Below are 57,671 nucleotides of genomic sequence, written 5' to 3' on the forward strand. Positions count from 1 at the left end.
AAAGCCAATAACAGGTTTAGAGACCAAAGCGGCTCCGGCAGGATTTCGATGACCAATTACCCAACAAAAGCCAAGTAGCCCATAGACCACGCCACTTAGTCCACCAAAATTAGCGTCAACGAATAGGAACTGCATAAAGTTACTGGTTAAGCCGGTTACAAAGTAGATGCAAACTAATGCCCAAAGCCCGAGTTTCTCTGAAATTTGTGCGCCAAGGTGTAACCACCAGCTTAAATTAAAAATCAAATGTATGGCGCTAAAATGTATGAGTGTAGGTGCTATCCAAGTCCAAGGTTTATCTAGGGAAAAACGTAGTGCAGAAAAGATGCCATTAGCGTCACCAAACAGCATGGCGACAAAAATAATAATACTGACACCAAAAACGCCCTGCAATAACCAGTTTAATCCCGCAAAGCGCCGCACCAAGTTTAAGTTTTGGCCTTGATAGCTAAATAACCCCTGTGTACTTCCTGTTTGCCAAGAAGCCGCTTGATATAAGTCGGCCTCAGGTTGCTCCAAAAACGTTTGCCAAAGACGCATAGCAAGCGCTTCATCACCACGCTCTAGCCAAACTTCAACTTGCTGCCCATCGTGACTTTGTAAAACACAATAAATCCCTTGCGTCTTAAAATAATCGACCGCACCTTGTGCTAGTCGAGCATTGTGATAATGGGCTATTAATTTCACTTTTCAATCTCGTTTGGCAACTCACTTGCCCACTGCGTAAAACCACCATCCATACTGTAAACATCTTCAAAGCCCTGCTCTACTAGATAGTTGGCCGCGCCTTGTGAAGAGATCCCGTGATAACACACAACCACGATTGGTTGGTCAAACTCTTTCTCCTGCATGAAATGCGCAAGATTAGCATTAGATAAATGTTCAGCGCCTGGAATATGCCCTTGTGCAAAAGTATTTTCATCGCGAATATCTGCTACAACAACATCATCATTGCCTAAAAGCGCTTGTGTGTCTGCTACTGAAATATGTTTAAAAGACATGTGCTACCCATTTAAAACTAAAAAATAAAAGACGGCTTAAGCCTTATCGACCTAGCCGTCTTTCTATTATAACTACTCATTCATGCACTAAGCAAAGTTGAGCATTAATCCCAATTCAGAATAACTTTACCTGATTGCCCTGAAATCATCGTATCAAAGCCAGTCTGGAAGTCATCAACATGGAACTGATGGGTAATGATTGGATCAAGGTTTAAGCCTGACTGGATCAAACTTGCCATTTTGTACCAAGTTTCAAACATTTCACGGCCGTAAATACCCTTGATCACTAAACCTTTGAAGATCACTTGGTTCCAATCCACCGCCATGTCAGAAGGAGGAATGCCCAACATTGCAATCTTACCACCATGGTTCATGCTGTTTAACATGCCTTTAAATGCAGAAGGAACACCTGACATTTCAAGTCCAACATCGAAGCCTTCTGTCATACCAAGATCTTTCATAACCGTTTCTAGGCTTTCACTGGCAACATTTACTGCTCGCGTAGCACCCATTTTAGTGGCAAGTTCAAGGCGATATTCATTTACGTCTGTGATCACCACATGACGCGCACCAACGTGTTTCGCCACTGCCGCAGCCATAATACCAATTGGGCCAGCACCAGTAATGAGGACATCTTCACCAACTAAGTCGAACGACAATGCGGTGTGCACTGCATTACCGAATGGGTCGAAGATAGAAGCTAGTTCGTCAGAAATGTTGTCAGGGATCTTAAACGCATTATAAGCAGGAATAACTAGGTATTCTGCAAATGAACCTTCGCGGTTAACGCCTACCCCAATGGTGTTACGACATAGGTGAACACGACCAGCACGACAATTACGACAATGACCACAGGTGATATGACCTTCACCAGATACTCGGTCGCCAATGCTAAAACCACGTACCTCTTGGCCCATATCGACCACTTCACCTACATATTCGTGCCCCACAACCATTGGAGTTGGGATCGTGTTTTGTGCCCACTCATCCCATTTGTAGATGTGTACGTCGGTACCACAAATTGCTGTTTTACGGATTTTGATCAATAGATCGTTGTGCCCTACTTCCGGTTTTGGCACATCCGCCATCCAAATTCCTTCTTCAGCTTTCAACTTGGATAATGCTTTCATAGTATTCGCTCGTTAGCTGCACCGGCTTAATGCCGGTGTCAAAATTAAATGACGCCTAGGTCTTTACCAATACGGGTAAAGGCTTCGATTGCTTTGTCTAGCTGCTCAGTCGTATGCGCAGCTGAAATTTGTGTTCTGATCCTAGCTTGACCTTTTGGCACAACAGGATAAGAGAAACCGATTACATAGATCCCTTCAGCTAGCAGTCTGTCAGCCATTTCTGAGGCCACTTTGGCATCGCCTAACATAACCGGAATAATCGCGTGATCTTTACCCGCACAAGTAAAGCCAACAGCTTCCATCTTAGTACGGAAGTAGGCTGCGTTATCCCATAGTTTAGCACGTAAGGCATCGCCTTCTTTCATCATGTCTAGTACTTTGATTGAAGCAGTAACAATTGACGGCGCTAGCGAGTTTGAGAATAAATAAGGACGTGAACGCTGACGTAACCACTCTACGATTTCTTTCTTACCAGAAGTATAACCGCCCGACGCACCGCCAAGTGCTTTACCAAGTGTTCCTGTAATGATATCCACTCGGTCTAATACACCACAGTATTCCGGTGTACCTCGGCCATTTTCACCAACAAAACCTACTGCGTGTGAATCATCAACCATCACTAATGCGTCGTACTTATCCGCTAAATCACAAACCGCTTTTAAGTTACAAATAACGCCATCCATTGAGAATACGCCATCGGTCGCGATAAGCTTGGTTTTCACACCAGCTTCATCAGCGGCTATTAACTGCTGCTCAAGATCAGCCATATCGTTGTTTGCGTAGCGGAAACGCTTAGCTTTACATAAACGCACACCATCAATGATAGAAGCGTGATTTAATGAGTCCGAGATAATTGCATCTTCAGGGCCTAAGATAGTTTCGAATAAACCAGCATTAGCATCAAAGCATGAAGAGTAAAGGATAGTATCTTCTGTTTCTAGAAATTCACTGATCTTTGCTTCAAGCGTTTTGTGAATATCTTGCGTACCACAGATAAAGCGCACCGACGCGACACCAAAACCATGGTCATCAAGGCCGCCTTGCGCCGCTTTAATTAGCTCTGGGTGATTCGCCAAACCTAGATAGTTGTTTGCACAGAAGTTAATTACACTTTCGCCAGTCGATACTGCAATTTCAGCTTGCTGCTGAGAAGTGATAATACGCTCTTTTTTATATAATCCTTCAGCTTTTACTTCTTCAATTTGTTGCTGAAGCTGGCTGTAGAAGGCCGATGCTCTCATCTGGGAGTCTCCATTTTTTGCACGGTGATAGTAAGCTACGCATCGCCATAGGCGGTTGCCATTCTCACTATCAGAAGTTAACGCTTGGGCTTATTCTATATTAATTAGCTCAAGTTAATTGGAACGTACCAATTCAATCATACCTGGTACATTAAAAGATATCTTTATTTTAAAAGGTTCACACAATAAATGCACGATTTGCGACAACTGGCAGCAAACTTTATTTTACTCAGACAAACATAGTGCGGCTGGTACCTCCGCCAACGACGCACATACTTTATCCGCGAGCTGTTGTTGCTCTTGACTAAAACTCTGCCCAGACTCAACTAAAATGGCTGTTTTTACGCCAGCAGCGCGGGCAGCCTTGATATCTGAGACTTTATCACCAATCATAATACTTTGCGCAGGATCCAAGTCATGCTCGGCTATCGCTTGCAGCAGCATCCCAGGTTCAGGCTTACGACAGTTACATTCTACTTTATATGGGTCTTGTGCCTTTTCAGGGTGGTGAGGACAAAAATAAACACCAGCGATGTCAACACCATGCGCCATAAACTGCGCGCACATCCACTCACTTAACGCGTGAAATTGTGCTTCATCATAGTAACCTCGGCCAATGCCCGACTGATTCGTCACGACCACAATTTTATAGCCGGCTTTGCTAAATGCTTGGCAGGCACTGAATACCCCGTCGATAAACTCAAAATCCGCGATTTGATGAACATAGGCGTGATCTTTATTAACAACGCCGTCTCTGTCTAAAAATACTGCCTTATGCATTGATCACAATCCCCTGCTCTTTTATTACCCGATCAAACATCGTAATTACTGCATCAACGGAAATTTGAGACATGAGTTCGCTACCCTTTACGCGTGTTCCCCAGGGTAATTGCTCTGCGGATTTGCCCTTTTGCGCAATGAGGTTTTGATGATAAACCTCAACTACATAGTCTTGATACAGGTATGGCCCTGTGCGAGTTGGGTTGGAGTGCGCATACAAACCAATCACCGGCGTTCCAACTGTCACAGCCATATGAGCAGGCCCGGTATCAGGTGCTAACACCAATTCGGCTTGCTCCAACACACAAAGTAGGGTTTTCAAGTCAGTTTTTCCCACTAAGTTTAATAACTCAGCTTGACTGTGTTTTTGAATTTCGGCTGCTAAGTTTTGCTCAAGCTCCGTTGGACCACCCGTTATCACCACCTGAAACCCCAATGCAGCAGCATGTTCTGCAACCCTAGCATAACGCTCAGGAAGCCAATTGCGCTCGGCTTTACTTGCCGCAGGCGATATCACAAAAACCTTGCTTTCAGGTAATAGCGATTTTGCCGCAGCTTGATGAGCTGCCGTCACTGGCATCTGCCATGTTGGCTCACCGCACTCAGCACCAATTGCACGGGCAAAGTTTTGGAAACCTTCGAGCACATGTGGCGACTTTTGAGGTGCGATCCGCTTATTAATAAACAAACTGTGTAACTCTTTTGAGCGCCCTTTATCAAAGCCTACTTTTTGCTTTGCAGGAATAACTCGCGCAACAAGGTTGGCTCTTAACGCAACCTGCATATGTAGTAATACGTCAAACTTTTGCCCTTTGAACTTTGCCTTTAACGCCTTGAGCGCGGCTTTACCCTGCTTTTTGTCAAATACGACGAGCTCAACACCGGGTAGGTCAGCCAACAACATGGCTTCCACTTTACCTATCACCCACGTTATTTTCGCTTGCGGATGTGCGCGTTGGATCGCCTGTACAGCACTCACTGCATGGCACACGTCGCCAATCGCAGAAAGTCGCAAAATACAAATAGAGGTCAAGGATTTGCTCAAAACAATAGTTCTCATGGAAAGTAACAAGCGCTTGATCTTAAATTAATCAAACAAGTTTGCAAGTTTCACTGAGGGTGAAAAATCGTTAGAATGTCACAATTGACTCTTAAGAATCCTATATTGTGCAAATCACCAAACAGCCGTATAGCTATTTACTAACGCCTTCAACCCTAGATTATGATGTTTCAGAAGAAATGTTTGACCCTGAATATTGGCAGAAAAATAATGCGATTGTCGGCTCGAAAGAAGGTCGAGCAACGGCGTGGTTCGTGCGATTTAACCAAAGCATCGCGGTACTTAAGCACTACTATCGTGGAGGCTTAATCGGCAAGCTGTTGAGTGATCAGTATATTTTCACCAAGCTAGAAAATACGCGCGTATATCAAGAGTTTGCTTTGCTAGAGCAACTACAACTACAAGGTTTACCAGTCCCAACACCACTTGGTGCAAGAATATCGCTTCATTTTGGTATTTATCGTGCAGATATTTTGACCGAAGCGGTGTCTGATGCCACCAGTGTTTGCGAAATTTTGCAAGCAAGAGCGCTTAGTACAAATGAACTGGAAAGTATCGGCCACACCATAGCTCAGTTTCATCAAGCCGGTGCCTATCATGATGACTTGAACATCAACAATATTTTGTTTGATGCCAACGGCAAAGTATTTCTAATTGATTTTGATAAGGGCAAAATCATGCAGCCAAACTCAAGTTGGCAGCACGCAAACATGGAGCGTTTGCAACGTTCATTTAAAAAAGAGGCCGGCAAATGGCCGACCTTTTATTTTGATGAAAATCAGTGGCAAGTATTAATGCAAGCCTATCGCAGCGCACGTTAACTTTTTTGTAGCTGTGCCTTTTTAATCACATTGGAAGTCGAGCACCCATCCAAAAACGCTAACACCTCGACTTTTCCACCTTGATTAAGCACATGCTCTGCACCTGCGATCTCTTCTACTTTATAGTCACCACCTTTGACCAAAATGTCAGGGCTGACCATTTCTATCAACTTAGCTGGTGTATCATTTTCTTCAACACTGCCAAACGGAATAACCCAATCCACAGAAGCGAGTGCAGATAACACCATCGCCCGCTCTTTTAGTGGATTGATTGGACGTTCAGGTCCTTTGAGACGCGAGATCGATTCATCATTATTTAATCCAACGACGAGTCTGTCGCCCATCGCTTTAGCTTGCGCTAAATAACGCACATGGCCTGCATGGAGAATATCAAAGCAGCCGTTGGTAAACACAATGGTTTCGCCGTTTTGCTTGGCAAAAGTAATGTGCTTAAGCACTTCTTCAAACGGCGTTTGGTAGTGCTCGCCCGTTTCTCTAAGATATTGACCCAGTTTGCGACTCAACTCTTCCGGTGACACCGTTGCAGCACCTAACTTACTCACGGCAATGCCTGCGGCAATATTTGCAACTTCAACTGCATCTTTGGCAGACATTCCCGCACCTAACATAGTCGTCAGTGTGGCGATCACGGTATCACCTGCTCCCGTAACATCACTTACTTCCTGTACTTGAGCTGGGAAATCAAACTTTTCAGCACTGGTTATTAAAGACATGCCTTGCTCGGAGCGCGTCAGCAACATAGCGCCGATCCCTGACGTTTTCAGCAGTTCACGCGCACTAGAGGTGAGTGCCTCTTCGCTACTTGTGTCTCCACCAGCGAGTTTAAATTCGTTTAAGTTAGGCGTAATAAAATCAGCACCTTGATAGAGGCTCAAGTCACTATTTTTAGGGTCAATTAGTACCGTTTTACCAGCGGCTTTTGCCACCGCAATCATTTCTGAAATGGCGCACAAAGCGCCTTTGTTGTAGTCGCTAAACAACACAAAGTCATACTTATCAACTTCTTGCTTTAGACGCTCAAGCAGTAGTTGACTGTGAGATAACTGAAAAGGCTCTTCTAAATCGAGTCGGACTACTTGCTGATGACGGCTGATCACACGCATTTTTGCGATAGTCGGCAACTCAACGACGTTAACTAAGCTAGATTCAATGTTTTCCTTGGTAAGGATAGCCTCAAGCGTTTTACCATTGTCATCTTCGCCGATAAGCCCAAGCAAACCCACTTTACCATCTAAGTGAGCGATGTTTTTGGCAACGTTCGCCGCACCACCAGCTTTGTCTTCCAACGCGCTGACTTTCACCACAGGTACTGGAGCCTCAGGAGAAATACGCCCGGTATCTCCATGCCAGTATCTATCCAACATCACATCGCCAACCACCAATACCTTGGCTTGATTTAGCTGTTGAAGTGCCGCTAACTTCATGCCTCTTGCTCCGCCGCAACAAGCATATCGACCGCTTCGCATAGCCAGTGACCAATAAACATATGCGCTTCTTGAATACGCGCTGTCTCGTCGTTTGCGATAATAATCGGTAATTTAGCAATGTCCTTCACTTTGCCACCAGTTCTACCAGTCAATGCCACGGTAAAGGCACCAATTTCATTTGCGGCTTGAAGTGCCAAATTGATATTAGGGCTCGTACCTGATGTGGTTAAACCAATCACCATATCTTCCGGTTTACAAAGCGCCTGAACCTGACGCTCAAATACGGAGTCAAAGTGATAGTCATTGCTGTGTGCGGTCAAAATTGAGGTGTCGGTAGTTAATGCAATCGAAGCCAAAGGACCACGCTCTAATTTGTAACGCACCACAAATTCTGCAGCGAGGTGCTGCGCATCTGCCGCGCTGCCACCATTACCAAACCAAATGACCTTACCACCAGCTGCTAACGTGCTTTGGCATGCTTCAAGTAGCTCAACACATTCTTGGTGATAGTTTGCCATTGTTTCAAAAACATCAACATGGCGCTGTAAGCTTGCGAAGTAGCTTTGTGCTACTTGTTCATTCAATGACATATTTGTTCCTAAACTATTCTATGCTTGTCCCGCGTGATACCTACCAGTATACATGGACTGATAACCAAGTGTAATTCTCACCGAAGACATCTTTACCCAAGGTTAATTTAGTTTCGACTTGCTTGCTATAGGCTTCACCAATATGTGCCAGCTCAAACTCGTAGCCACGCTCGTACTCTGCGCCAAGCTCTCCAAGTTCATTCAAATAATTACTCTCATTATCGATAACTGAAAGCTTAGCTCTCCATAATGAACGATAATCTGATTGGTAAGTACCTTCTAAAACGTGAATTTGCGTCGGTGCACCATCATCGAACTGGCGATGGTTTGCAGCAAAATGCCCAACGCCAAATCCGTCGATTGTATTGCCATAAGTATCGTAAATTTCGTTTACATACCATAAGCTTTCCATATCAGTAAACTCATAGCGTAATGAAGTCGTTGAAGTCAATTGAGGGAGAAAAACACCAACATTAACAACCGTATTACCGAACAAATAGTTTTTATGGTTATTGCTATCCTCACCACCGTATTCTAAATACCATTGTGCTTGAGTGCCGTAATTTGTGGTAAAGCTGGTCGTGATAGTTGCCCATTGATCGCCCAGTTCATCATCTTGAGTGAGATCACCTATCTTATTATCGTTTCCAACAGGGTCAAAATATGCCTTAATAAAGTCCTTAAAATCTACTTTCCTAGGTCCGCCTCCGAATTGCATGACTCTGTTTAGACCGATTTTCCATCCAGCTAATGGCTCTATACTAAAGTGACTACCCGCTATTTTAGGTGTTCCATCGTGAAGCGTGCCTTGAAAACGAATTCCGTCATGGACTTTCTCAAGTTCAGAATAAAACAGTTCAAAATCGAAGTTCCACCAATTTCTAATAGGCACAACTAAACCCAAAGAAGCTGATAATGAAGGTCTCGCGTTATTAGAATATACTTGAGCCGAATGCTTAAATGGTGAAAACCAATGTTCTTTATATCCTAAATTAAGCTGCAAGTTGCCGTAGGACATGCCATAAAAAGTATTGTATGGAACAAGTTTGTTTGCATCTACTCGATACTCAGCACCGATCTGTAAAATGCTTGATTCGCTTCCACGCCAAACACCACCGAGCCCCAATTCAGCATATTCACCACTGTAATTACCTCTGTCGTTGGCTATTTGCTTTTCTTCACCGCTATCAACACGAAGTGTTATTGATCTTTGCGTCAACGCATCGTCCTGCAGATAAGGTGCAATCCCCTGACTAATACTCTGCTGTAATGTGGCGTCAATATGCCTAAGTTTCATCAAATGCATCTTGATTTCACTGATACGGTAAGGCTTTGCCATAGGCGTACCAACGGTCAACGCAAACATTTTATCGATTTGATATTCCAACAGCGGATCTTGTCCAATGGGTAAATAAGCTGTGGGGCTCGCAAAAGCGAGATTCGAAGCCAATAAACTACAGCAAGCGAGTACTCGAGCTAAATTCATTTTGTTATTCCATTACTTTTTAATGCGCTAAATACTACCAAACCAAAAGCCCATAGGCATCTGTTGAACTGTGTAAAATTGTGTTGTTCATTCAATTTCGCCTTGGAACAAGGTAAAATACTGATTTTTGAGCTTAAGCGACTCCTATGGCGCGCCGACTATATTCCTTATTATTGCTAGTATTAGCACCTATTTTATTGAGTTATCTGTATTTTATTCGAGGTAGGAAAAATCCTGACTATCGAACTCATTTTACAGAGCGCCTCGGCTTTAACCTAAACAAGCTTCCACCACATGCTGTTGTGATCCATTGCGCCTCCGTAGGGGAAGTGCTTGCAGCCACACCTCTCATCAAATCAGTACTTAAAGAACAAGCTGCAACTCCAATCATTGTTACTTGTAACACCCCGACAGGTAGAGAAGAGATAACAAAAGCTTTTCACAGCAATGTCCAAGTACATGTCTGTTATTTACCTATCGATTTTGCTTTTGCGGTCAGAAAATTTTTCAATACCTTGAAGCCCAAGCTCCTTATTGTGATGGAAACTGAGCTGTGGCCTAATCTCTTTCATTATGCCAAGCAAAACCAATGTAAAACCTTGGTAGTCAATGCCAGACTCTCTGAAAAGTCATACCAAGGTTATAAAAAGCATGCTTGGTTAACCAAAGGCTTAATGAGCAACATAGATCTGCTTGCAGCCCATAATGAAGAAGACGGTGAGCGTTTCATCAAGCTCGGGCTTGTTCAATCTAAGCTTCACATTACCGGCTCAATCAAGTTTGATATTTCAGTCACTGAAGAAGAAATTGCAAAGGCAAGACAATTCCGAATAGGTTATCCCGAGCGGGTAATTTGGCTTGCAGGATCTACGCATCCTAAGGAGCATGAGCAAGTCATTGCCGCACATCAGCGAGTATTAAAGCAGGTAAGTAATGCGTTACTTATTATCGCGCCTCGCCATCCCGAACAGTTTCAAGCAGTTGCTGACTACCTCAATGAGCAAGAGATCGCTTTTACCAAAAAGAGTAGTAACAGCATAAACACAGAAGCCTCGGTCTTGTTAGCAGATACTTTAGGGGAATTAAAGTGGCTATTTGGCGGTGCCGATATCGCCTATATTGGTGGTAGCTTGATTGAACGCGGCGGTCATAATCCACTAGAAGCGGCAGCTCATGGTGTACCAATATTAACCGGTCCACATACCTATAATTTTGCGCATATATATCCTCAACTTATCGCGCAACAAGGTGCCATCGTAGTCGATGATGAGGACAAGCTTGCCGCTGAAATTATTACGCTATTTGAAGATAAATCGCTTCGAACGCAAATAGGTACTAACGCTCAATCGGTACTAGTTGAAAATACCGGAGCTATTGCTAAAACCATGAAACTAATCAATAAGAGCTTGGAATAATTCATGAATACAGTCATCTCTACAATGCAAAACTGGGTTAGCCAAGTCATTGTAAAATACAACTTTTGCCCGTTTGCTCGACAGGAAGTTGAAAGTAACAGCATTCATTATTTCGTGTCTCAAGCGATAAGCCACGACGATGCCGTGATGGATATGTTAGAGCAGTGCTCAGAGTTAAACCATGAGCCAGAGCGAGAAACAACGCTAGTTATATTTGATAAAGGTTTTAGCAATTTTGACGACTTTTTGGATCTCGTCGACCTAGCAAACGCTTTATTAGTAGCGCAAGGGTTTGAAGGCACTTATCAAATTGCCACTTTTCACCCAGATTATGTTTTCGCTGATAGTGATGAGCATGACGCAGCAAACTACACTAACCGCGCGCCCTACCCAACACTCCACTTGATCCGCGAAGAAAGTATGGCTCAAGCATTAGCAGAGTATGACGATCCCGAGCAGATCCCAGAAAATAATATTCGCCTCGCAAGGCGTAAAGGGGAAGCGTTTTGGCAGCATTTGCTTCAGCAATGCCACAAAGCTAAATGACCTAAGCTTCGGATAAATAGTCAAAAGGCTGGTTTAGCCAGCCTTTTCTTGTAAGATTTTTGAAGTATTACTTTTTCACCCAGCTGCCATTGACTTGAATATAATGGCCTGAATGCGTTTTGTTATACGCTTTTTTAGCAGCTAAAGCTTCCACTTGCTCAAGTGTAATACCGTTCTTTTTCGCTAATTGCTGGTATTTTTCTTTGCGCTTTTCATTCACTTCATCAACTAGCTGCTGTACACCTTGGCCATTTTTAACCACACCAAGATAGCCCGATGTAGTCTCACCAACTAAACCCTGTGATTTAGCATCGTCAATGGAAATTGCGAATGCGGCGAAGCTCATACTGAGCCCAATAATTAGGGTAGAGATTGCTTTTAGCTTCATAAATCCTCCTTAGAATAGCTCGCTGTCTTCGCTGAATAAATTGTCGAGTTCTTTATCCACTTTCACGCGGATCTCATGATCTACTTTTACATTTAAGTTGATCGTAATAGGCTCTTTGGTTTCTACTTGCACCTTATGAGTACAAGCGCTCAATACCAATAAAGCTGATATCACTAGCATCCATTTCATTCACTAACGCTCCTCTTTATTTAACGCATTTTCCACTTCGCGCGTAATCTCGTCGCTTAAGCGTAGGGCTCGTAATAAGGTAAACACATTTTCTGAGTGTGTATAGTTAAAGTTTACTGGTTGTTGTTGGAGTTTGTTAATTCCTGTAATTTTAACATCTAAGTCCAACCAGCCGTCTTCACTTAAATTTACGCCACTACTCAATTGCTCAATGGTCAACTCGTCAAGTACACCGATCACCGTTTGTAAGCTAGGTTGCTGCTCTTTTAGCGCATTAATTGATGCATTGTTTTCAACCTTTAATAGCCCTTCACCAACACTGTGTATTTTACCAGAGTCAATTCGCACACCCGATGAAGAGAGTTGCACTGGTAATGTCCCTGAGATTAGCCCTTTCAGCTCAACGCCCGCATCATGTCCAGAAGCGGCAATAAGCTCCAAACTCAGTTTATCTAGCGATACCTGAACGACCTGCGGCGTTGGGACCAAACTAACTTCATCAATCTCCACGTTACCGGCAAAAACCTGTGCGTTAATATCTTTCAATTTAGCCACGCCTGCTTCGCTGAGTAGTTGGCCTGTTATTGCTTGAACGATAACACCAGCTCTCAACTCTTCAACACTCAGTGTGGTTGGCTTGAGTTGAATATTAGCTGAACTTAATAGACCAAAGACATCAATCGTTGCATTTTGAATAAGCCGTTCATTAAATAACGCAGAGCCGTTTTGAACGCCCCCATCTAAGGTAAATATACGCGTGGATAAATCCCCTTCGACTACTGCAGAGAAGTTACCATTGCTAATTTTTAAGTTCGGTAAAAGCGCGTCAATATATGGCTGAAGTTGAGTGAGCTGCTGTGTGGGCACATGTAATTGTGCTGGATGTTTTAAGCTTGAATATTGATGCTCAAGCAACGCCTTTACACCATCAATATTAATCACATGTGACGCCATCAATCCGCGGCTTTGCTGCCCTTTGCTGTCAATGCTCACGTTTTTCAAACTGAAATCAGCTAAGTTAACTTCTGCTACCTTAGTATTGCCCGACAAGGTTGAAAAGATTTCTCCGGTCGCGACTGAGCCTTGCCAGTGCAGTGTCTGCGCAAACTCATTCAGTTTATAACTCTGCTGTTGTATCTGTGCACTGGTTAAGTTGAGATTGATATCAAAATCATGTGTAGGCTCAAGCAAAACTCGCCCGCTCAACGCACTCTGTTTTGCTGTTACATTCTCAACACTCAGGTTTTGCAGTTTTGAATCAAGCGTTATCGCAAAACTCATCCCTTCAGGTAAGACTCTGTGTAGTAGATGTCCACTTTTGAGCTTTGGCACATCTAGCTGTGCATGTAAATCAAGCGTCAGAGATGGATTATCAATCACCAAACCTGATGTCGATAACTGGGTTGAGAATATGCTCGGCTGAGCCTCAATTGTAATTAGCTCGGTTGGGTTACCCGATATTTTGAAGCGGCTATTGAGCTCGAGATTCTCAGCAATAACATCTTGTAGTGTAAGCTTTTGAAGGTCAGTTGTGATTTCCCCGCTCATATTAACAAAATTTGGTCGCGCACTCAGCGCCCCAGAGAGTGTATGCGCGCCCCACTTATCATCGAAAAATTCAAGGCGAATATCACCATTGACGAAAGGCTCAGTTAAGTCGACTGCCAGCTCGTTAACTTCAAGTTGTAACGGTTTATCTTTACCCGTCACTTCAAGTAAATCTGTCGCAATTGAATCCGCAGAAATAGTAATTTCTCTCGGTAAATGGACCTGCCAAGTGGTCGGTAACAGTTTACTATATTCAGAAGTAAGACAATCAAGCGCTGATTTCGCTGAAATCGGCTCGGCAAGTGCTACCTTCCCCTGCAGCGTTGCTAAATCATAGCGCCCGGACAAAGCGCCTATATACGCAACGGTACCTTTACATTCAGCCTGTTCAAGCGCCACTAAAGTTTCAAGTTCTAGCTCTGCGTCCATAGCCAGACCATCGAATTCAAGTTGGCTAGTTCCTGAAAGGGCTTGGATCTGAGGAGGTAATAAAGCGCTGAGGTACTCGCCACTAAGGTCAATATTTGCAGCAATACGCTCTGGCTGCAACGTAACTTCTGCATCGATGTCACCTGCTATTACAAATTGATTCAGCTCGGACTCCGAAATCGACACAACTAATGGCTTTGGTAATGGCTCGCCAGATACAGACAGCTTGGCAATATGCGTTTTGGGTCTGGTGATGTCGAGTGGCAATGCAAGGCGCTGTGGCTGAGTTGCATCTGACTTTTTGGGCGGAAGAAGTTGAATATCCGCTTTTTCAATATTGACTTGGCGCATGCTTAGTTGCGCATCATAAAGCTGGGCATTAAAGGCATTTGTCTGCACACATGCTTTTGTAATATGGATACGATTTAGGCCCGACAAACGCCAGTCAAGACAACTGACCTGAAGTTCATTAACTGGTATAAAATGTTTAATGGCCCAGAGCGACAAAGGAACTCTGGCAAGGTAAACACCCACGAAAACACTGAGTATCAACACTAAGCTCCAAAGCCATTTTTTCATTCGTATCCCTAAAATATGATTGGTATTTCCTTTTCAGTGTACCCGATAGATAATTATCGAGCCATGAATAAAAAAGGTCACCGAAGTGACCTTTTTCAAATGTATGTCGCGTTAGCCTACTCGCTTACGCGCATTGCGGAACATACGCATCCAAGGGCTATCTTCTTGCCACTCATCTGGGTGCCAAGAGTTTGCTACTGCTCTGAATACACGCTCAGGGTGCGGCATCATCACAGTTGCACGACCGTCTGTTGACGTCATGCCCGTAATACCAGCAGGAGAGCCATTCGGGTTAGCTGGATACTGAGTGGTTGGATCACCGTAGTTATCAACAAACTTCACAGCAACTGAACCTGAATTCAGTGCAGTTTGTACCGCCGCTTCGCTTGCAAACTCAGCGTGACCTTCACCATGTGATACCGCGATTGGCATACGAGAGCCAGCCATACCATCAAAGAAGATTGACGGGCTTTGCTGTACTTCAACTAAGCTGAAACGCGCTTCAAAACGCTCTGACTTGTTGGTGACAAAACGTGGCCAGTTTTCCGTACCTGGGATCAGCTCTTTTAATGTAGAAAGCATCTGACAACCATTACACACACCTAAGCTGAAAGTATCTTGGCGTTGGAAGAAGCCTTGGAATTGCTCACGTGCTGAGTCATGGAATAGGATTGATTTAGCCCAGCCTTCACCAGCACCTAAAACGTCACCGTATGAGAAGCCACCACATGCCACTAGGCCTTTGAATTGCTCTAGCGTTAAGCGACCTTCAAGGATATCGCTCATGTGTACGTCGATTGCCGCAAAACCAGCACGGTTAAATGCTGCCGCCATTTCGATATGTGAGTTAACGCCTTGCTCACGCAAGATGGCAACTTGAGGCTTCACCCCTTTTGCAATATAAGGCGCTGCGATATCTTCGTTTAGATCAAAGCTTAGTTTAACGTTAAGACCCGGATCTTTGTCATCGAACTTAGCGTCAAACTCTTGCTTCGCGCAATCTGGGTTATCACGTAGTGCTTGCATCTGGTAAGTTGTCTCAGCCCAAATAGTGCGAAGCTCAGTGCGAGTATTTTCAAGTACCGCCTGACCGCCACGAGTAAAGATAACCTTGTCTTCACCGTTTAGCGTACCGATGCGATGTGCAATATCAGCAATACCGTACTCAGCAAATATCGCTTCAACCGCAGCGATATCGTCATTGCGAACTTGTAATACTGCGCCAAGCTCTTCATTAAATAGCACTTCTAAGTCAGTACCTTGCAGCGCATCTAATTCAATGCTCACACCTGTGTGGCCTGCAAACGCCATTTCGGCGGCAGTGGTGAATAGACCACCGTCAGAGCGGTCGTGGTAAGCGATAAGCTTGCCAGACTCAACTAATGCTTGTACCGCATTGTAGAAGCCTTTTAACAGCTCAGGGCTGTCAACATCAGGTGTCTTGTCGCCAAGTTGCTTGTACACTTGCGCTAGGCTTGAGGCACCAAGACGGTTTTGACCAGCACCTAAGTCAAGTAGGAATAGGCTGGTTTCACCCTTATCAGTACGAAGCTCAGGCGTGACTGTTTTGCGAATATCCTCAACACGACCAAATGCAGTGATGATGAGTGATAATGGCGCAGTCACTGACTTTTCTTCGCCATTCTCATCCCACTGAGTCTTCATCGACATTGAATCTTTACCAACTGGGATTGTAAGGCCTAATGCAGGACATAATTCTTCACCAACCGCTTTAACCGCTTCGTAAAGACCCGCATCTTCGCCTGGGTGACCCGCAGCCGCCATCCAGTTTGCCGAAAGCTTAATGTTGTTTAGGCTACCGATATTAGCACCAGCGATATTGGTTAACGCTTCAGCTACCGCTAGACGAGCCGAGGCTCCATAGTTAAGTAGTGCCGCTGGCGTGCGCTCACCCATAGACATCGCTTCACCGTGGTAAGTATCGTAAGTTGCCGCTGTTACCGCGCAGTTAGCAACAGGTACCTGCCAAGGACCAACCATTTGGTCACGTGCAACCAAACCTGTTACGGTTCTGTCACCAATCGTGATAAGGAATGTTTTCTCAGCAATCGTTGGTAGGCGAAGTAAACGCTTAGCTGCATCTTCAAGCTCAATACCCGAAGTATCTAATGCTGTACCCACTACACGCTTTGACTCAACGTCACGATGCATTTTAGGTGGCTTGCCAAGTAATACGTCTAGTGGCAGGTCCACAGGATTATTATCAAAGTGGCTATCAGCTACTGTTAGGTGACGCTCTTCTGTCGCTTCACCAATTACCGCATATTGTGCGCGCTCACGCTTACAAATTGCTTCAAAGCGAGCAAAGTCTTCCGCGGCAACTGCCAGTACATAACGCTCTTGCGACTCGTTACACCAGATTTCGTGTGGTGCCATGCCAGGTTCATCGTTCGGGATGTTACGCAGCTGGAATTTACCACCACGGCCGCCGTCGTCGACAAGCTCAGGGAATGCATTTGATAAACCACCTGCGCCCACATCGTGAATAAACGCTATTGGGTTATCATCACCAAGCTGCCAACATTTGTCGATCACTTCCTGACAACGACGTTCCATCTCAGGGTTTTCACGCTGAACAGAAGCAAAGTCTAAATCTTCGTTTGATTGGCCAGATGCCATTGATGAAGCTGCACCGCCGCCAAGACCGATGTTCATTGCCGGACCACCAAGTGCGATTAGCTTAGCACCTACAGGGATTGAGCCTTTTTGCACATGATCTTCACGGATATTGCCTAAACCACCAGCGATCATGATTGGCTTGTGATAACCACGTACTTCAGCGCCATTGTGGCTTTCTACTTTTTCTTCGTAAGTACGGAAGTAACCCAATAGGTTTGGACGACCAAATTCGTTGTTAAATGCAGCGCCACCAAGTGGGCCATCAAGCATGATGTCTAAAGCATTAACAATGCGTCCTGGTTTACCAAAGTTAGTTTCCCAAGGTTGCTCAAAACCTGGAATACGAAGGTTAGAAACCGTGAAGCCAACTAAACCAGCTTTTGGCTTAGAACCACGACCAGTTGCACCTTCATCGCGGATCTCACCACCAGAACCTGTTGATGCACCAGAAAATGGGGCAATCGCCGTTGGGTGGTTGTGCGTTTCCACTTTCATCAGAATGTGGATATCTTCCTCGTGGTAAGCATATTCGCCGTCTGTATTTGGAAAGAAACGACCAGCTTTAGAGCCAACCATTACCGCAGCGTTATCTTTATACGCCGACAGCACGTTGTCGCTATTGGTTTCGTAGGTGTTTTTAATCATTTTAAACAGCGACTTAGGCTGCTCTACACCATCGATAGTCCAATCAGCGTTGAAAATTTTGTGACGACAGTGTTCAGAGTTTGCTTGAGCGAACATGAACAGCTCGATGTCATTAGGGTTACGGCCAAGCTTTTCAAAGCTTTCTACTAAGTAGTCAATTTCATCATCGGCAAGTGCAAAGCCTTGCTCAACATTCGCAACCGCGAGTGCTTCACGGCCGCCGCCAAGAATATCTACTGAAGACATTGGGCGAGGCGTTTCCGTGCGGAATAATTTAGCTGCATCATCAAGCTCTGCATGAACAGATTCGGTCATGCGGTCATGAAGTAACTGTGCAACTTCGTCGAACTGAGCTTGTGTTAGTTCACCCTCAACATAATAAGCAATACCACGCTCAACACGGTGTACTTGCGTAAGACCACAGTTGTTTGCAATATCTGTCGCTTTAGAAGCCCAAGGAGAGATAGTTCCGATCCTTGGTGTTACCAAGATCAGTTTGCCCTCAGGCTTATGCTCCGTAATAGTCGGTCCATACTTTAACAGGCTGTTTAGCTTAGTTAACTCAGCCTCTGAAAGCTCAGCCGTTAGATCAGCAAAATGCATGAACTCGGCATAAACATTGGTAACTGGTAATTGAGCTGCAGCGCAGGTTTTAAGGATCTTTTGGACTTTGAAATCTGAAAGTGCAGGTGCACCACGTAGGATTAACATAGGTATTTTCATCCGGGGTTAAGGATTGAACGATATCTTTGGGCGCTCATTATAGTGGAAATAGCGCGCGGAATTAACACTAATTTGTCAAAACTAGAAAATATCATGCAAATCTATCATTACCTTAAGTTAATTCGGCTTTTGCAATTATGATTTTGCTGCGGTAAGTTGGGATTTCGAGCGCAAAAGAGAACCTAGGTCATGTTTAAATACGTCTTTATGTGCTTTGTTGTCATCTGTTTAGTTGGGTGCGACAAAGCCCCTCTTAATCAGTTGCAACATGTAAAACAAAATAAGGTATTACGTGTTGGCACGCTCGCGGGTCCGGGAAACTACTACCAAGGCACCACTGGAGAACAAGGGTTCGAATATGAACTGGCGAGTGAATTTGCCAATGAGCTTGGTATTGAATTACACATCGTTCCTTACTTTAACTTAGATGAGTTATTTGCAAGGCTAGATGCTGGGGACTTAGATATCGTCGCCTCCGCGGTGAGCTTCCACCCATCAAGAACAGCGCAATATCGTTTTGGCCCAACGTATAGAATGATCAGTCAAAAGCTCGTGTACAAACAAGGGAGAGAGTGGCCAAGAAACTTTGATGATATTAAAGCGCCAATTACCGTACTTGCACACAGCAATCATGTTATCGCGCTTGAAGAGGCTAAAACAAGCCATCCTCATTTGAGTTGGGAGGTTGTCTCAGATAAAGGTGAGGAAGAACTGCTTCAGGCCATCATTGATGGAGAGATTGACTACACCATTACAGACTCACATTCACTGGCCCTATTTAGACGCTACCACCCGACCGTCAGTATTGCGTTTTCAGTTACAAAAGATGAACATGTGGCGTGGATGATGCGTAACGAAAAAGACGACTCGTTATATGCGTTGCTGCCTGCATTTTTCGCTCGAGTACAACAAAACAACTTTTTGGCCACGCTCGAAGAGAAGTATTTTGGTCATATCGAAGAGTTTAACTATGTAAACACCTTAGCCTTTGTCGAAGCCGTACATAGTACCTTACCAACCTATCTCAAGTGGTTTAAAAGTTATTCGAAACAGCACAATATCGATTGGCGTTTGCTGGCCGCAGTCAGCTATCAAGAATCGATGTGGGATCCCAGAGCTAAATCTCCAACTGGGGTTCGTGGCATTATGATGCTAACGCAACCCACAGCTAAAAAAGTTGGCGTGACAAACCGCCTCAATGCCCAACAAAATATTGAAGGTGGTGCCAAATATCTACGTATTTTATTTGACCGTATGCCTGAAGAAATACAGCAGCCCGATAGTACTTGGCTTGCCCTTGCTTCTTACAATGTAGGCTGGGGCCATGTACGAGATGCACGCAACATTACTGCGGATCAAGGTGGCGATCCGAATAACTGGGCAGATGTTAAAAAACGACTACCGCTACTTACTAAAAAGCGCTACTATCGAAATACAAGATATGGATATGCTCGTGGTGATGTTGCGGTAACGTATGTAGATAATATTCGCCGCTATTATGATGCACTTGTGTGGTTGGAAGACAACGGTGCACTCCTACCTGATAGCAGTAAAGCCTCTTCGCAAACGACTCCGGTTGATAATTCGGACAAAGCCAGTGAAGTCGAGAAGCAACAGTAATTTATATTTACTAAACTGGCTTGATAAATGCTTCAAAAGGTCATAAATCTGTCATAGGCATAGCGTATTTATACTAAATTAATATTTGGGGGCATTACCCCCACCTAATCTCTCACATTCGGAGGTTCTATGTTGAGAAGACGTCGGAATCATCAATTTAAACGTAACACCAAATACACGTCGCCAAATCGCCGTCGTGTAATGATGAAAAATGCACACCGTAAAATGCTCTTGCGCCATCGTATTTTTGCGCTAATTCAAATGGAAGAGCAAAGGGACGCAAAAACAGCCACAGCGGTAGTACAGCCTTAAGTACTACCGTTTTTCAACTTTTTTGCTGCTTTAATCTCTTGGCGTCTGCGCTTAAAAAATGCAGACAGCTTTTCGCCACATACTTCACCCAATACGCCCGATGTAACTTCTAGTTGGTGGTTCAGCTTTTCGTGCTGTAACAAGTTCATTATCGAACCAGCCGCACCCGTTTTTGCATCAGAGGCACCAAACACCACTCGGCTCAAGCGGCTATGAACCAGTAAACCGGCACACATAGGACATGGCTCAAGCGTCACATATAAAGTGCAATCAATCAGCCGATAATTTTCAACGACTTTGCCAGCTTCTCTAATAGCCATCATTTCAGCGTGAGCCGAAGGATCATGACAGGTAATTGAACGGTTCCAACCCGCAGCTATCATTTCACCATCTTTCACTACAACAGCACCGACTGGAATTTCGTTTTCGGCTTCAGCTTTGTCAGCAAATGCTAACGCCATTCTCATCCAATATTGATCATCTTTTACTTCTGACATGATAATTTTATTGTCGTCCTCACCTAAAATGGAGTATATCACCTCCAGCAGAGCTCTGGTTAAGCTGCTATTCTTAAATAATCATAGTCACCATTACAGCTGCTTTTATAAGCAAACTCAGGATGTTACCAACATCTTTTTAATATTTTGCGGACATTATTGATAATTTTCGCAATTTTGCCGTGGCTCACAGGGTTGGATTTACGCTATAATTCGCCGCTTTTTTTATTTCGTAAGCTCAAAAACACACGGGTAGAATATGAAATTTCCGGGACGCCGTAGGCATAAACACTATTTTCCGGTGGAAGATAAAGATCCGCTTATTAACCAGTTACACGCTGATGATCGGCTAAAAAGGAGCTATATCTGTGGTATAGATCAAATCGTCGTTGATATCGAAGCGAAAGTGGATCAAGCTTTTCTTGATGAATTCCACTTACAGCGTGGTATGTCACAAGTGATAGACAATGATGTCACCAACGCCCTTTATGATAGGCTAAAACGTGATGACATGATCGACTATGAATTTGCCGGCGGTACCATAGGTAACACCATGCACAACTATTCAGTGCTAGCAGATGACCGCTCAGTACTGCTTGGGGTGATGAGTGAAAACATAAAGATTGGCAGCTACGCCTACAAATTTTTATGTAACACCTCAAGCCGAGTTGATCTAGACTACTTGCAGCCAGTTGATGGTCCCATTGGTCGTTGTTTTACACTTATCGATGACAGTGGTGAGCGAACTTTTGCTATCAGCGCAGGATTAATGAATCACCTACGTCCTGAGTCTATTTGCCAAACGCTTATCGAAGAATCATCGGCGTTAGTGATCAGCGCTTATTTGATGCGCACGAGTGGCGACGAAACCATGACACAAGCAACGATGCAGGCGGTTGAGTATGCCAATAACGCTGGCATACCCGTAGTATTGACGCTTGGCACTAAGTTCTTAATTGAACAAGACCCCAAATGGTGGGCCGACTTCGTTGCTAAACATGTTGATATCCTTGCAATGAACGAAGAAGAAGGTGAGGCGATCACTGGCTTTAGCGATCCACTTCTCGCCGCAGACAAAGCACTAGACTGGGTTGATTTGGTCATTTGTACCGCTGGCCCTAAAGGGCTGTTTATGGCGGGTTATGTTGATGACAGCTGCAAGCGTGTGACTGAATACCCGTTGCTGCCTGGCGCTATTCCTGAATTTAATCGCTACGAATTCTCACGCGCAATGAAAAAAGCCCAGTGTGAACAGCCGATCAGAGCATACAGCCATACCGCTCCTTATATGGGTGGACCAGACATCATCAAGAACACAAATGGTGCCGGTGACTGTGCCCTTGCCGCTGTTCTGCATGATATTTGTGCTAATGAATACCATAAACTGAATGTACCAAACTCAGCAAAACATGAACAAAGTGCAATTACCTATTCATCTTTGGCACAGATAAGCAAATATGCAAATCGTGCAAGCTATGAGGTACTCGTTCAGCATTCACCAAGGCTATCTCGAGGCTTACCTGAGCGTGAAGACTCACTAGAGCAATCATACTGGGAACAATAACGGTTCTTAGCTTGTTTAGGATTGGTAAAAATAGCGACTACGGTCGCTATTTTTATATCATCTAGTGTGTATATAACTTGGCATCAAAAAATAGCAGTACCAAGTTCGTTGGATAGGTATTCTAATGCCGCGATCCCAGCCAAAGAGTTACCAACTTTATCAAGCCCAGGCGACCATACCGAAATTGTAAAACGATTCGGTACAATAGCGATTATTGCCCCCCCGACGCCAGACTTGCCAGGCATTCCTACTCGATAACCGAAGTCACCTGCTGCATCGTAAAGACCACTCGTAAACAACAGCGAGTTCATTTGTTTGGTTTGTTTTTTGGTTAGTATCCGCTGTTTTGATAAGTTGCAGTAACCCTGACTAGAGAGATAGGAAAATGACTTCGCCAACTCAGTGGTATTCATTTCTATTGCACAAAAATTGAAATATGACCACAACACATCCTCGACTTCATTATTAAAATTGCCAAATGACTTCATCAAATAAGCCATCGCTGCATTTCTATACCTGTGATCATACTCAGACTGCGCCACAACCTTATTAATACACAGCTTATCATTACCAGACATCGCTCTATAGCTTTCTAGCATCGTATGAATTGGAGCAGATAAACGAGAGTACAGCGCATCACAAGTTACAATGGCACCTGCATTTATAAAGGGATTTCTTGGAATGCCATTTTCGAACTCAAGCTGAGTTAAGGAATTAAAAGCAGTACCCGAAGGCTCTTTCCCTACCCGACTCCAAAGCTCGTCACCATAGCGCTGCAATGCTAGCGTCAATGTCATTACTTTAGATACTGATTGAATTGTAAATCTGGCTTCAGTATCTCCAGCACTAAATGTTTCGCCATCTACCGTGTGAAGTGAAACAGAAAATTGCTCTAACGGCTGCTCAGCTAAAGCGGGAATATAGTTAGCAACTTTGCCTTGGCGTAACAACGGTTGAACTCGCTGTGCAGCCTGCTCTAAAATTTCTTGGTAATTTGGCATATGCTCGTAATTAAGGCTAGCTAGGGTGATTGGAGAAGTGTATCAAAAAAGGCCCCGTAGGGCCTGATGTTTATCTGAAACTAAGGTTATTTCAGTTCCATTTCTTGAATAATCTCGTGCGCAATAGGTGGCGTTGTACTCACCGGCTTTTGATGTTTATTGGCTTTTAACTGACCTTTTCGGTGCTTCAAAGCTGCATCCAGCTTTTTAGACGCTTTAGCAATAGCAGGATACATCACTTCGTCTTCACCTTTTACTGATATTCGGCTACCTGCGTAGTTTGTACTTATCTCCGTGTAAAATTGTTTGTGTTCTTTGCTGACGATGATGTCTAGGGATAACAACGACGGAAAATGGTTAGCGATCTTGGCAAACTTTTCATGAACGTGGTTTTTAACAGCATCGGTTACATCTACGTGATGGCCAGATAAATTAATCTTCATATGCAATCCTTCTTTTGCGTTTACCCTTAACAATAGTATTGGCACGATTGCTCGATTTCTCAAGAGCCTTAGCAGAAATTTATTACAAAAATTGGAAGGAAGCTGATTCTAATCAAAAAATAGATTGGTAGAAAAATTACGCGCTAATTAGGATTGTTAGAAAACTCAGGCATAAAAAAAGCCCTAGAAAGGGCTCTTTTCATATTGCGTAAACTTTACAATTAAAGGCCTGCACGCTCTTTGATGACAGCAATCAATGCTGAACCACCGTGGTTTGACTCAGCCCACGCTAAATCTTTACCATCTTCTAACGCGCTTTTTGGAATACTTTTAATAATGTACTCGCCCGAATCGACAGCGTTGCTAGCAATTGCATGTCTAAGTAAGTTGTTACCGTTGCACTGGATTGCATCGTAAACATTACGCATTTTAAGGCGTGATGTTTTCAAAGCGTTACGAATGCGATTTTTATCGTCCGCTGCGATATATTCACATATAGAAAGCGCCAACTGATCGTTTGCACTTACTGGTTTGCTGAAAGAAAAAGCTGCAACAGCGATAGAAGCTGACAGTAGCACGGTAGTTAATTTCATTACACAGACCCTTTAATACTTTATTCGTAGCATATAACTGGCTATATTTTAGCAACCTAAACAATTGTTAGCAAGAAACTCATAGTTTTTTGTTCAGAGTTACGAATTTATAACTATGGTTATTTCTTTCATCAGGTTCGTTACACTCAGTTTCAAGCACTTCCCACTCAGCAACTTGCTCGTAGTCAGGAAATTGAGTATCCCCTTCAACTTCTAAATCGATGAAGGTCAAATAGAGCCGCTGAGCATAAGGCAGAAATATGTCATATATATGACCACCACCAATTATCATAATTTCCTCACAATCCCTAACAGCACTAAGTGCGGCTTCAGGTGAAGCGAGGACTTCAATACCTTCGTGAGTATAGTCAAGATTTCTGGATATCACTATGTTTCTACGACCAGGAAGAGGCCTACCAATAGACTCAAATGTCTTTCGGCCCATAATCACGGGTTTACCTAGCGTAACCTTTTTGAAATGTTGAAGATCTGCAGGCAAGTGCCACGGCATATCGTTATCTTTTCCGATAATACGGTTATTTGCCATCGCAGCTATCATTGAAATTACCACAACGCACCTTTATAGTATTTTAGTATTAGTTTATACACACAATTAGCATGCAAGATGTTTGATTAACCTGAACTCGGGATAAGAAGTAAGTTAATCCACTAAAATCACTAAGCTCAAAAGCGTAGTATCACTCTAGCCAGAAGTTATTTCTTAATACAAGGCAAATTTGTGCGTCAATAGCTGGTCTATTGCAAGCAAATTTAACACAGTAGTAAGAGATAACAGCTGCTAGAGAACAAGTTGTTATCCCGAGTTCAGGTTGATTAGTATATCATCTTCAACACAATTGCGGCGAGAATACTGAGTTGAAGTAATCTACCGCTTAAATAGGCATAAAAAAGGCCCATATATGGGCCTTTTAGAATAAATTCAATGTAACTTAACGCTCGTAAATAACTTCAACATCGTAGTCGTCGTCATCCCAATCATCCCAGTCATCATCGTCGCTCTTATCATTTTTAGTTGCATGTCTGTGATATGTGTCCCACTTAAATTCAACTTCTTCTTGCTGCTCTTCTTCGAATTTATCTTTTGGCATGCTTTCAAGAAGGTTCATGATATCAAAGCACAAAGGTTGCGTATTTAACTTGTTTGCAGCAGAGATCATATAAAAATTTTCTGCGTCTAGCTCTTCAGCAATACGGGCGCATACTTCTTCTCTTTCTTCTTCAAGTAATAAATCCACTTTATTTAGCACTAACCAGCGAGGCTTTTCCGCTAATTTAGGACTGTATTGGTGCAGTTCGTTAATAATAGCGAAGCCATTCTCGACAGGATCACTACCGTCAACCGGCATCACATCAATAATGTGTAATAACACCCGACAGCGCTCTAAGTGCTTTAAGAAACGAATGCCAAGACCTGCGCCGTCCGCAGCACCTTCAATTAGGCCTGGGATATCAGCAATTACAAATGACTTGCTCGCTTCAGGTCTCACAACACCTAAATTAGGTACTAGCGTGGTAAATGGATAGTCAGCGACTTTTGGCTTGGCTGCAGATACACTACGGATAAACGTAGATTTACCAGCATTTGGCAGACCTAACAAACCGACGTCTGCAAGCAGCATTAATTCTAAGCGAAGGTTACGAACTTCACCTTGAGTACCCAGCGTTTTCTGTCTTGGTGCGCGATTAGTACTTGACTTAAAACGCGTATTACCAAGACCATGATACCCACCTTTCGCTACAATCAGCTTTTGTCCATTTTTGGTCAAATCGCCTAAACACTCTTCAGTATCGACATCTGTAACTCTTGTACCAACTGGTACCTTAAGTACTAAGTCCTGACCTTTTTTACCAGTACAATTACGGCCTTGACCATTGGTACCACGCTCAGCCCTGTGAAAGCGTTCAAACTGATAGTCGATAAGCGTATTTAAATTTTCATCAGCCTGCAGGAATACACTACCGCCATCGCCACCATCACCACCGTCTGGGCCACCATCTGGCACAAACTTTTCGCGGCGGAATGAAACGACACCACTGCCCCCATCTCCGGCTTCCGCTCTAATCTCTACTTCATCGACAAACTTCATGGTTTAAACTCTTTAACTCTGTCTGAATTCACTACACCATTATAGCAGCAGCGACAAATCGCTCCTAATACCAATTGTATTAATACGCCTTGATATAGCTAATTTGGTAATTGATGTGCTGAAAACAAAAAACCCCGCCTAAGCGGGGTTTTTTAGTATTTAATACCGATTACTCAGCAACGATGCTAACGTATTTACGGTTTAAAGGACCTTTCTGCTCAAAAACAACTTTACCGTCTGCTTTTGCGAAGATTGTGTGGTCTTTACCGATACCTGCGTTAGAACCAGCGTGGAACTTAGTACCACGTTGACGAACGATGATGCTACCCGCTAGAACTGATTCGCCACCAAAACGTTTAACACCTAAGCGTTTACTTTCTGAATCGCGACCGTTACGAGTACTACCAGCTGCCTTCTTATGTGCCATCTTTCTGTACCTCTAAAAATTAAGCGCTAATGCCAGTGATTTTAACTTCAGTGAACCACTGACGGTGGCCCATCTGCTTACGAGAATGCTTACGACGTCTAAATTTAACAATCTTAATCTTCTCGCCACGACCGTGAGATACAACTTCAGCTGTAATTTTACCACCGTTAACAAACGGTGCACCGATCTCGATCTTTTCACCATCAGCAATTAGAAGTACTGAATCAAATTCAACTGCTGCACCAGTTTCAACGTTTAGCTTTTCTAAACGAATTGTTTGACCTTCAGTCACACGGTGCTGTTTACCACCACTTTGGAAAACCGCGTACATAATTAACTCCGTCTGTGCGCCCTCAAATCGACGCAACTTAATATTCTTCAATAGGGCGCGAAGTTTACGCTAATGCGTATCTTGGCGCAAGAGCAAATTTGAAGAAAGTGAATAAAATTTAGCTCGTATGAGGGCAATCAAATATTTTCCCCTATTCTAGTCAAAAAAATGTCAAAGCCAAGCTCTTTTTTCTCTCAATTCATCAGACAAAAGGCGAATCTATAGTTTACCTAATACAGTTCCAAATGAGATTTCACTGTACCTATTTCACCCATTACGCGACCATTAGAAGCACAAAAAGTAAGCATAAAAACGTTTTTTTATAAGCAACTACGACAATTTATCGAGTCGATGATTTTTTTGTAGTACAATCGCTGAGTTTATTCATTTTCGGTTAATAGATTGGCTCGGAGCGCAATGGATATAAAAACTATCCAAAATTTGGTTGAGCAAGATATGCTTGACGTCAACCAACTTATACATCAACAAATGCAATCTGATGTTGCACTTGTAAAACAGCTAGGTTTATACATTGTAAATAGCGGAGGAAAACGCATCCGCCCAATGTTAGCCCTTTTGGCTGCACGAGCATTAGGTTACGAAGGTGATAAACACATCACACTAGCGACAATTGTAGAGTTTATTCACACAGCAACCTTACTCCACGATGACGTGGTTGATGAGTCATTACTGCGCCGTGGAGAACCGACTGCAAATGCTGAATTTGGAAATGCCGCAAGCGTATTAGTCGGTGACTTTATCTACACTCGTTCGTTCCAGTTGATGGTTGGTCTTGGTAATATGGAAGTCATGCAGATCCTAGCGGATGCAACCAATATTATCGCTGAGGGCGAAGTGTTACAGCTAATGAACTGTAATGACCCAGATACAACTGAAAAGAGTTATATGCAGGTTATCTACAGCAAAACGGCAAAGCTATTTGAAGCTGCAACTTTACTACCCGCTGTAGTGTTAGAGCAATCAGACGAAATTAAAACTGCGCTTAAGCTTTACGGTATGCATTTAGGCACAGCCTTCCAGCTTGTAGACGATATTCTTGACTATAGTGCTAACGCAGAATTGCTGGGCAAGAATATTGGTGATGATCTCGCCGAGGGTAAACCTACGCTTCCACTTATTTATGCAATGCAACATGCAACTGCTCAGCAAACAGCTCAGATAAGAACAGCAATAGAAAGTGGTAATGGGCTTGATTATCTTGAAGATATTTTAGCAACACTAGCCGAGACCAAAGCACTTGACTTCACGATGGCTAAAGCCCAAGAAGAAGCCCAAAAAGCGATTGCACAATTGAGCATTTTACCTGACTCAGTGCACAAAGAAGCACTGATAGGACTTGCTAAACTTTCTGTGGATAGAGAGTATTAATCGTCCCCTAGCCAGTTTATGAGCTATAAAAAGGTCGCTGATGCGACCTTTATTTTTCTGGTGGCCTGTAGCCTTCAATTTCGACTTCTTTATCTTCAAACAAAAAGCCGACCATCTGCTCTTCAAGCATTTGCCTATGCTCAGGATCCATCATATTAAGATGCTTTTCGTTAATTAGCATGGTTTGCTTGTGTTGCCATTGCTGCCAAGCTTCTTTAGAGATGTTATTAAATATACGTTCACCAACTTCTCCTGGATACAGTTGAAAATCCAGTCCAGGCGCTTCCTTTTGTAACTTTTGACAAAATACCGTACGTGCCATGAGTATCTACCTCTTCAATTTTAATCGTGCACTCAATGAGAGTCAGCACCAGTGATAGCGTCAGTTTACCCTATTGCGGTTAATACTTTAACCAACTTTTTAGTCGGCGCAGCAAGCCCAACCTCTGGTGGATTATGAGTATCGAACCACAGCAATTGCTGATCATGCACACAATCTGGCATGCTTTTTACTTCTACAACCACGGGGGTAATAGTTAACTCAAAATGCGTAAAAATATGCACAAAGGGTTCAAGTGTATTTGTACATTCAAGTTTAAGTTCTTGCTGTTTAATAAACGCGTCTAACTCATCTTGCTCTGCAAACTCAAAAAAGCCGAATAACCCCCCCCATATTCCACTCGAAGGGCGCTTCTCCATCAGCACTTTACCATCACATTTAATTATTAAGTGGTGAGTACGCTTTTTTGGTTTCTCTTTTTTGGGTTTAGGGTTCGGAAACTCTTTAACCCGATTATTTTTGAACGCTGAACATTCCTCAACAAGTGGGCAAACATCACAGTTGGGCTTACTTCTGGTACATACGCCTGAACCTAAATCCATCATAGCCTGATTAAACGCTCTTACATCACCGCTTGGCGTGACAGCATCACTCAAAGACCATAACTGATTTTCGACCTTCTTTACTCCGTACCAGCCCTCAACCATATAAAACCTAGCCAGTACTCGCTTAACATTACCATCGAGTATTGGATGATGCTGACCAAGCGCAAGAGAGAGTATCGCACCTGCGGTAGAGCGACCAATGCCCGGTAAGTCCATCACCGCTTCTAATGTTTGTGGGAATTCACTCTTATAGCTATCTCTGATCACCTTTGCAGCTTTATGAAGATTTCTTGCTCTGGCGTAATAACCAAGCCCAGTCCAATGGTGTAACACTTCATCTTCCGGTGCATCGGCCAACGCAATTACCGTTGGGAAGCGCGCCATAAAGCGCTCAAAATAAGGAATAACTGTAGTGACTTGAGTCTGCTGTAACATCACCTCAGAAATCCATACTTTATACGGTGTTTTTCCGAGTTGCCACGGCAGTGTTTTTCTACCATGAAGGTGATACCAAGACACAACTTGCTCACCAAACCACTTAGCTTGTTGCTGGCTAACTTTCATAAACTTGACTAGTACTTGCTACAAAAGCCGCCAGTGTAATCACAATTGCTTTAATAGTCACCACGTAAAATTTCACTCTATACTTGTTTATTGCCAACTGAATGACGATAATGTGCGACCATTTTCACGAGCATAGAAATGACCATGAACGAATCAAGCAAAAGTGCGCTCGAACAGGCGCAGGAAGAAGGCAAGTACATCAGAAAAGTGCGTAGCTTTGTTAAGCGTGAAGGACGTCTTACAAAAGGCCAAGCAGCATCGCTAGAAAAATGCTGGCCAACAATGGGACTGGAACACCAACAAGGTTTGCTAGACTTTACTGAAGTTTTTGGTAACAGCAATGAAGTCGTTCTTGAGATTGGATTTGGTATGGGTAAATCTCTCGTTGAGATGGCAAAAAATAACCCACAACAAAACTTTATTGGCATAGAAGTACACCGTCCAGGTGTAGGTGCTTGTTTGATGGATGCAGATGAGCAAGGCATCACTAACTTACGTGTTTTTGAACATGATGCAGTTGAAATCTTAGCGGATTGTATCGCTGATGGCAGCCTTGCTAAATTACAGCTATTCTTCCCAGATCCATGGCATAAAAAGCGTCACCACAAACGCCGCATTGTACAACTTGAATTTGCTGAAAAAATACGCCAAAAGCTTAAAGTCGGTGGTGTGTTCCATATGGCAACTGACTGGGAAAACTATGCCGAACATATGCTTGAAGTGATGAGTGCAGCACCTGGTTATAAAAACCAGTCGCAAAGCAATGACTATGTTCCTCGCCCAGACTTTAGACCGCTTACTAAGTTTGAGCAACGAGGCCATCGTTTAGGACATGGCGTTTGGGACTTAATGTTCGAGCGTATTAGCTAAACAACCCCTCTTTATAATGGAGCGGCTCATCAGGCTGCTTCATTGCCCATCTATTTGAGTACATTCACTAGGAGCTAGCGTTGCAGTTTACCAACCCGAGTTTATTACTACTTCGTAATGAAGAAGAGCTTATTGCCAACAATATTCTGGTTATTAACCATCAGCGCGATGGCTTCCTACGTGAATTAAAAGCGCTCAATCCAAGTTCGGCAATTCATGCGTTTAGTTTCGATTTTGCAGACCACCTTCACGCCGATAAAATCGCCGATGTTAAGAGCTATGTAGATCATCAACTACCGCAATTGCAAGATATTGATTTAGTTATTTATTATTACCCTAAGTCAAAACCTGAAGCGCAAATGGTGTTTGACAATATTCGTCACTTGAGCACGGCTGAAACTAGGTTACTCGTTGTTGGTGAAAACAAAAGTGGGGTGAAAAGTGCAGAAAAGCAACTTAAAGAACACGCTGCACACTGTTATAAATTAGAAAGCGCAAAACACTGCATTTTGTATGAGTTTGATCAGCTTACTGCCAACCCAAGTTTTGACGTAAGCCATTATGTACAGACATTTTCAGTGCGTATCGCCAAGACCGAGTTTACTGCAGCAAGTTTGCCTGGTGTATTTAATCATGGGAAGCTCGATGCTGGTACTCAACTATTACTAGAAAATGTCACCCTTCCCTATAAAGGTAAAGTGTTAGATTTTGGCTGCGGTGCTGGGCTTATTGCCTGCTACGCCTTATTGAACAGCCCAACACTTAAATTCACCTGTTTAGATGTCAATGCGCTTGCGCTGTTTGCCACACAGCAGACTTTAGCTTTAAACAACCTCAGTGCAACTTTGTTGCTTAGTGATGGTTTAAGTGAATTGAATGGTAAATTTAACCTTATTTTAAGCAATCCACCATTTCATACAGGCCTTTCAACAGACTATGACATCGCTGAGCAATTTCTACATAACATTAAGCGTCATATGGATACCAAGTCTAATATTCAGTTAGTAGCAAATAGCTTCTTAAAATACCCACCTATTTTAGAAGCTCAGTTTGAACAGTTTGAAGTTGTCACTAAAAACACTAAATTCGCCATCTATAAAGCGCAGTAGTTTACTAACCTTAAGGTTTACTTGCTTATATCAAGTAAACCTTAACTCAAACCCACCTTTTATCTTTTCATTTTCAAAGATTTGCTCTACTTTATTATAATGAGTTATTGGATCTCAAAAGCTCTGTAGCCGCAGCTAAGGCTGATCATACAGCTGGAATAAGAATGAGTAAGCAATTAACCAAAACAAGCATAAGAAAAGTATTGATCAGCGCAGTGATGCTTGTAACCGCGCTGTGCCTCTCTTTATCCATATCTATTTCCACTTACCTTGATGTAAAAGAGCAAAAGCAACTGATCATCAACAAAATAGAGATGATAGCCGACATCGTTGCGTTCAATTCTCAGATCACTATTTTATTCGATGATCGAAAAACAGAAGATGCACGTCTAAAGTCTTTTCAACAAGTGGATATCATCAAAAACATCCATATCTATGCCATGGATGACGTAACCAACAGCCCTGTATTTTTTACCAGTTACAACGCCAGTCGAACACCACCAGTACCGCTAAAGGTTAATCAAATTGAAGAGTTAAAAACCCCCAAGGTCTCAGAAGACTACATTGAATTGATTAAACCTGTAATTTATGAGGGGAATATTGAAGGTTATGTTTATGTCCGCGGCGGTTTAGAAAGGCTCTCAAACTATATAAATAAAAAAATCTTGGTAGATATCGCGCTCACCTTATTCGTACTACTCCTCGTATTGCTAGTTTCAAAGGGGATCCAAAAGCGTATAGCGACGCCAATTGAAGGACTCTCAGCACTATTGCAGGACGTTTCAAAAAATCATAATTACAGTGCTAGAGCGCCAGGAAGCAATATTGCTGAACTAAACGTACTAGCAAATAACTTAAATATCATGTTAGCTCGCACCGAAAATCAACTTGAGCGTCACAAAGCGGATAAACAAGAAATAAAACAGCTCAACCAGAGCTTGGAAGAAAAAGTGAATCAACGCACAATTGCGCTGAGAGAGGCTAACCAAGAGCTACTGAACGCTTTAGAGCGTATGCATCAATACCAGAACCAAATCATCGAGAACGAGAAAATGGCTTCGCTGGGGCAAATGGTGGCAGGTGTTGCCCACGAGGTAAATACCCCTATCGGTTTGGGTATCACAGGCTCTACGTTGTTAAGAGACAAATTATCCGATATTCGCGAAGCATTTCAAACAAAGTCTCTGACCTCCAAGCAGTTAGAGCGCTTTGTTAACGATGGAATTGAAAATCTTGATCTCATCTACCGCAACCTGAACCGAGCGGCTGAGCTGGTTTCTAGCTTTAAGCGCCTTGCCGTAAGCCAGGATCTAGAAGTGAATTCACAAATAGATTTGTCAAACCTGCTTACTGAAGTCGTAGCATCTATGCGAGCTGAACTCTCCACAAAACAACCTGAAGTGACTATTGACTGTGACTCTGGACTTGCAATCGAAAGTAAAGCGGGACCATTACAACAAGTATTAGAGCAGCTTATATCCAATTCCTTACTCCATGGTTTTAAAGATCAACAAAACAATAGCATTGCAATTACTGTGAAACCATCGATGGGGCAACTTGCTATTGAGTATGCCGACAACGGAATGGGTGTACCCAAAGCAATTAAAAAGCGCATCTTCGATCCGTTTGTCACAACTCGTAGAGGTGAGGGTGGAAGCGGCCTAGGTATGCATTTGGTTTATAACTTGGTAACCCAAGCACTTGGAGGCTCGATCACTTTAGATGAAGAATTTAGCCAAGGTGCTAAATTTATTATAACTCTTCCTCTGTCGGGTAATCTAAAATGAGGTTGATTAATCTAGTTATTTTGCTTTTATTTGTCTCCTTAAATACAACTGCAAAATCACCAGATCAGGTTCGTTCTGCTTTTCTCTATCAGATGGCAAAATTCGTCGAGTTTCCCGACGAAAACACAAAAACCAGTATTCAATTTTGCTTCTACTCACTTGAATCAGGGCCAGCTGCTGAACTAAAAAGTGCAACAAAGCTAAATGTGCGAGGTAAACCCATTGAGCTCGTAGAAGCAAAAAAAACGTGGAGCTATAGGGAACTTTCCAGCGCTTGCGATATCACATACATTGATGAAACTAGCGAAAATGATATACTGTCCGCTTGGACCGATACAATAGAGTCAAACATGTTGACCGTGGGCGAAAGTATTGAGTTTTTAGAAAGAGGCGGGATTGCTTCTTTGGTCCAAGAAGGGAGCAAAATTCGACTGTATATAAATAAGCAAGCACTAGAAAAACAGTACTTCATCGTGCGCTCAAGGCTGCTTGCCGTATCCAAGTTTCATCCCAACTGATTTTACTTGTTAACAATTGGATAAGCTCCTATAATCGTAAATATTCGGATTTATTATATAAGTCCGGACACATTGTAAATTATATATTCCGAAAAGGTTAATTAATAATGCAAACGCCAGTCATTCTAATTGTAGAGGATGAAGACGTAACTCGACTGAACCTCGTTAGTTTATTTGAAGCGGAAGGTTACAAAGTAATCGAAGCCATTGATGGCGATGACATGCATGACAAGTTGACATCAAATGATGATGTAAACCTTGTAATCATGGATATCAACCTTCCTGGTAAAAATGGTTTAATTTTGGCGCGTGAATTACGCCAGAAGAAAAACATCGGCCTTATTTTCCTAACAGGTCGTGACAATGATGTTGACCGCATTCTTGGTCTTGAGATTGGTGCTGATGATTACATCACAAAACCATTTAACCCGCGTGAACTAACAATTCGTGCTCGCAACCTAATCTCTCGTACTGGCACGTCTGCAGAAGAGTCAACAATTGATAGCAACGGCGTTATTACTTTTAATGGTTGGGAGTTAGATGAAAACAGTCGCTGTTTAACATCTCCAACAGGTGACTCGAAGCGTCTACCAAAAGGTGAATATCGTGCACTTCGTCTAATGCTAGATTCGCCTGGCCGCATCTTTAGCCGTGAGCAGCTTATCAAGCACATGACTGGTCGTGAACTTCGTGCAAATGACCGTACTGTTGACGTTACTATCCGTCGTATTCGTAAGCATTTCGAAACTGATAACAATACGCCTGAATTAATTAGTACAATTCACGGTGAAGGTTACCGTTTCATTGGTAAACTCGACGCTCAATAATCGTTTTTACTAATCTTCAGCGAGTTTTGCAATTAATGGATGAAGGGCTTCTTGCCCTTCTTCTATTTTTGCCTCTAACTCAGAAACCCAATTCAATAGTGTCTCTTCCTCTTTGCCTTCTGATTCTAATTCCATTTTCTTCGCTTGTAATTGGGCAAGTTGCAGCCCTACCGAACCAGCAGCACCTTTAACTTTATGTGCAACCGCACCATATTCCTCGATATCATTTTGTGCAACAGCTTCTCTGAGCTCTTGACAGTACTTAGGACTGAGCTTAGTAAATAGGTCACAGCTTCTTTGGAATGCAGCAGCCCCCATAGACTCAACAAAGTCGCAAATGGTCTCTATATCTAAATCGGAGTATTCAGGTTGTGATAACGCTTCTCGAATATCGATACTTTGTTTGTTTTTCTGTGCCTCAATTCCAAATAACTCAGCGAGCATTTTGTCGAGCTTAGTAGTATTTATTGGTTTGGCCAAAGCTCCCTGGACATTAATCCCCTCAAGCTCTTGCTCGGCGCTTCTGACGTTTGCAGTTAAGGCAACAATTGGTAAGTGATCAAAGTGGCTGTCTTCTCTTATTTGGCGCGCGACAACATCACCATTGATATCTGGTAACTGCATATCCAAAAGAATGAGATCTAGGTCATCCTCAGTTTCAACAAACGAGAGAGCGTCCTCGCCAGTTTCAGCCCAAATAACTTCATGCCCTCGCTGTTCTAATAGATTTGTTGCAATTTCAGCGTTTAACGGCACATCCTCAACAAGTAAAATGTACAAGCTTCTGCCAGCGTAACTTTGTTCTTTCGGTGCATTACATAGCTGTAACGGGATCTCAACATCAAAACGACTCCCCTTACCTTCTTGGCTAGTAACCGCTATCGTTCCTTTCATAGCCTGAACTAGGGCTTTAGTAACCGCAAGGCCAATGCCCGAGCCAATCGCATTGCTGCCCGACGCATCAGGAGCCTTGTAATACATCTCAAAGATCCGCTCAAGCTGATCTTCGGATATTCCCATACCTGTATCTATAACGCTAATTGTCAGCCATGGTCCATCATCTCGATTCTCGCGGCGGCATTCCAGCGTCACATTCCCCTTGTGGGTAAACTTCACTGCATTATTAATTAGATTCCAGAGTACCTGACGTAGACGTGTCGGATCGAGTAACGCATAAACGTCTAAGATTCCAGAACGATTAATAGTAAATTCTAAGCCCTTCTGGTCGGCAATTAGACCTGCAAAGTTGACTACATCGTTTATAAAATCAGAGACATTGATACTGTCCGTTGCTATATCTAGCTGCTCCCTATCAATTTTATCTAAATCAATGATGTCGTTAAAAATATTGCCAAGCGTCTCCGCGCTTGAAAACACGGTATTACACCAGCTTTTTTGTTGCGCAGTCAGATCGGTGTCTAACATCATGCGCGTCAGACCAACAATACCATTGAGCGGAGTTCTTAATTCATGACTTAGCGTAGCAATAAACTTACCTTTATCCTTATACGCAGTTTCTAACGCCTGCTCGGCTTCTTTACGACTAGTAATATCACGGCCAAAGGCCAACAAGCCTATATATTCACCTTTATCATTGATAAATGGCAGCTTGCGCATTTCAAACCAACGAGGTTCGCCTTCAACAGGATACTCTACGTCAAGTGTTAATGGTTGCTGTGTTTCTGATACCTGGCTATCTGTTTCAAGTACTTTTGGAAGATATTGCTCTGAATATATTTGTTCGACTGATTTACCAATTAGTTCTTCACTGCTTTTGCCCATCACTAATTCGAACATCTTGTTACAGCCTGCGAATACACCGTTTTCATCGCGGTAATAGAACAGGTCAGGAGATGAATCAACAATGCTTCGCAGTAACATACCTTGCTGCGCAAGTTCTTGTTGGGTCTTTTTACGTTCTGCAATTTCTTTTCTTAATTCATCTATCGCGCGGTGTTTAGCATGCAGAGCAATTTTACGCTCGTCAATCTCACTATTTAAACGATTAATATTGTCCTTCAGCGTTTGGTTCAGCATCTTTTCTTGTTGTGTTGCCGACTCCAAATAGGCCTTGGATGAATGTACCTCCCGCATTGCCGCGACGGACATCATGATGAGAGCGGGCGCAATAACAGCGGTTAAGAAAAAGAGTGCTGATATATCGACAATTTCAACTACACCTAAAGCAACATAGTAAAACATGCAAGATAGAATAACAGCAACGAAGAGCGTAAAAGCATACGCGATGGCAAACGCCCGCTTGTTACCATATTTTTCTACCAAGTTTGATAAAATTCGAGCCCATGAGCCAAACGAATTTTCTGTCATATTATTACTTCACCATTGTTAAACACTTGTCAGGCAAGTTTATATTCTACCGCTTGAGCCTGACTGAATTGCTTTTCAAGCCCTCAAAGTAAATATTATACAAAAGCCCTAGTAATAAGCGAGTATAGAAATTGCAAGGTCAGATCATTCCGTCAATTTCATGCACACAAAGCAGAATGATAGATAACGGAAATGAGACTCTGTATCACTAAATGCACAAATCATCTAATTTAGTGCGGATAGATTTAAGCTCACCATCCCAACTTAATCTGATTTCGTGTAATATTCCCGTTTTTTAAGTCGTGAGAAAAGAGAGTGTCGATGCAAAATAACATGCCAGACATTGCGCACAGTGCGAGTGCGTTACAAACAGGAACTTTAGACTGGGTAGGCATGGGTAACATAGAGTTGCCTTTGGTATTGGAAAGCAAAGGCCTAAATCAAGTTACTGTTACAGCCAAAGCCGATGCATTTGTTAATTTGCAAAAAGAAGACGCAAAAGGTATTCACATGTCACGCCTCTTTCTTGCTCTTGACACGCTTTCTTGTGAGCAAGTACTTACACCAAAAACTCTAAAGCAGTTGTTAGATAACTTTTTAAGTACGCATAGCGACTTAAGTACAGGTGCAAAAGTAACCCTGCAGTTTGAATTGCCTATCAGACGCCCTTCGCTTTTAAGTAAAAAAATGGGATGGAAATCATACCCAATTACCCTTGATGCGACGTTGATAAATGGTATTTACAAGCTAGAAATGGCGCTTGACGTTGCTTACTCATCGACTTGCCCCTGTTCAGCAGCACTGTCTCGTCAACTAATCCAAAACGCTTTCCAACAAGCTTTTGATGGTAAACAATTAGATTTCCATAGTGTGCATAACTGGCTAGGTAGCACAGAAGGGATCGTTGCAACACCCCATTCTCAGCGCTCGATTGCAAATGTAAAAGTTAAGCTTACAGATAATAGTGCTGAGTTTGAAATTTTAGATCTGATCGAGTTGGTTGAAAACGAGTTGAAAACTCCCGTTCAAGCCGCCGTAAAACGAGAAGATGAGCAAGAGTTTGCGCGCCTAAATGGCCAAAACCTAATGTTTTGTGAAGATGCAGCTAGGAAGTTAAAAGCATTGCTAAACCAGCAAACTTATTTAGATTTCTATGTGAAGATAAACCATTACGAATCTCTTCATGCTCATGACGCAGTAGCCTATGCTGTGAAAGGGGTTGAAGACGGCTACAGCGTTTAATTATACCAATAGTATTAATTAAAAGAGCTATTTTTAACGGCGCTAATATGGCATCTCACCCTTCAAATTGGCTGGAGAATAATGCAATTGGTATTAGGTCCGCTCCGTTGATGACTATTATTAATCAGAGCTAAATAGCTCTGATTAGTCTCCACCCATAAACAATCCTGTCAGTACAGTATTACTTTTAGTAGTCTATTCAACGGTGAGCACTGTTTAATTTTCGAATAAACTGCTCAACAAGCACCTCTTGATTTTCTAAAGCCTGTTCTGTGCTTCTCATCGTTTCATGCGTTTTACGCGCACTTTCCATAGACTCATCCGCAAGACCTGAAATTGTCACAGCATTAGCATTTAGCTCATTAGAAACACTCGACATTTCTTCTGTCGATGTCGCAATTTGATAGTTCAACCCCGATATTTCATTTACTATCGTGTTGATCGTTTCCAGGCTCACTTTGGTGCCTTCAGCCTTTACTACACATTCCGAAGAGCGCTCTACCCCACTTTGAATGGCAGTAACTGCTCGTTCTGCTCGTTGCCTCAGATCGGCAATAATACCATTAATCTCGGCTGTCGAATCTTGTGTCCTTTGCGCAAGCGCTCTCACCTCATCAGCAACAACCGCAAATCCTCTACCTTGTTCACCTGCACGAGCGGCCTCTATAGCGGCATTTAAAGCGAGTAAATTAGTTTGCTCGGAGATCCCACGGATCACGTCAACAACCCCTTCGATGTTAACTGTTTGCGCATTAAGATCTTCTATATCTTTTTGCGTGCGAGATAATTCTTCCGATAAGGCATAATTATTTTCCATATTGTCATCAACGGCTTTGTTGCCTTTCACAACGGACTCAAGCGCCGCTTCGGATTGCTGCGCTGCATTGTTAGTATTAGAGGCGATTTCACCAATCGACACCGACATCTGATTAATAGCTGTTGCTAAGGAGCCGGTTTGCGCTTGCTGTCGATTTAAAATATCAGAACTCGTTTTGCATTCTTGCATCGTTTTGGTTGCGTACTCTGAAACGGTGGCGCTAGCATCTTTAACACGCCCAAGCACAGCCCGAAGCTCGGATTCTCTAGCAAGTAAGGCAAGCTCTATAGAAGCGACATCATTAACCTTATTAAGATACACTTTTTGCATCAGAGGGTTATCGTATACTTTTTTTGCCTTTTCGCTGAGCGACCGCACTGGAGCAAGGCGAGAATAAGTAATAAATAAAATAGCAAGAGTAAGCAGAGTTTCAGCGAGGTAATTCCAAGGTGATGATAAAGTTGAGATCAACATGGTTAGGGCATAGAAAACAATGATTATTGCCATCATTTGAGCCGACAAAGACCAAGAGGCACGAGTAAATTTACTTGGTGACACACCGTTATTTAAATCAGTGTAGATTTCCTCTGCACGGTTAACGACTTCCCGGCTCGGCTTTGTCCTCACTGATTGATATTCGACAGTCTTACCAGATGCATCTTTAATAGGAGTAACAAAAGCATTAACCCAATAGTGATCGCCATTCTTGCAGCGGTTTTTAACCATTCCCATCCAAGGTTTACCCGCTTCGATATAATTCCATAGATTCTTGAAAGCGGCTTTAGGCATTGTTGGATGCCTAACGATATTATGGGGCTTCCCCTCTAACTCACTAAGTGAAAACCCTGCAACTTCACAAAACTGTGAATTCGCATACTTTATCTGACCTTTTACATTTGTCGTTGAAAGTAGATTGTAAGAACTTGGATAATCATTCTCTTTTCCTGTGTAATCAGCTCTACCTTTTGTCATAGCTCGCTCTCGATTAAAAAGGGCAATAGATAATAAATTATTACTTTCTTAAAAATCGTAAGAAATTTCACCGAAAGACTGATTGAGATCATAGTGAAGTATTATTTGAATACTTAACGAAGAGTAGAAAGTTAATATAAAAGCTAGCAGAGTTCTGAACTTAAACAACTAAGAGAAGAAGAATATAGAAATTGGTATGATGAGATATAGAATATAAATGAACAGTAAGTGGCGTCCCCTAGGGGATTCGAACCCCTGTTACCGCCGTGAAAGGGCGGTGTCCTAGGCCTCTAGACGAAGGGGACGCAGAAATTATTTTGCAAATCACTGATTTGCTATTTCTGCGTTAGATTAGACCGAGCCTGCGAGGCAAATGGCCTTATCAAAAACAGAAAGTTTTCTGTGTCACTAGGACTTTATTTAGCTGTTTAATCTCTCGCTAACCGAGTTACCTACCGAAGTAAGTGGCGTCCCCTAGGGGATTCGAACCCCTGTTACCGCCGTGAAAGGGCGGTGTCCTAGGCCTCTAGACGAAGGGGACGCAGAAATTGTTTTGCAAATCACCGATTTGCTATTTCTGTGTTAGATGAGACCGAGCCTGCGAGGCGAATGGCCCTATCAAAAACAGAAAGTTTTCTGTGTCACTAGGACTTTATTTAGCTGTTTATTCTCTTGCTAACCGAGTTACTTACCAAAGTAAGTGGCGTCCCCTAGGGGATTCGAACCCCTGTTACCGCCGTGAAAGGGCGGTGTCCTAGGCCTCTAGACGAAGGGGACGCAGAAATTGTTTTGCAAATCACCGATTTGCTATTTCTGTGTTAGATGAGACCGAGCCTGCGAGGCGAATGATCCTATCAAAAACAGAAAGTTTTCTGTGTCACTAGGACTTTATTTAGCTGTTTAATCTCTCGCTAACCGAGTTACCTACCGAAGTAAGTGGCGTCCCCTAGGGGATTCGAACCCCTGTTACCGCCGTGAAAGGGCGGTGTCCTAGGCCTCTAGACGAAGGGGACACAGATGTGTCACTAGGACTTTATTTAGCTGTTTATTCTCTTGCTAACCGAGTTACTTACCAAAGTAAGTGGCGTCCCCTAGGGGATTCGAACCCCTGTTACCGCCGTGAAAGGGCGGTGTCCTAGGCCTCTAGACGAAGGGGACGCAGAAATTGTTTTGCAAATCACCGATTTGCTATTTCTGTGTTAGATGAGACCGAGCCTGCGAGGCGAATGGCCCTATCAAAAACAGAAAGTTTTCTGTGTCACTAGGACTTTATTTAGCTGTTTATTCTCTTGCTAACCGAGTTACTTACCAAAGTAAGTGGCGTCCCCTAGGGGATTCGAACCCCTGTTACCGCCGTGAAAGGGCGGTGTCCTAGGCCTCTAGACGAAGGGGACACAATAACAAACAACTTCGCACTCGAGGCGTTGCCATTTGAATTATGTACTAGGACATATGCACTAACGATAAATTGGTGGAGCTAGACGGGATCGAACCGTCGACCTCTTGCATGCCATGCAAGCGCTCTCCCAGCTGAGCTATAGCCCCATAATAGTCAGACCTGAACTGCTAGCCTGTATCGCTGAGTGCGGGGCGCATTCTATGCAGGAGCAAAAATAAAGTCAACAACTTTTATGAAAGTTTTTTCTAACTGATTCATTTTAAATCAAGAAGCGTAGAATATAACCAAACCACTCCCCTTTGCAAGCCTAACACCTTGAATTGGATTATTTATTACACAATTTAAAACACATAGTTACCGCACCTCTGCCTTTTAGTTTTAAATCCAATTAGGCCAGAGTGATTTACGGCTCTTTTCTTTTTCCGAATGGTATCCAACCCTGCTTAATTTCGCGCTATAGCATGCAAAGCTCAGCAACTTATTTTCCCCAAGTTAAGATGATTCTTGGACCAAAAATATAAGACCCCTCACCTCTTCTATAATGAAGAGCTAAAAGCATTGAGCATAAAAACATCACACAGTATAGTTTTTTAAAGTTAAGTGTTGACTCTTTTCAAACTAAACCTATAATACCGCCCCACAACGGCAGACGTTGTAATACAATTTGGGTTGTTAGCTCAGTTGGGAGAGCATCGCCCTTACAAGGCGAGGGTCACTGGTTCAAGTCCAGTACAACCCACCACTTCTACTATTAGATTAGAATTGGACATTAAACTCTATTCAAGAGTATAAATTGAAACACAATTTGGGTTGTTAGCTCAGTTGGGAGAGCATCGCCCTTACAAGGCGAGGGTCACTGGTTCAAGTCCAGTACAACCCACCACTTTATTCTTTATTAGATAGAGTGGTCGATGCAAAGCATCGCACTAAGCCTGATCAAGGCAAGGGTCACTGGTTAAGTCCAGTACAACCCACCATAACTCCATTCAAGAGTATAAATTGAAACACAATTTGGGTTGTTAGCTCAGTTGGGAGAGCATCGCCCTTACAAGGCGAGGGTCACTGGTTCAAGTCCAGTACAACCCACCACTTTATTTTCTAAATAAATTCAAAACATCGCACTAAGCCTAAGCAAAGCTAGAGTCACAGCCTTAAACCCAATACAGCACTTCACTTTCTGTACAGTAGTTATTACTTTTTACATACTCAAAAATCACATCAAAATGAATAAGTTTAAACCTGCCATTAAGTCCATAGAAACAACCCGTTTTTCTCATTGATTAACTAATTAATTACTCTACTAAGCCTCCCAAATTTTTGTTATACCCTTAACCATTTTGCCACTAACCTCAGTAAATAGTTGGGATAAGCTAAATAGACTAACCTACTAAAAATGAGTTAATTTTTGTTTTCAAAACTACACCTAAGTACTAGACTAGAAGCAAAGCCATTGTCTAAAAATTGTTTCTATGTCAGCTCCATCTATTCAAAATGCCAAAATGTTAATCGTTGAAGATCAACCATTAGCATTGAGCTATATGAAACAATCTTTAGAACAGTTAGATTTCAGAAATTTAAAATTTGCAGAAAGTGCAGACAGTGCAAAAGAGCTTTGTACCATCAATAAGTTTGATCTCATCGTATGCTCTTTTGGTTTAGCAAAAAAACAAAATGGCTATCAATTTTATGAAGAGTTGCGCTCCAAACAGTTAATTCGCTCAAGTACCGCTTTTATTTTTATTTCTTCTGAAACTAGCCCCGAGTTAGTCCATAGTATTATTGAACTCCAACCTGATGACTTTTTAGTTAAGCCCTTTTCAATAAAAGAACTACAAAACCGTATAGAACGAGTTTTAAAGCGTAAACAGGCTTTAAGGCATATAAACTTGCTTGTAGACGATAAGAACTACTCAAAGGCCTTGAAAGCGCTAGATCTAGAACTAGATAACAAAGATCATAACTACACTTCCCTACTCCTAAAGCTAAAAGGAGAACTTCTACTCAAGCTCAATCAATTAGAAGAAGCTAAGTCTTTTTACAAGTCGGTTTTGGCTCTACAAAAGTTTACATGGGCAAAACTAGGCTTGGTCGAGGCGCTCATTACCAACAATGAAGATGTTATCGCTCAAAAGATGTTGAAAACCTTAATAGAGCGACCAGAAACTCGTCTTCCTGCGCTCGATTTATTGAGCAAACTCGAAATAAAGCTAAATCAATATGAGAATGCCCAACAATTGTTAGAGCAAGCAATTGAGATGGCACCAAGAAATATAAATAGGCAACAGTCACTTGGTCGAGTTGCGCAAATTAATCACGACTATGAAGCCAGCTATAAAGCACATAAAGATATAGCAAGTTTCGCGCGCTACTCTATCCATGACAAACCAGAAGTGTATTTGAACGCCGCACGAGCAGGAATAGATTTTGCTCTGAGTACCGATCAATCAGACCAAGTCACTCGTCTCACAAGACAAACGCAACAATACCTGAGTGATTTAAAACAACAATTTCCAAACGCACAAACCCAAGCGCAAATCGATGTCCTCAACGCCCGCGTCCATTATCTAAAAGATGAGCATAAAAAAGCGAAACAACTGCTAGAACAGTTAGAAGATGAACCCGTTATTCGCTCGGTAGATTCCACTTTAGACAAAGCAAAAGCACTACATGAGGTGGGATTAAACCACAAAGCTCAGGAGCTATTTAGTCAAGTTATTGCCCACTGTGAGCGCCACAACTCAAGCGCAGATCCCATCACAATGCACTATCTATATCAGCAGCAGCAAGAGAAAAAAGAGATCACCATGGGTCCTAGAGAGCTGAATAACCATGCGGTCACACAGTTTAACAAAGGACAATATGAAACCGCTTTGGAGGCATTCACTCAAGCCTTTAGAATTATGCCTAAAAACTCAGGAATAGCGCTAAATTTACTGCAATGTATGAGTGATAGTTGTGCTAAGTCAGGAAGTACTTTTAATTCCAATTTAGCAAAGCGTTGTACTACCTTGCTAAATCAGTCTGAGTTGGATAGTGAACAGCAGATCCGCTACGGTAAACTCAAAGCTAAACTAAATGAAATGAAACTCGACTTTGAGTAATCACTTGTTTTATCGCAATTGAGTTATTTCTTTTCCATTGCAAGGGCATTAACACAATAACGCAGTCCACTTGGTTCAGGGCCATCAGGGAATACGTGACCTAAGTGGCTATCACACACATTACAAGTGATTTCGACGCGCGTCATTCCATGGCTCTTATCGCCATGATATGCCACCGCTTCCACTGCTGCAGGCTGTGTAAACGAGGGCCAACCAGAGCCACTATCAAACTTTTCTTCGGCATCGAATAACAGCTCGCCACAGCATACACAGTAGTATTTACCAGGTTCAAAAAGCTGACAACTTTGTGAGCTAAACGGGCGTTCAGTCCCCTTTTTCCTGGTGATCATGTAAGTTTCTGGAGCAAGCTCTGATTGCCATTGCTGGTCCGATTTATCAACTCTGCGAGGAGCAACAGGATTACCATTTCTGGCAAAGTTTAGTATATCTAACCACTTTAACATCTCAATTCTCTCTCTTGTTTACTTCTGTTTTTTGCTCTTCAACAGGAAGTGGCCAATCGCCAAAAAAGCAGCTTAGATAGCGACTTTTAATTAAATATAAAAGTACCCAACTCACCAGTACAATTTGTACGGCAATATAAGGAGAAAAACTATAATGGGTTTTCCCAGCTTGCAGGATTAACCACGCCAAATCGAGTACCGCTGTTAATATAAGTGGCAAACGCATATAACGCCAGACGACTGCGAGCTTTGGAGAGCTTGTTGGCCGCCTAAGAGAAAACACAACGGTTGGTATGAGGGCGATACAAGCGATCCCTGTCGCGACAAAAAAGTGAAACTTAGACTCAAAGAATAGCGACATCAAATCCAAATCTGGGCGTCTCGCAAGTGCAGAAAACACCCAAATAAGCAACGGGCGGAGCAACACGACCAGCGCTAAATTAAAAGCGATAGGCGTACGATAAACGCCATATTTATCCCAGTATTCAGGGCCGTATCGTGTTACTGATTTCATTTTACTACTCGTATTTGTTTAACAGTGCGATCAGCGCCTCTTCATCGAACACCTCAACACCTAGCTCTTGTGCCTTAGTGAGCTTAGAGCCTGCTTTTTCGCCGGCATAAACTGCATCCGTATTTTTCGACACACTACCCGCGACCTTAGCGCCAAGCGCTTGCAATCTCGCTTTAGCATCGTTGCGGTTCAGTTGGCTCAAGGTTCCAGTCAATACATAAGTTAACCCTGCTAAAGGCTGTGCATCCTCTGACGGTGCTGCCACATCTTGCCAAGTTACACCCACTTCAATCAATGCAGTTACCACTTCTTGATTGTGCTGCTCGGCAAAAAAACTATGAATGTGCTGCGCAACAACAACACCAACATCACTTACTTGCTGTAGAGTATCAATGGAGGCGGCCATCACTTTTTCAAGCATCAGGAAGTGATTTGCCAAGTTTTGTGCTGTCGCTTCACCTACTTCTCTGATCCCAAGGGAATACAAAAATTTGGCTAACGTTGTTTGCTTTGCTTCCTCAAGCGCCGCAACCAAGTTTTTAGCAGACTTTGGTCCCATACGTTCAAGAGACTCAAAATGCCCTTGTCTTAAGATAAACAGATCGGCAGGCGTCTTGATTAGCTCTCGCTCAACTAACTGCTCAACTATTTTGTCGCCAAGGCCATCTATGTCGAGGGCCTTTCTCGATGCAAAGTGCTTAATTGCTTCTTTACGTTGTGCACGGCACACTAAACCGCCAGTACAACGCGCAACTGCTTCTCCTTCAACACGTTCAACATGAGAATCACACACCGGACAAGTATCTGGGAACTCAATCTCTTTGGCATCATCAGGACGCCTATCTAACACGACCTGAGTTACCTGAGGGATCACATCCCCAGCTCGGCGTACAATAACGGTATCACCAATCTTTACACCTAAACGCGCAATTTCATCACCATTATGAAGCGTGGCATTCGATACCGTAACACCACCAACAAAAACAGGCTCTAAGCGTGCAACGGGCGTGATCGCACCAGTACGACCGACCTGAAACTCAACATCAAGCAGCTGAGTGATCTCTTCTTGTGCTGGAAACTTAAATGCAATCGCCCAGCGCGGCGCGCGAGCAACAAAGCCAAGCTGCTCTTGCTGCGCTTTATCATTCACTTTGATCACTACGCCGTCGATTTCATAGGGAAGCTCAGCACGGCGCGTCATGATATCTTGATAATAAGCCAAAGCTTGCTGTGCATTATCGACAAGCTTTGTCTCAGGGCTCATTGGCAAGCCCCAACCTTGTAATTGCTGTAGTTGCGCATAATGCTCGTTGGCCAGCTCACCGCCTTCAACCAAGCCCATAGAATAAGCATAAAACATCAACGGACGCTTAGCGGTGATTTTTGAGTCTAATTGGCGCAGACTTCCCGCAGCCGCATTTCTTGGGTTTGCAAAGGTCTTATCACCTTTTGCTTGCGCCGTTTCATTTAGCTTAATGAAACCCGCAGTATCCATAAAGACTTCACCACGCACTTCTACTTCATGCGGAATATGTTCTCCACGCAGTTTCAGCGGAATATTGCGAATGGTTTTGACGTTCTCCGTAATGTTTTCCCCAACTTGACCGTCTCCCCTTGTCGCCGCTTGAACGAGCACACCATCACGATACAAAATAGACACCGCCAAGCCATCGAGCTTTGGTTCACAGCAAAAAGTAACATCTTTACTTGTCAGTAGGCGCTCTTTTAGACGGCGATTAAATGCCGTAAATTCACTCTCGTCGAAGGCATTATCAAGCGACAACATAGGTACTCTGTGTGTTACTTGCTCAAACTTGCTAAGCGCTTCACCACCCACTTTCTGCGATGGGGAATCAGGACTTTGTAACTCAGGATGCTGCTGCTCAAGCGCCATCAACTGGCGCATTACACGATCATATTCCGCATCAGGCACACTTGGGTTATCTAGAACATAATATTGGTAATTGTAATCTTCGAGTTGCTGCCTAAGAGCTGCAACTTGGCTTTCAATGTTGTCTGACATTTAAACCTCTAAACGTAAAAAGCCACCAGCAGATGCCAGTGGCTTAAAAATGATTCTAAGTAGCGATTAAGCGGCGAATTCACGCACTTTTTCAACATAACCGCGCACGGCTTCAACCGTTAACGGTTCGCGGTCTTTATCAAGTACCGTTGCGCCAAACTCTTCAGCTAGTTTTTTCGATGCACTGTGAAGCATATTAAATGCAGCCAAGTTATCGCCTTCACAAGGTAAGGTCATAAATAGGCTAATGCCAGCTGTGCTAAATTGTTCCATGTTATCGATGTCAAACGTACCTGGGTTGTACATGTTTACCAATCTAAATAACACAGGACCGTTTCCGGACGGCTCTAAATGGCGATTGAAGAAGCCCTCATCAGAATATTTAAATCCAAGGCTTAACACGGTTGGTAACAACCTTGAACCTGCCATTTTCAGGCCTTCAGGCATATCAACGTGAAGAATAATAAAGTCTTGTGGCTCTATTGCACTCTCTTCAGGCTCAGCCTCTTCAGATCCACTGTTCTCGGTTTGCACCTCAGTTTCAGGCTCTTCCGTCGCTAAAATGCCCTCAGTCGCAGGCTCGTCATCCACCGCACTAAAGGTCATCTCTCCAATTTCAGGTTCGTCAGGCTCTTTATCGTGACTCGGCGTTTGCTCTTTGAGTTCATTGGGCTCCTTTTTAGACACTTTATCGCTGCTCTTCTTACGAACAGACCAAAGTCCATGTATGAGTAACCCGCCTATGACCAACGCACTGATCACGATTAATGCCCATCTTAACTCTGTGGCCATTGCTCACCTTTTTTGTTGTTATGCCTGTGCCATTTGCACCGCTTGTTCTATATCTACGGCAACCATACGCGACACCCCTGGTTCTGCCATGGTTACCCCCGTCAGTCTACCCGCCATTTCCATAGCGACCTTGTTATGACTGATATAAATAAATTGCACTGTTTGCGACATCTCTTCAACCAAACGACAAAATCGCCCTACGTTTGCGTCATCAAGCGGTGCATCTACTTCATCCAGCATACAGAATGGGGCTGGATTAAGCCTGAATATTGAAAACACCAATGATAATGCGGTCAGCGCTTTTTCTCCACCACTTAACAGATGAATTGTCGAGTTTTTCTTACCAGGCGGCCTTGCCATGATAGAAACACCACTTTCCAGCAAGTCATCGCTAGTCAATTCTAGATATGCATTCCCCCCACCAAACACTTTAGGAAACAACTCGGCTAAATCTTCATTCACTTGATTAAAGGTGGCACTGAAGCGGGTTTTGGTCTCTTTATCAATTTTTCTGATCACCGCTTCTAACGTTTCTAACGCATTAGTGAGATCATCCAGCTGTGTATCTAAATAGGTTTTGCGTGCCTTCGCTTCTTCAAACTCTTCAATTGCAGCTAAGTTCACAGCCCCTAACTTATCAAGATCATTACTAACTCGGCTTAAATTAGCTTGATACTGCCCCAAATTTGCATTCTCAGGTAATTGCGCCAGCTCCGCTTTTAGCGTCCGGCCAAGCTCCTGTATGGGTTCAAGTGCCGCTTGCGCCTTTATCATCAAGCTTTGCTCTTCAAGTTTCACTTGTTGCAAAGACTCATTGAGTTTACCCACTTCGCCTTGCGCATCTTTTAATGCCGCTTGTTTTTGGGAAAGGTTTTCCTTGGCTTGGTTGAGCGTATCCAACATCGTTTGTTTTTGCGCCTTGGCTTCTAGATGTTGGGCGAGCAATAATTCAATGTCTTCATGCGCCTTCGCGAGCGGCTCTTCACAAAGCAAAATATCTGCTTGTGTTTGCTCGATGCGCTGGTTTATTTCATCGCGACGATGTTGCAAGTGTTCCAATTTAGAATTGCTGAGCTGTAGTTCACTTTCTGCCTGCTGTGATGCAAGTTTAGTGGTATGAACTAATTGCTGTGCTTCTTGTAATGCGGCGCGTCGAGATTGACTATGTTGTTTAAACTCGGCCAACTTAGCCTCGGCCAGTTGTTGTGCTTGTTGTGCTTGCGCTAGCAACTCATCACGTTGTAATTGCTGTTCAGTATAAAGTTCAAGTTGTTCGATGACCTCAGCTCGTTCTTGAGCAGTGGCATCAAGTTGTTCTTGAATTTTCTGTCCTTGCTCACGCCAAGTGCTCAGATTCTCATCCAGCATTTCAATTTTGGTTTTATGGCTGGCGATTGCTTGTGCTTTTTCGTGAACGCATTGCTGTGTTTCCAATAAGCCAGCTTGCGTGTCTTCAAGGGCAATACGTTTTTGTGCTACAGCCTGCTCGGCCTCTTTGGTGAGTTGTTGTAAATGAGGAAGCTGAGATTGGCATGACTGCAATTGGGCATAGCGTTTTAACACGCCACTCTCTTCATTGCTTTTCGCCTTAGCCTTAAAGTTATCCCCCACAATAACGCCACTGACCGTCACGCCGAGAAGAAATTGTTCACACGATTTAAAGTCTGTAGGTTCAGCGCATAATTTTATTTTCGTTAAAAAGCAGGGGAACAGTCCTGAGCTTATTTTTGTCGCGACGGAATCAACGGGAACTTCGAGTTCGATGGGCCATAGCGTATTCATTTCGCTTTGCTCAACGACTAAATGCGTCAACCCAAGCAGTGCCGCTTCCACGCATTCTTCATACCCAGACTCGACAACAAGCTGCGATAACATAGTCGCAGATGAAGCCTCCGATGTTTCCTCTGCCCAGCGTGATAACGCTTTTATTTCAGATTGCACTTCTTGTAACGCCTGGAGCGCTTTTTGAGCATGAGCCTGTGCCAGTAAGATTTCCTCTTTATTGGCTTGCTCTTGGCCTTGCAACTTACCAGCTTGGCTTTGTAATTTAGCCATCGCTTGAACCAGCTGATGATGTGCATCCTGAGCTTCAGCCAAGTCATTTTCCAACATAGATGCGTGATGCGCGTCTGCCTGTTCCAGCAGCTCAGCCTGACGCTTGTCTACGTGCAGTTTAGCTTGCTGTTGTTGCACTAATTGGCTTGCCCCTTGCTGTACCTGAGCATGTATTTGTTGGTACTGCTTATGTGCGCCACTAAGCTGCGCTTCTAACTGAGCCTGCTCAGTGTCACTTTGCTCGTTTGTGAGTTGAGTTTCTTCCAGTTGCAATAGCGTAATTTCAAGTCGTTCAGAAGCTTCCGCGACTTTTTCAGCGCTGCTCGCCACATACTCGGCTTGCTCGTCTTGCGCCTCAATCACTTCTTGCTGTTGTGATTTCAGTATTTGAGACTGCTCAATAAGCTGACGCTTTTTATCAGTTAGATTGACTTTCTGTTGCTCAAGCGTTGCCAACTGGGTTTCAATTCGGTGCACGCTATGTTGTGCTTGCTCATAGCCATCATTGAAATGCTTAATCTCATGTTCTAACGTCGCTAAAATGCTGTCATGACCACTGTGAGCTTCATTAAAAAATGCTAATTTTTCATTGAGTTTGGCAATTTCTTTGGCTTTGATTGCCTGCTTTTGCTCAAGGCTTTGCCACTTTAAAATCGCTATCCAAGACTTTAAGTCACGCTCTTGCGACTTTAAAGACTTATATTCGCTCGCCTGTTGTGCTTGAAGTGCCAGTTTATCTAGCTGAATCTGTAGCTCTTGCCTAACATCGAGCAAACGCTCCATGTTTTCTCGGGTACTCTTGATCCGAGTTTGGGTTTCTCGTCTACGCTCTTTATATTTTGAAATCCCGGCGGCTTCTTCTAAAAAAACTCTTAACTCTTGCGGCTTACTCTCAATCAAGCGAGAGATCATCCCTTGCTCTATAATTGCGTAACTGCGAGGACCTAGGCCAGTACCCAAAAAGATATCCGTGATATCGCGCTTACGGCACTTACTCCCATTTAAAAAATAAAGAGATTGGCCATCTCGCGTTACTAAGCGCTTAATGGCAATTTGATTACGATCTGCAAACGTGCCGGGCAACCGGCCTTGAGTATTATCAAAAATCAGTTCTACAGAAGCTTGCGAGATAGGTTTACGTTTGGTCGAACCGTTAAAAATAACGTCCGTCATGGCATCGCCACGGAGATTTTTCGCAGAGCTTTCACCCAGTACCCAGCGAACCGCATCAATAACATTAGACTTACCACAGCCGTTTGGCCCAACCACACATGTCATCTGGTCAGGAAACGGGATCTTGGTTGGCTCTACGAAAGATTTAAAGCCGGCCAGTTTGATGCTACTCAGTCGCATAGCTTATTATTGTTGTTCGCGGTTACTTTTGAGAATAAGGCAATTCATTAGTAAGATCTATGAGTTAGCAATGACAGCGTTTAATATTATCCAAAATGATCCCGGTAGCCATCGCCACATTCAATGACTCAGCACCACCAAACGCAGGAATAGTCACCTTTTTATTGATGTGCGCCGCTATGGCATCGCTAATACCATGAGACTCGCTGCCCATGACCAACACGGCATTACGACTAAATTGGCACTGATGCACACTTTCACCACCAAGAAATGCTCCATAGCATTCGCCTTGATATTGCTTTAAAAAGGCCTCGAGATCGGTTCTCACCACATTAACACGCACAAATGAGCCCATGGTGGCGCTGATCACTTTAGGGTTAAATTGATCCGCGCAGTTTTCGCTTACCACAAGCTGCGTTAATCCATACCAATCGGCAAGACGAATAATGGTACCGAGATTACCCGGGTCTGAGACTCCATCTAATGCTAACACCAACCCTGCTGTATTGATTTCTTCTGCCGGCGGCATTGCAACGACCGCTATCGCCGCATTATTTGATACCAAAGTACTCACCTTGCTCAGCATTTCCTCTTCTGCTTCTACACAGGTAATATTAACGAGTTTGGATTTATACTTTGTCATGAACTCATTGGTCGCGAACAACTGTTCAACAGCCAACCCAGCATCAACTAACTCAATCACATTCTTCTCGCCTTGTACTAAATACAGGCCATGTTGCTTGCGATATTTTTTTTGCCCTAAAGCACGAAGTAGTTTTTGTTGATTCTTGGAGATCATGTGCACCTCAAAAGTTGGATTTACCATTATACCTGTTCAGTATCAGATAAAAAGCGTTTCAACGAGGCATTAAGCTAAGAAATTATGTTATCTTGTGCCGAATGACACACAAGGCATAGAGGTAATCATGTCACCTGAGCTAACGCTTATTTTACTCAACTTTATTCTACTTTTTGTGGCCTATGTATTCGTTTACCCAAAGTTAAAAGAGAAAAGCCTCGCCAGTATCAGCAAACAAGATTTATTGGTTACTGCGGTTTCTTTAGTCGTGTCTGGAAGTTTGTACTATGGCAAGGATATCGAATTTTCGTTAGTGTTTTTTAAGAGTAATTGGGTGGTGTTTACGATTGTCGCATTTAGCGTGATTGAAATCCCATTTTTACTGTGGTTTAAACGTCGCTATAACATTAAGTTCGGAGAGTAATAGAGAGGTAGCTACGCCTCTCTATTCGATTATCACTCAGCTCGCTTTTCGCGACCAAGCAACGCCATCGCGGCTTCTTTCACATCTTTTTGCTCATAAAGCACTTGATAGATCTGCTCGGTGATCGGCATTTCAATACCTGTGCGTTTGGCAAGTAGATAAACTTCTTTGGTATTACGATAGCCTTCGACCACCTGACCTATACTCGACATCGCCTCATCGACCGACTTTCCCGAGCCAAGCGCAAGACCAAAGCGGCGATTACGCGACTGGTTATCCGTACAAGTGAGAATCAGGTCACCCAGTCCTGCCATACCCATAAAGGTTTCAGAACGCGCGCCTAAAGCACATCCTAAACGACAAAGTTCAGCAAGTCCTCGGGTAATAAGCGCCGTTCTGGCATTGGCACCAAAACCAAAGCCGTCAGACATGCCCGCGCCAATTGCGATAACGTTTTTGACCGCGCCACCGAGCTGAATACCAATAAAGTCTTCGTTGCTATACACCCGAAACGAGCGACCGCAATGCAACAGCTCAGCAAGCTCTTCACGAAACTTTGCACAAATCGAAGACACTGAAATAGCAGTAGGTAACCCTGCGGCCATTTCTTTTGCAAAAGTAGGTCCACTTAGCACCGCCAGCGGCACATCGTCACCTAACACGTCCAGTGCAACCTCTTGCAATAATCGCCCAGTGTTTGGTTCGAGCCCCTTGGTTGCCCAAGCTACTTTTGCATTCTCAAGTAGCATAGGTTTAATCTTCTTCAAGGTGTCTGCAAACGCATGACTTGGCACAACCACCAAAATACGCTCGCTAGACTTAACAGCCGTTTCTAAATCGGCCTCAAGTTCAAGCGTGTTTGGAAACTGGATGTCAGGAAGATAACGTTGGTTTTTACGCTCAGCTGCTAGCGCCTCAACGTGTTCGCTATTGCGTCCCCATAGTGTCACTTGGTGACCATTTCGGGCGAAACAAATAGCAAGGGCGGTGCCATAAGACCCCGCCCCCAATACAGTTACAGCTGATTTTGCTGTACTCATCAATTATGCGTCAGCAGTTTGCTCAGGCTGTGCTTGAGCCGCACGTTGCTGCATGTACTGAGCGAATAATGCGTCAAAGTTAACTGGCGCAAGGTTTAACTGTGGGAAAGTACCACGGTTAACTAGGCTAGCTACCGCTTCACGCGCATATGGGAATAGAATGTTAGGGCAGAATGCGCCTAGCATGTGTGCCATTTGCATTTCTTCAAGATCTGCAATTGCAAAGATACCTGCTTGTTGGATTTCACATAGGAATGCAGTTTCTTCACCAATAGTTGCCGTTACCGTTAGCGCTAGAACCACTTCAAAAACGTTGTCATCAAGCTTTGCTGAACGTGTATCCATGTCTAGCTTAACTTCTGGTGTCCACTCTTTTTGGAAGATACCTGGTGAGTTTGGCGTTTCAAACGATACATCTTTAGTGTAGATGCGTTGAATGTTGAACTGAGCGCCTTCTTGTTGTTGTTCTGCTGCTTGGTTTTGTTCTGCCATGATAATTTCCTAAATTCTGTTTTGATCCTGCTAGTTCCTAGCAGTCATTATAAAAAGTAAGCTGAGCTAAAGCTCAATCAATCTTATGCTTGTAATAGCTTATCGAGTTCGCCTTGCGCTTCAAGCGCCATCATATCGTCGCAACCACCAATATGGCGCTCAGCGATAAAGATTTGTGGCACGGTATAGCCACCGTTGGCTTTTTCGATCATCTCGTCACGAAGCTCAGGCTGTGCGCCAATATCATACTCAGTGTATGTGACACCTTTTGCATCTAATAGTGCTTTTGCACGATGACAAAATGGACAATAGTCTTTGGTATAAATTACGACTTGGCTCATCATAGACCTCAGTTATTTTCCGTTAGAGATTGGTAAACCCGCACTTTGCCATGCGCCAATACCACCTGATAATACGTACACTTGCTCGAATCCAGCTTTGTGCATGTTATCAGCAACAGCAGATGCCGTCATACCTGTGTTACAGACCAATATAATGGGCTTAGATTTATGTTTTTCAAGACCAGCAAAATCTTTTTGCTTGAGTTTTTCCGCATTCACCTGCTCAGAACCTGCAATGTGACCTTGGTTAAACTCTTTTGCTGCACGCATATCGAGTACCTGACCATCTTGGCGGTTAACAAGCATAGTCAACTGCTGAGGATTAATTTGTCTAATTTTAGAAAACTGACTTTTAAACCAACTACTCACTAACATCGCGGCTAACACAACCCAAATGATGCTAAGTACCGGATGGTTACCTAAAAACGCAACGTATTGTTCCATTAATTTATCAACCAAAAATTATTAAACGATAAAGTGGCAGCAAGTATACCTGCTTTATTCTCGACAAAACAGACTTGTTCAACATGAGCAAATATCAATCTCAAAGTAGATAATTCATCGCTGTGGGGCTGAATATTCATACAAAAACAGGTATTCTACTTGTCAGCAACCAGAGCAAGCTTATCGAAGCGCTGCAGGCCAAGTTAGTTAATCTAACCTTGTAGCGTTTGCTATAAGACATCAACATCGTGCCTAATTCAGGATTTCAGGAGCGCAAATGACAGCTAAGAAAAAGCCATTGGTATTAATGATTTTAGACGGTTGGGGCTATCGCGAAGAAAGCGAGAGCAATGCTATTTTAGCAGCCAATACCCCAGTATTAGATGAACTATGGCGCTCTGCTCCACACACCTTGATTTCAGGCTCAGGCCTTGATGTTGGTCTACCGGATGGACAAATGGGGAATTCCGAAGTTGGCCACGTTAACCTCGGTGCGGGACGTGTGGTTTATCAAGACTTCACGCGGATCACTAAAGCGATTGACGATGGTGAGTTTGAGCACAATCCAGCTCTGGTTGAGAATATCGACAAAGCAGTGGCAAAGGGCAAAGCCGTTCACCTAATGGGATTATTGAGCCCAGGTGGTGTTCACAGTCATGAAGATCACATTGTTGCAGCGATTAAATTAGCGGCTGAGCGCGGTGCAACCGTCTATTTGCACGCATTTTTGGATGGCCGCGATACACCGCCTCGTAGCGCACAAGCGTCAATTGAGAAAATGGAAGCCTTGATGCAGTCACTCAATTGTGGCCGCCTAGCGTCTATTATTGGTCGCTACTATGCTATGGACCGTGACAATCGCTGGGACCGTGTCGAGTCTGCTTATAACCTGATGGTAAGTGGCGACGCTGATTTTACTTATCGTAATGGCGTTGAAGCGCTACAAGCAGCTTACGCGCGTGATGAAAATGATGAGTTTGTTAAAGCATCAGTGATCACCGAAGCTGGGCAACCTGCCGCAACTATCAATGATGGTGATACGGTTATCTTTATGAACTTCCGTGCAGACCGAGCGCGCCAGATGACCCGTGCTTTTGTCGATGCTGACTTTAATGGCTTCGAAAAACGCAAAGCACCGGACCTAAGTGCGTTTGTTATGATGACTGAGTACGCTGCCGACATTAAAGCCCCTATCGCTTTCGCGCCTGAAGCACTTGTCAATGTGCTAGGTGAATGGCTAGCTAAGCACAACAAAACTCAGCTGCGTATTTCAGAAACGGAAAAATATGCCCATGTCACTTTCTTCTTTAGCGGCGGTCGCGAAGATCTCTTTGAAGGTGAAAAACGTGAGCTTATTCCTTCTCCACAAGTCGCCACTTACGACTTGCAGCCAGAGATGAACTCAGAAATGCTAACGGATAAGTTAGTTGAAGCCATTCATAGCGGTGAATTTGACGTCATTATCTGTAACTACCCGAATGGTGATATGGTTGGACACTCTGGTGTATTCGAAGCCGCAGTAAAAGCATGTGAAGCCGTTGATAAGTGTATCGGTCGTGTGGTTGCA

The 57,671-nt window shown here is 43.3% G+C and carries 51 protein-coding genes and 10 tRNA genes (2 of these 61 cut by a window edge); 19 read left to right on the forward strand and 42 right to left on the reverse strand.

Annotated elements, in window-relative coordinates:
* The 6 genes from glpG to A587_RS0104080 form a co-directional block, all read right to left on the reverse strand.
* Nucleotides 1–687: the 5' portion of a rhomboid family intramembrane serine protease GlpG gene (gene glpG / locus A587_RS0104055; protein WP_017216526.1), read on the reverse strand. Its footprint begins 141 nt before the window's first position; only the first 687 of its 828 coding nucleotides appear in the window; it begins with the start codon at nt 685–687; its stop codon lies off the left edge, out of view.
* Nucleotides 684–1,001, reverse strand: coding sequence for a thiosulfate sulfurtransferase GlpE (gene glpE / locus A587_RS0104060; RefSeq protein WP_010374619.1), 318 nt, complete (start codon nt 999–1,001; stop codon nt 684–686). Before glpE ends, glpG begins: the two co-directional genes overlap by 4 nt.
* Before the next feature lie 104 nt (nt 1,002–1,105).
* Nucleotides 1,106–2,131 (reverse strand): L-threonine 3-dehydrogenase, encoded by a 1,026-nt coding sequence (gene tdh, locus A587_RS0104065; protein WP_010374618.1) that lies wholly within the window; start codon nt 2,129–2,131, stop codon nt 1,106–1,108.
* Nucleotides 2,132–2,175: 44 nt separating this feature from the next.
* On the reverse strand, nt 2,176–3,372 hold the full coding sequence (locus A587_RS0104070) for a glycine C-acetyltransferase (RefSeq protein ID WP_010374617.1): 1,197 nt from the start codon (nt 3,370–3,372) through the stop codon (nt 2,176–2,178).
* Between the two features lie 225 nt (nt 3,373–3,597).
* Nucleotides 3,598–4,152 (reverse strand): D-glycero-beta-D-manno-heptose 1,7-bisphosphate 7-phosphatase, encoded by a 555-nt coding sequence (gmhB, locus tag A587_RS0104075; RefSeq protein WP_017216528.1) that lies wholly within the window; start codon nt 4,150–4,152, stop codon nt 3,598–3,600.
* Nucleotides 4,145–5,212 (reverse strand): glycosyltransferase family 9 protein, encoded by a 1,068-nt coding sequence (locus tag A587_RS0104080; RefSeq protein ID WP_017216529.1) that lies wholly within the window; start codon nt 5,210–5,212, stop codon nt 4,145–4,147. The genes gmhB and A587_RS0104080 overlap by 8 nt, the downstream gene beginning before the upstream one ends.
* A 107-nt stretch (nt 5,213–5,319) precedes the next feature.
* Between A587_RS0104080 and A587_RS0104085 the strand changes: the two genes are divergently transcribed.
* Complete coding sequence (locus tag A587_RS0104085) at nt 5,320–6,033, forward strand: 3-deoxy-D-manno-octulosonic acid kinase (protein WP_017216530.1); 714 nt, start codon at nt 5,320–5,322, stop codon at nt 6,031–6,033.
* Here A587_RS0104085 and hldE read toward each other — a convergent pair.
* Genes hldE through A587_RS0104100 form a run of 3 tightly spaced genes read right to left on the reverse strand, consistent with a single transcriptional unit; the run spans nt 6,030 to nt 9,557 of the window.
* Nucleotides 6,030–7,478, reverse strand: coding sequence for a bifunctional D-glycero-beta-D-manno-heptose-7-phosphate kinase/D-glycero-beta-D-manno-heptose 1-phosphate adenylyltransferase HldE (hldE, locus tag A587_RS0104090; protein ID WP_017216531.1), 1,449 nt, complete (start codon nt 7,476–7,478; stop codon nt 6,030–6,032). The two genes, A587_RS0104085 and hldE, sit on opposite strands and share 4 nt — an antisense overlap.
* Entirely contained in the window at nt 7,475–8,071 is a 597-nt protein-coding gene (locus A587_RS0104095; protein WP_010374612.1) for an SIS domain-containing protein, read from the reverse strand. Before A587_RS0104095 ends, hldE begins: the two co-directional genes overlap by 4 nt.
* A 40-nt stretch (nt 8,072–8,111) precedes the next feature.
* Nucleotides 8,112–9,557: a capsule assembly Wzi family protein gene (locus A587_RS0104100; RefSeq protein WP_017216532.1), complete on the reverse strand. Its 1,446-nt coding sequence runs from the start codon at nt 9,555–9,557 to the stop codon at nt 8,112–8,114.
* 146 nt (nt 9,558–9,703) lie between these two features.
* Here A587_RS0104100 and waaA point away from each other — a divergent pair, with 146 nt between their 5' ends.
* Both waaA and A587_RS0104110 read left to right on the forward strand, forming a co-directional pair.
* On the forward strand, nt 9,704–10,972 hold the full coding sequence (gene waaA / locus A587_RS0104105; RefSeq protein WP_017216533.1) for a lipid IV(A) 3-deoxy-D-manno-octulosonic acid transferase: 1,269 nt from the start codon (nt 9,704–9,706) through the stop codon (nt 10,970–10,972).
* 3 nt (nt 10,973–10,975) lie between these two features.
* Entirely contained in the window at nt 10,976–11,518 is a 543-nt protein-coding gene (locus tag A587_RS0104110) for a DUF1415 domain-containing protein (RefSeq protein ID WP_017216534.1), read from the forward strand.
* Between the two features lie 67 nt (nt 11,519–11,585).
* Here A587_RS0104110 and A587_RS0104115 read toward each other — a convergent pair whose 3' ends face one another.
* The 4 genes from A587_RS0104115 to purL form a co-directional block, all read right to left on the reverse strand.
* Entirely contained in the window at nt 11,586–11,906 is a 321-nt protein-coding gene (locus A587_RS0104115; protein ID WP_017216535.1) for a YdbL family protein, read from the reverse strand.
* A gap of 9 nt (nt 11,907–11,915) precedes the next feature.
* The gene (locus A587_RS0104120) at nt 11,916–12,095 is read right to left on the reverse strand and encodes a YnbE family lipoprotein (protein ID WP_010374602.1); all 180 of its coding nucleotides are present in this window, start codon (nt 12,093–12,095) and stop codon (nt 11,916–11,918) included.
* A 3-nt stretch (nt 12,096–12,098) separates the two neighbouring features.
* A complete protein-coding gene (locus A587_RS0104125) occupies nt 12,099–14,651 on the reverse strand; it encodes an intermembrane phospholipid transport protein YdbH family protein (protein WP_017216536.1) in 2,553 nt (850 codons plus the stop codon).
* A gap of 111 nt (nt 14,652–14,762) precedes the next feature.
* Nucleotides 14,763–18,647, reverse strand: coding sequence for a phosphoribosylformylglycinamidine synthase (gene purL, locus A587_RS0104130; protein ID WP_017216537.1), 3,885 nt, complete (start codon nt 18,645–18,647; stop codon nt 14,763–14,765).
* Between the two features lie 201 nt (nt 18,648–18,848).
* Between purL and mltF the strand changes: the two genes are divergently transcribed.
* Nucleotides 18,849–20,279: a membrane-bound lytic murein transglycosylase MltF gene (gene mltF / locus A587_RS0104135; RefSeq protein ID WP_017216538.1), complete on the forward strand. Its 1,431-nt coding sequence runs from the start codon at nt 18,849–18,851 to the stop codon at nt 20,277–20,279.
* 129 nt (nt 20,280–20,408) lie between these two features.
* A complete protein-coding gene (locus A587_RS0104140; protein ID WP_010374594.1) occupies nt 20,409–20,591 on the forward strand; it encodes a hypothetical protein in 183 nt (60 codons plus the stop codon).
* On the opposite strand, the gene tadA is transcribed toward A587_RS0104140, so the two are convergent.
* Nucleotides 20,588–21,088 (reverse strand): tRNA adenosine(34) deaminase TadA, encoded by a 501-nt coding sequence (gene tadA / locus A587_RS23795; protein ID WP_010374591.1) that lies wholly within the window; start codon nt 21,086–21,088, stop codon nt 20,588–20,590. The two genes, A587_RS0104140 and tadA, sit on opposite strands and share 4 nt — an antisense overlap.
* Before the next feature lie 259 nt (nt 21,089–21,347).
* On the opposite strand from tadA, the gene A587_RS0104150 reads away from it, so the two are divergent.
* Nucleotides 21,348–22,652, forward strand: coding sequence for an inosine/guanosine kinase (locus A587_RS0104150; RefSeq protein ID WP_010374590.1), 1,305 nt, complete (start codon nt 21,348–21,350; stop codon nt 22,650–22,652).
* Between the two features lie 83 nt (nt 22,653–22,735).
* Here A587_RS0104150 and glsB read toward each other — a convergent pair whose 3' ends face one another.
* From glsB to rplU, 7 genes are all read right to left on the reverse strand, one after another.
* Nucleotides 22,736–23,653 carry a glutaminase B gene (gene glsB, locus A587_RS0104155; protein WP_010374588.1) on the reverse strand — a complete coding sequence of 306 codons (918 nt, stop codon included), beginning with the start codon at nt 23,651–23,653 and terminating at the stop codon, nt 22,736–22,738.
* An 86-nt stretch (nt 23,654–23,739) separates the two neighbouring features.
* On the reverse strand, nt 23,740–24,096 hold the full coding sequence (gene hpf / locus A587_RS0104160; RefSeq protein WP_010374586.1) for a ribosome hibernation-promoting factor, HPF/YfiA family: 357 nt from the start codon (nt 24,094–24,096) through the stop codon (nt 23,740–23,742).
* 221 nt (nt 24,097–24,317) lie between these two features.
* On the reverse strand, nt 24,318–24,689 hold the full coding sequence (locus tag A587_RS0104165; protein WP_010374584.1) for a DUF3718 domain-containing protein: 372 nt from the start codon (nt 24,687–24,689) through the stop codon (nt 24,318–24,320).
* A gap of 79 nt (nt 24,690–24,768) precedes the next feature.
* On the reverse strand, nt 24,769–25,260 hold the full coding sequence (gene folA / locus A587_RS0104170) for a type 3 dihydrofolate reductase (RefSeq protein ID WP_026000875.1): 492 nt from the start codon (nt 25,258–25,260) through the stop codon (nt 24,769–24,771).
* Nucleotides 25,261–25,639: 379 nt separating this feature from the next.
* Nucleotides 25,640–26,797 carry an Obg family GTPase CgtA gene (cgtA, locus tag A587_RS0104175; RefSeq protein WP_010374580.1) on the reverse strand — a complete coding sequence of 386 codons (1,158 nt, stop codon included), beginning with the start codon at nt 26,795–26,797 and terminating at the stop codon, nt 25,640–25,642.
* 169 nt (nt 26,798–26,966) lie between these two features.
* Nucleotides 26,967–27,224, reverse strand: coding sequence for a 50S ribosomal protein L27 (gene rpmA / locus A587_RS0104180; protein ID WP_010374578.1), 258 nt, complete (start codon nt 27,222–27,224; stop codon nt 26,967–26,969).
* A 19-nt stretch (nt 27,225–27,243) separates the two neighbouring features.
* Complete coding sequence (gene rplU, locus A587_RS0104185; RefSeq protein WP_010374575.1) at nt 27,244–27,555, reverse strand: 50S ribosomal protein L21; 312 nt, start codon at nt 27,553–27,555, stop codon at nt 27,244–27,246.
* Nucleotides 27,556–27,972: 417 nt separating this feature from the next.
* Here rplU and ispB point away from each other — a divergent pair, with 417 nt between their 5' ends.
* Nucleotides 27,973–28,944, forward strand: a complete 972-nt coding sequence (gene ispB / locus A587_RS0104190; RefSeq protein WP_017216541.1) for an octaprenyl diphosphate synthase — start codon at nt 27,973–27,975, stop codon at nt 28,942–28,944.
* Nucleotides 28,945–28,993: 49 nt separating this feature from the next.
* On the opposite strand, the gene A587_RS0104195 is transcribed toward ispB, so the two are convergent.
* Nucleotides 28,994–29,266, reverse strand: a complete 273-nt coding sequence (locus A587_RS0104195) for an oxidative damage protection protein (RefSeq protein WP_010379401.1) — start codon at nt 29,264–29,266, stop codon at nt 28,994–28,996.
* A gap of 65 nt (nt 29,267–29,331) precedes the next feature.
* Nucleotides 29,332–30,393, reverse strand: coding sequence for an A/G-specific adenine glycosylase (gene mutY / locus A587_RS0104200; RefSeq protein WP_017216542.1), 1,062 nt, complete (start codon nt 30,391–30,393; stop codon nt 29,332–29,334).
* 144 nt (nt 30,394–30,537) lie between these two features.
* Between mutY and trmB the strand changes: the two genes are divergently transcribed.
* From trmB to arcA, 5 genes are all read left to right on the forward strand, one after another.
* Nucleotides 30,538–31,263, forward strand: a complete 726-nt coding sequence (trmB, locus tag A587_RS0104205) for a tRNA (guanosine(46)-N7)-methyltransferase TrmB (protein ID WP_017216543.1) — start codon at nt 30,538–30,540, stop codon at nt 31,261–31,263.
* A gap of 80 nt (nt 31,264–31,343) precedes the next feature.
* Nucleotides 31,344–32,372, forward strand: coding sequence for a methyltransferase (locus A587_RS0104210; protein WP_017216544.1), 1,029 nt, complete (start codon nt 31,344–31,346; stop codon nt 32,370–32,372).
* A gap of 164 nt (nt 32,373–32,536) precedes the next feature.
* The gene (locus tag A587_RS0104215; protein WP_017216545.1) at nt 32,537–34,159 is read left to right on the forward strand and encodes a sensor histidine kinase; all 1,623 of its coding nucleotides are present in this window, start codon (nt 32,537–32,539) and stop codon (nt 34,157–34,159) included.
* The gene (locus A587_RS0104220; RefSeq protein ID WP_010379409.1) at nt 34,156–34,677 is read left to right on the forward strand and encodes a YfiR family protein; all 522 of its coding nucleotides are present in this window, start codon (nt 34,156–34,158) and stop codon (nt 34,675–34,677) included. Before A587_RS0104215 ends, A587_RS0104220 begins: the two co-directional genes overlap by 4 nt.
* Nucleotides 34,678–34,784: 107 nt before the next feature.
* Nucleotides 34,785–35,504, forward strand: coding sequence for a two-component system response regulator ArcA (gene arcA, locus A587_RS0104225; protein WP_010379411.1), 720 nt, complete (start codon nt 34,785–34,787; stop codon nt 35,502–35,504).
* A 9-nt stretch (nt 35,505–35,513) separates the two neighbouring features.
* On the opposite strand, the gene arcB is transcribed toward arcA, so the two are convergent.
* The gene (gene arcB, locus A587_RS0104230; protein ID WP_017216546.1) at nt 35,514–37,832 is read right to left on the reverse strand and encodes an aerobic respiration two-component sensor histidine kinase ArcB; all 2,319 of its coding nucleotides are present in this window, start codon (nt 37,830–37,832) and stop codon (nt 35,514–35,516) included.
* Between the two features lie 321 nt (nt 37,833–38,153).
* On the opposite strand from arcB, the gene folE2 reads away from it, so the two are divergent.
* Nucleotides 38,154–39,074, forward strand: coding sequence for a GTP cyclohydrolase FolE2 (gene folE2 / locus A587_RS0104235; RefSeq protein ID WP_017216547.1), 921 nt, complete (start codon nt 38,154–38,156; stop codon nt 39,072–39,074).
* 199 nt (nt 39,075–39,273) lie between these two features.
* On the opposite strand, the gene A587_RS0104240 is transcribed toward folE2, so the two are convergent.
* The 8 genes from A587_RS0104240 to A587_RS0104275 form a co-directional block, all read right to left on the reverse strand.
* On the reverse strand, nt 39,274–40,863 hold the full coding sequence (locus A587_RS0104240; protein WP_017216548.1) for a methyl-accepting chemotaxis protein: 1,590 nt from the start codon (nt 40,861–40,863) through the stop codon (nt 39,274–39,276).
* A gap of 229 nt (nt 40,864–41,092) precedes the next feature.
* Nucleotides 41,093–41,168, reverse strand: a tRNA-Glu gene (locus tag A587_RS0104245).
* A 160-nt stretch (nt 41,169–41,328) separates the two neighbouring features.
* Nucleotides 41,329–41,404, reverse strand: a tRNA-Glu gene (locus tag A587_RS0104250).
* 160 nt (nt 41,405–41,564) lie between these two features.
* Nucleotides 41,565–41,640: transfer RNA gene (locus A587_RS0104255), tRNA-Glu, on the reverse strand.
* Nucleotides 41,641–41,800: 160 nt separating this feature from the next.
* Nucleotides 41,801–41,876, reverse strand: a tRNA-Glu gene (locus tag A587_RS0104260).
* A 69-nt stretch (nt 41,877–41,945) separates the two neighbouring features.
* Nucleotides 41,946–42,021, reverse strand: a tRNA-Glu gene (locus A587_RS0104265).
* Nucleotides 42,022–42,181: 160 nt separating this feature from the next.
* Nucleotides 42,182–42,257 (reverse strand) — tRNA-Glu (locus A587_RS0104270).
* A 75-nt stretch (nt 42,258–42,332) separates the two neighbouring features.
* Nucleotides 42,333–42,408: transfer RNA gene (locus A587_RS0104275), tRNA-Ala, on the reverse strand.
* 520 nt (nt 42,409–42,928) lie between these two features.
* Here A587_RS0104275 and A587_RS0104280 point away from each other — a divergent pair.
* From A587_RS0104280 to A587_RS0104295, 4 genes are all read left to right on the forward strand, one after another.
* Nucleotides 42,929–43,004, forward strand: a tRNA-Val gene (locus tag A587_RS0104280).
* 65 nt (nt 43,005–43,069) lie between these two features.
* Nucleotides 43,070–43,145: transfer RNA gene (locus A587_RS0104285), tRNA-Val, on the forward strand.
* A gap of 130 nt (nt 43,146–43,275) precedes the next feature.
* A tRNA-Val gene (locus A587_RS0104290) sits at nt 43,276–43,351 on the forward strand.
* 380 nt (nt 43,352–43,731) lie between these two features.
* Nucleotides 43,732–45,363 (forward strand): response regulator, encoded by a 1,632-nt coding sequence (locus A587_RS0104295; protein ID WP_017216549.1) that lies wholly within the window; start codon nt 43,732–43,734, stop codon nt 45,361–45,363.
* A gap of 23 nt (nt 45,364–45,386) precedes the next feature.
* Here the strand turns inward: A587_RS0104295 and msrB are convergent, their stop codons facing one another.
* The 6 genes from msrB to A587_RS0104325 form a co-directional block, all read right to left on the reverse strand.
* Nucleotides 45,387–45,827: a peptide-methionine (R)-S-oxide reductase MsrB gene (gene msrB / locus A587_RS0104300; protein ID WP_010378832.1), complete on the reverse strand. Its 441-nt coding sequence runs from the start codon at nt 45,825–45,827 to the stop codon at nt 45,387–45,389.
* Between the two features lies 1 nt (nt 45,828).
* Nucleotides 45,829–46,341 (reverse strand): DUF2919 domain-containing protein, encoded by a 513-nt coding sequence (locus A587_RS0104305; RefSeq protein WP_017216550.1) that lies wholly within the window; start codon nt 46,339–46,341, stop codon nt 45,829–45,831.
* A 4-nt stretch (nt 46,342–46,345) separates the two neighbouring features.
* Nucleotides 46,346–48,364 (reverse strand): NAD-dependent DNA ligase LigA, encoded by a 2,019-nt coding sequence (ligA, locus tag A587_RS0104310; RefSeq protein WP_017216551.1) that lies wholly within the window; start codon nt 48,362–48,364, stop codon nt 46,346–46,348.
* A gap of 66 nt (nt 48,365–48,430) precedes the next feature.
* Entirely contained in the window at nt 48,431–49,156 is a 726-nt protein-coding gene (gene zipA / locus A587_RS0104315; protein ID WP_017216552.1) for a cell division protein ZipA, read from the reverse strand.
* Between the two features lie 18 nt (nt 49,157–49,174).
* Entirely contained in the window at nt 49,175–52,564 is a 3,390-nt protein-coding gene (locus A587_RS0104320) for an AAA family ATPase (RefSeq protein WP_017216553.1), read from the reverse strand.
* Nucleotides 52,565–52,628: 64 nt separating this feature from the next.
* A complete protein-coding gene (locus A587_RS0104325) occupies nt 52,629–53,363 on the reverse strand; it encodes a TrmH family RNA methyltransferase (RefSeq protein ID WP_026000876.1) in 735 nt (244 codons plus the stop codon).
* A gap of 127 nt (nt 53,364–53,490) precedes the next feature.
* Here A587_RS0104325 and A587_RS0104330 point away from each other — a divergent pair, with 127 nt between their 5' ends.
* Nucleotides 53,491–53,787 carry a hypothetical protein gene (locus tag A587_RS0104330; RefSeq protein ID WP_010378819.1) on the forward strand — a complete coding sequence of 99 codons (297 nt, stop codon included), beginning with the start codon at nt 53,491–53,493 and terminating at the stop codon, nt 53,785–53,787.
* 32 nt (nt 53,788–53,819) lie between these two features.
* Here A587_RS0104330 and gpsA read toward each other — a convergent pair whose 3' ends face one another.
* The 4 genes from gpsA to A587_RS0104350 form a co-directional block, all read right to left on the reverse strand.
* Nucleotides 53,820–54,827, reverse strand: coding sequence for an NAD(P)H-dependent glycerol-3-phosphate dehydrogenase (gpsA, locus tag A587_RS0104335; protein WP_010607583.1), 1,008 nt, complete (start codon nt 54,825–54,827; stop codon nt 53,820–53,822).
* Nucleotides 54,828–54,830: 3 nt separating this feature from the next.
* On the reverse strand, nt 54,831–55,319 hold the full coding sequence (secB, locus tag A587_RS0104340) for a protein-export chaperone SecB (protein ID WP_010607582.1): 489 nt from the start codon (nt 55,317–55,319) through the stop codon (nt 54,831–54,833).
* Nucleotides 55,320–55,402: 83 nt separating this feature from the next.
* Nucleotides 55,403–55,660: a glutaredoxin 3 gene (gene grxC / locus A587_RS0104345; RefSeq protein WP_010378807.1), complete on the reverse strand. Its 258-nt coding sequence runs from the start codon at nt 55,658–55,660 to the stop codon at nt 55,403–55,405.
* A 12-nt stretch (nt 55,661–55,672) separates the two neighbouring features.
* Entirely contained in the window at nt 55,673–56,104 is a 432-nt protein-coding gene (locus tag A587_RS0104350; protein ID WP_010378806.1) for a rhodanese-like domain-containing protein, read from the reverse strand.
* Nucleotides 56,105–56,381: 277 nt separating this feature from the next.
* On the opposite strand from A587_RS0104350, the gene gpmM reads away from it, so the two are divergent.
* Nucleotides 56,382–57,671, forward strand: the 5' portion of a protein-coding gene (gene gpmM / locus A587_RS0104355; RefSeq protein ID WP_017216556.1) for a 2,3-bisphosphoglycerate-independent phosphoglycerate mutase. It continues 252 nt past the right edge of the window; 1,290 of the gene's 1,542 nt are visible here — the first part of the coding sequence; the start codon lies at nt 56,382–56,384; its stop codon lies beyond the right edge, outside the window.

The organism is Pseudoalteromonas sp. NJ631, assembly GCF_000276645.1.
Lineage (GTDB): Bacteria > Pseudomonadota > Gammaproteobacteria > Enterobacterales > Alteromonadaceae > Pseudoalteromonas > Pseudoalteromonas piscicida.

Excerpts from the sequence above, each read along its gene's own strand:
- glpE (WP_010374619.1), bottom strand. The coding sequence starts at position 1,001 with ATGTCTTTTAAACATATTTCAGTAGCAGACACACAAGCGCTTTTAGGC.
- tdh (WP_010374618.1), bottom strand. The coding sequence starts at position 2,131 with ATGAAAGCATTATCCAAGTTGAAAGCTGAAGAAGGAATTTGGATGGCG.
- A587_RS0104070 (WP_010374617.1), bottom strand. The coding sequence starts at position 3,372 with ATGAGAGCATCGGCCTTCTACAGCCAGCTTCAGCAACAAATTGAAGAA.
- gmhB (WP_017216528.1), bottom strand. The coding sequence starts at position 4,152 with ATGCATAAGGCAGTATTTTTAGACAGAGACGGCGTTGTTAATAAAGAT.
- A587_RS0104080 (WP_017216529.1), bottom strand. The coding sequence starts at position 5,212 with ATGAGAACTATTGTTTTGAGCAAATCCTTGACCTCTATTTGTATTTTG.
- hldE (WP_017216531.1), bottom strand. The coding sequence starts at position 7,478 with ATGAAGTTAGCGGCACTTCAACAGCTAAATCAAGCCAAGGTATTGGTG.
- A587_RS0104095 (WP_010374612.1), bottom strand. The coding sequence starts at position 8,071 with ATGTCATTGAATGAACAAGTAGCACAAAGCTACTTCGCAAGCTTACAG.
- A587_RS0104100 (WP_017216532.1), bottom strand. The coding sequence starts at position 9,557 with ATGAATTTAGCTCGAGTACTCGCTTGCTGTAGTTTATTGGCTTCGAAT.
- waaA (WP_017216533.1), top strand. The coding sequence starts at position 9,704 with ATGGCGCGCCGACTATATTCCTTATTATTGCTAGTATTAGCACCTATT.
- A587_RS0104110 (WP_017216534.1), top strand. The coding sequence starts at position 10,976 with ATGAATACAGTCATCTCTACAATGCAAAACTGGGTTAGCCAAGTCATT.
- A587_RS0104115 (WP_017216535.1), bottom strand. The coding sequence starts at position 11,906 with ATGAAGCTAAAAGCAATCTCTACCCTAATTATTGGGCTCAGTATGAGC.
- A587_RS0104120 (WP_010374602.1), bottom strand. The coding sequence starts at position 12,095 with ATGAAATGGATGCTAGTGATATCAGCTTTATTGGTATTGAGCGCTTGT.
- A587_RS0104125 (WP_017216536.1), bottom strand. The coding sequence starts at position 14,651 with ATGAAAAAATGGCTTTGGAGCTTAGTGTTGATACTCAGTGTTTTCGTG.
- purL (WP_017216537.1), bottom strand. The coding sequence starts at position 18,647 with ATGTTAATCCTACGTGGTGCACCTGCACTTTCAGATTTCAAAGTCCAA.
- mltF (WP_017216538.1), top strand. The coding sequence starts at position 18,849 with ATGTTTAAATACGTCTTTATGTGCTTTGTTGTCATCTGTTTAGTTGGG.
- A587_RS0104140 (WP_010374594.1), top strand. The coding sequence starts at position 20,409 with ATGTTGAGAAGACGTCGGAATCATCAATTTAAACGTAACACCAAATAC.
- tadA (WP_010374591.1), bottom strand. The coding sequence starts at position 21,088 with ATGTCAGAAGTAAAAGATGATCAATATTGGATGAGAATGGCGTTAGCA.
- A587_RS0104150 (WP_010374590.1), top strand. The coding sequence starts at position 21,348 with ATGAAATTTCCGGGACGCCGTAGGCATAAACACTATTTTCCGGTGGAA.
- glsB (WP_010374588.1), bottom strand. The coding sequence starts at position 23,653 with ATGCCAAATTACCAAGAAATTTTAGAGCAGGCTGCACAGCGAGTTCAA.
- hpf (WP_010374586.1), bottom strand. The coding sequence starts at position 24,096 with ATGAAGATTAATTTATCTGGCCATCACGTAGATGTAACCGATGCTGTT.
- A587_RS0104165 (WP_010374584.1), bottom strand. The coding sequence starts at position 24,689 with ATGAAATTAACTACCGTGCTACTGTCAGCTTCTATCGCTGTTGCAGCT.
- cgtA (WP_010374580.1), bottom strand. The coding sequence starts at position 26,797 with ATGAAGTTTGTCGATGAAGTAGAGATTAGAGCGGAAGCCGGAGATGGG.
- rpmA (WP_010374578.1), bottom strand. The coding sequence starts at position 27,224 with ATGGCACATAAGAAGGCAGCTGGTAGTACTCGTAACGGTCGCGATTCA.
- rplU (WP_010374575.1), bottom strand. The coding sequence starts at position 27,555 with ATGTACGCGGTTTTCCAAAGTGGTGGTAAACAGCACCGTGTGACTGAA.
- ispB (WP_017216541.1), top strand. The coding sequence starts at position 27,973 with ATGGATATAAAAACTATCCAAAATTTGGTTGAGCAAGATATGCTTGAC.
- A587_RS0104195 (WP_010379401.1), bottom strand. The coding sequence starts at position 29,266 with ATGGCACGTACGGTATTTTGTCAAAAGTTACAAAAGGAAGCGCCTGGA.
- mutY (WP_017216542.1), bottom strand. The coding sequence starts at position 30,393 with ATGAAAGTTAGCCAGCAACAAGCTAAGTGGTTTGGTGAGCAAGTTGTG.
- trmB (WP_017216543.1), top strand. The coding sequence starts at position 30,538 with ATGAACGAATCAAGCAAAAGTGCGCTCGAACAGGCGCAGGAAGAAGGC.
- A587_RS0104215 (WP_017216545.1), top strand. The coding sequence starts at position 32,537 with ATGAGTAAGCAATTAACCAAAACAAGCATAAGAAAAGTATTGATCAGC.
- A587_RS0104220 (WP_010379409.1), top strand. The coding sequence starts at position 34,156 with ATGAGGTTGATTAATCTAGTTATTTTGCTTTTATTTGTCTCCTTAAAT.
- arcA (WP_010379411.1), top strand. The coding sequence starts at position 34,785 with ATGCAAACGCCAGTCATTCTAATTGTAGAGGATGAAGACGTAACTCGA.
- arcB (WP_017216546.1), bottom strand. The coding sequence starts at position 37,832 with ATGACAGAAAATTCGTTTGGCTCATGGGCTCGAATTTTATCAAACTTG.
- folE2 (WP_017216547.1), top strand. The coding sequence starts at position 38,154 with ATGCAAAATAACATGCCAGACATTGCGCACAGTGCGAGTGCGTTACAA.
- A587_RS0104240 (WP_017216548.1), bottom strand. The coding sequence starts at position 40,863 with ATGACAAAAGGTAGAGCTGATTACACAGGAAAAGAGAATGATTATCCA.
- A587_RS0104295 (WP_017216549.1), top strand. The coding sequence starts at position 43,732 with ATGTCAGCTCCATCTATTCAAAATGCCAAAATGTTAATCGTTGAAGAT.
- msrB (WP_010378832.1), bottom strand. The coding sequence starts at position 45,827 with ATGTTAAAGTGGTTAGATATACTAAACTTTGCCAGAAATGGTAATCCT.
- A587_RS0104305 (WP_017216550.1), bottom strand. The coding sequence starts at position 46,341 with ATGAAATCAGTAACACGATACGGCCCTGAATACTGGGATAAATATGGC.
- ligA (WP_017216551.1), bottom strand. The coding sequence starts at position 48,364 with ATGTCAGACAACATTGAAAGCCAAGTTGCAGCTCTTAGGCAGCAACTC.
- zipA (WP_017216552.1), bottom strand. The coding sequence starts at position 49,156 with ATGGCCACAGAGTTAAGATGGGCATTAATCGTGATCAGTGCGTTGGTC.
- A587_RS0104320 (WP_017216553.1), bottom strand. The coding sequence starts at position 52,564 with ATGCGACTGAGTAGCATCAAACTGGCCGGCTTTAAATCTTTCGTAGAG.
- A587_RS0104325 (WP_026000876.1), bottom strand. The coding sequence starts at position 53,363 with ATGATCTCCAAGAATCAACAAAAACTACTTCGTGCTTTAGGGCAAAAA.
- A587_RS0104330 (WP_010378819.1), top strand. The coding sequence starts at position 53,491 with ATGTCACCTGAGCTAACGCTTATTTTACTCAACTTTATTCTACTTTTT.
- gpsA (WP_010607583.1), bottom strand. The coding sequence starts at position 54,827 with ATGAGTACAGCAAAATCAGCTGTAACTGTATTGGGGGCGGGGTCTTAT.
- secB (WP_010607582.1), bottom strand. The coding sequence starts at position 55,319 with ATGGCAGAACAAAACCAAGCAGCAGAACAACAACAAGAAGGCGCTCAG.
- grxC (WP_010378807.1), bottom strand. The coding sequence starts at position 55,660 with ATGAGCCAAGTCGTAATTTATACCAAAGACTATTGTCCATTTTGTCAT.
- A587_RS0104350 (WP_010378806.1), bottom strand. The coding sequence starts at position 56,104 with ATGGAACAATACGTTGCGTTTTTAGGTAACCATCCGGTACTTAGCATC.